General features: G+C 63.8%; 51 protein-coding genes, 1 tRNA gene and 1 pseudogene (1 of these 53 running past the window's edge). 23 read left to right on the top strand and 30 right to left on the bottom strand.

Annotated elements, in window-relative coordinates:
* Window positions 1–154 precede the first annotated feature (154 nt).
* Complete coding sequence (locus X566_RS16680; RefSeq protein WP_034469496.1) at window positions 155–409, top strand: helix-turn-helix domain-containing protein; 255 nt, start codon at window positions 155–157, stop codon at window positions 407–409.
* A gap of 24 nt (window positions 410–433) precedes the next feature.
* On the opposite strand, the gene X566_RS16675 is transcribed toward X566_RS16680, so the two are convergent.
* The 5 genes from X566_RS16675 to X566_RS16655 all read right to left on the bottom strand — a co-directional run bounded on the left by X566_RS16675 (window position 434) and on the right by X566_RS16655 (window position 2,363).
* On the bottom strand, window positions 434–625 hold the full coding sequence (locus X566_RS16675) for a hypothetical protein (protein WP_034469494.1): 192 nt from the start codon (window positions 623–625) through the stop codon (window positions 434–436).
* A 5-nt stretch (window positions 626–630) separates the two neighbouring features.
* On the bottom strand, window positions 631–804 hold the full coding sequence (locus X566_RS24390; RefSeq protein ID WP_034469493.1) for a DUF1328 domain-containing protein: 174 nt from the start codon (window positions 802–804) through the stop codon (window positions 631–633).
* 164 nt (window positions 805–968) lie between these two features.
* A complete protein-coding gene (locus tag X566_RS16665; protein ID WP_034469492.1) occupies window positions 969–1,196 on the bottom strand; it encodes a DUF6894 family protein in 228 nt (75 codons plus the stop codon).
* Window positions 1,197–1,218: 22 nt separating this feature from the next.
* On the bottom strand, window positions 1,219–1,947 hold the full coding sequence (locus X566_RS16660) for a Crp/Fnr family transcriptional regulator (RefSeq protein ID WP_034469490.1): 729 nt from the start codon (window positions 1,945–1,947) through the stop codon (window positions 1,219–1,221).
* A gap of 230 nt (window positions 1,948–2,177) precedes the next feature.
* Complete coding sequence (locus X566_RS16655) at window positions 2,178–2,363, bottom strand: hypothetical protein (RefSeq protein ID WP_034469850.1); 186 nt, start codon at window positions 2,361–2,363, stop codon at window positions 2,178–2,180.
* A 294-nt stretch (window positions 2,364–2,657) separates the two neighbouring features.
* On the opposite strand from X566_RS16655, the gene X566_RS16650 reads away from it, so the two are divergent.
* Complete coding sequence (locus X566_RS16650; RefSeq protein WP_034469487.1) at window positions 2,658–3,443, top strand: MOSC domain-containing protein; 786 nt, start codon at window positions 2,658–2,660, stop codon at window positions 3,441–3,443.
* A 290-nt stretch (window positions 3,444–3,733) separates the two neighbouring features.
* Here the strand turns inward: X566_RS16650 and X566_RS16645 are convergent, their stop codons facing one another.
* Window positions 3,734–4,348, bottom strand: coding sequence for a bifunctional 2-polyprenyl-6-hydroxyphenol methylase/3-demethylubiquinol 3-O-methyltransferase UbiG (locus X566_RS16645; protein WP_034469485.1), 615 nt, complete (start codon window positions 4,346–4,348; stop codon window positions 3,734–3,736).
* A gap of 177 nt (window positions 4,349–4,525) precedes the next feature.
* Between X566_RS16645 and X566_RS16640 the strand changes: the two genes are divergently transcribed.
* The 4 genes from X566_RS16640 (at window position 4,526) to X566_RS25045 (ending at window position 9,082) form a co-directional block, all read left to right on the top strand.
* Window positions 4,526–5,887 carry a hypothetical protein gene (locus X566_RS16640; RefSeq protein ID WP_034469848.1) on the top strand — a complete coding sequence of 454 codons (1,362 nt, stop codon included), beginning with the start codon at window positions 4,526–4,528 and terminating at the stop codon, window positions 5,885–5,887.
* Between the two features lie 51 nt (window positions 5,888–5,938).
* Window positions 5,939–7,135 carry a methionine adenosyltransferase gene (gene metK, locus X566_RS16635; RefSeq protein ID WP_034469482.1) on the top strand — a complete coding sequence of 399 codons (1,197 nt, stop codon included), beginning with the start codon at window positions 5,939–5,941 and terminating at the stop codon, window positions 7,133–7,135.
* A 220-nt stretch (window positions 7,136–7,355) separates the two neighbouring features.
* Entirely contained in the window at window positions 7,356–8,765 is a 1,410-nt protein-coding gene (gene ahcY, locus X566_RS16630) for an adenosylhomocysteinase (RefSeq protein ID WP_034469479.1), read from the top strand.
* Between the two features lie 170 nt (window positions 8,766–8,935).
* Window positions 8,936–9,082, top strand: coding sequence for a hypothetical protein (locus X566_RS25045; RefSeq protein WP_160170489.1), 147 nt, complete (start codon window positions 8,936–8,938; stop codon window positions 9,080–9,082).
* Window positions 9,083–11,770: 2,688 nt separating this feature from the next.
* Here X566_RS25045 and X566_RS16625 read toward each other — a convergent pair.
* Window positions 11,771–12,523 (bottom strand): SDR family NAD(P)-dependent oxidoreductase, encoded by a 753-nt coding sequence (locus X566_RS16625; RefSeq protein ID WP_034469475.1) that lies wholly within the window; start codon window positions 12,521–12,523, stop codon window positions 11,771–11,773.
* Window positions 12,524–12,544: 21 nt separating this feature from the next.
* Window positions 12,545–13,186, bottom strand: coding sequence for a pyridoxamine 5'-phosphate oxidase (gene pdxH, locus X566_RS16620; protein ID WP_034469473.1), 642 nt, complete (start codon window positions 13,184–13,186; stop codon window positions 12,545–12,547).
* A 153-nt stretch (window positions 13,187–13,339) separates the two neighbouring features.
* Between pdxH and X566_RS16615 the strand changes: the two genes are divergently transcribed.
* The 3 genes from X566_RS16615 to X566_RS16605 all read left to right on the top strand — a co-directional run bounded on the left by X566_RS16615 (window position 13,340) and on the right by X566_RS16605 (window position 15,634).
* Window positions 13,340–13,711, top strand: a complete 372-nt coding sequence (locus X566_RS16615; protein ID WP_244434812.1) for an RT0821/Lpp0805 family surface protein — start codon at window positions 13,340–13,342, stop codon at window positions 13,709–13,711.
* A gap of 225 nt (window positions 13,712–13,936) precedes the next feature.
* On the top strand, window positions 13,937–14,920 hold the full coding sequence (locus X566_RS16610) for a DnaJ C-terminal domain-containing protein (protein WP_034469469.1): 984 nt from the start codon (window positions 13,937–13,939) through the stop codon (window positions 14,918–14,920).
* 69 nt (window positions 14,921–14,989) lie between these two features.
* Window positions 14,990–15,634 carry a DUF2971 domain-containing protein gene (locus tag X566_RS16605; protein ID WP_034469468.1) on the top strand — a complete coding sequence of 215 codons (645 nt, stop codon included), beginning with the start codon at window positions 14,990–14,992 and terminating at the stop codon, window positions 15,632–15,634.
* A gap of 8 nt (window positions 15,635–15,642) precedes the next feature.
* On the opposite strand, the gene X566_RS16600 is transcribed toward X566_RS16605, so the two are convergent.
* On the bottom strand, window positions 15,643–16,611 hold the full coding sequence (locus X566_RS16600; RefSeq protein ID WP_034469465.1) for a tripartite tricarboxylate transporter substrate binding protein: 969 nt from the start codon (window positions 16,609–16,611) through the stop codon (window positions 15,643–15,645).
* A 136-nt stretch (window positions 16,612–16,747) separates the two neighbouring features.
* Window positions 16,748–17,467, bottom strand: a complete 720-nt coding sequence (locus X566_RS16595) for a cation transporter (RefSeq protein ID WP_034469463.1) — start codon at window positions 17,465–17,467, stop codon at window positions 16,748–16,750.
* Window positions 17,468–17,651: 184 nt separating this feature from the next.
* Between X566_RS16595 and X566_RS16590 the strand changes: the two are divergent.
* Window positions 17,652–18,634 (top strand): annotated as a pseudogene (locus X566_RS16590) (Bug family tripartite tricarboxylate transporter substrate binding protein).
* Window positions 18,635–18,700: 66 nt separating this feature from the next.
* Here X566_RS16590 and X566_RS16585 read toward each other — a convergent pair.
* A complete protein-coding gene (locus tag X566_RS16585; protein WP_034469462.1) occupies window positions 18,701–19,477 on the bottom strand; it encodes an anti-sigma factor in 777 nt (258 codons plus the stop codon).
* A 54-nt stretch (window positions 19,478–19,531) separates the two neighbouring features.
* A complete protein-coding gene (locus tag X566_RS16580; protein WP_034469460.1) occupies window positions 19,532–20,020 on the bottom strand; it encodes a sigma-70 family RNA polymerase sigma factor in 489 nt (162 codons plus the stop codon).
* Window positions 20,021–20,222: 202 nt separating this feature from the next.
* On the opposite strand from X566_RS16580, the gene fabI reads away from it, so the two are divergent.
* The 4 genes from fabI to X566_RS16560 all read left to right on the top strand — a co-directional run bounded on the left by fabI (window position 20,223) and on the right by X566_RS16560 (window position 24,307).
* Complete coding sequence (gene fabI / locus X566_RS16575; protein ID WP_034469458.1) at window positions 20,223–21,047, top strand: enoyl-ACP reductase FabI; 825 nt, start codon at window positions 20,223–20,225, stop codon at window positions 21,045–21,047.
* A 23-nt stretch (window positions 21,048–21,070) separates the two neighbouring features.
* On the top strand, window positions 21,071–21,670 hold the full coding sequence (locus X566_RS16570) for a histidine phosphatase family protein (protein WP_034469455.1): 600 nt from the start codon (window positions 21,071–21,073) through the stop codon (window positions 21,668–21,670).
* A 121-nt stretch (window positions 21,671–21,791) separates the two neighbouring features.
* The gene (aroC, locus tag X566_RS16565; protein WP_034469454.1) at window positions 21,792–22,877 is read left to right on the top strand and encodes a chorismate synthase; all 1,086 of its coding nucleotides are present in this window, start codon (window positions 21,792–21,794) and stop codon (window positions 22,875–22,877) included.
* A gap of 110 nt (window positions 22,878–22,987) precedes the next feature.
* Window positions 22,988–24,307 (top strand): tetratricopeptide repeat protein, encoded by a 1,320-nt coding sequence (locus tag X566_RS16560; protein ID WP_034469453.1) that lies wholly within the window; start codon window positions 22,988–22,990, stop codon window positions 24,305–24,307.
* An 81-nt stretch (window positions 24,308–24,388) separates the two neighbouring features.
* Here X566_RS16560 and X566_RS16555 read toward each other — a convergent pair whose 3' ends face one another.
* Window positions 24,389–26,080 (bottom strand): methyl-accepting chemotaxis protein, encoded by a 1,692-nt coding sequence (locus X566_RS16555; protein WP_034469452.1) that lies wholly within the window; start codon window positions 26,078–26,080, stop codon window positions 24,389–24,391.
* Between the two features lie 299 nt (window positions 26,081–26,379).
* On the opposite strand from X566_RS16555, the gene X566_RS16550 reads away from it, so the two are divergent.
* Window positions 26,380–27,219 carry a DUF1194 domain-containing protein gene (locus X566_RS16550; protein ID WP_034469450.1) on the top strand — a complete coding sequence of 280 codons (840 nt, stop codon included), beginning with the start codon at window positions 26,380–26,382 and terminating at the stop codon, window positions 27,217–27,219.
* 27 nt (window positions 27,220–27,246) lie between these two features.
* On the opposite strand, the gene X566_RS16545 is transcribed toward X566_RS16550, so the two are convergent.
* From X566_RS16545 to X566_RS16515, 7 genes are all read right to left on the bottom strand, one after another.
* Window positions 27,247–28,485: a class I SAM-dependent RNA methyltransferase gene (locus X566_RS16545; RefSeq protein WP_034469449.1), complete on the bottom strand. Its 1,239-nt coding sequence runs from the start codon at window positions 28,483–28,485 to the stop codon at window positions 27,247–27,249.
* The gene (locus tag X566_RS16540; RefSeq protein ID WP_034469448.1) at window positions 28,478–29,209 is read right to left on the bottom strand and encodes a TlyA family RNA methyltransferase; all 732 of its coding nucleotides are present in this window, start codon (window positions 29,207–29,209) and stop codon (window positions 28,478–28,480) included. Before X566_RS16540 ends, X566_RS16545 begins: the two co-directional genes overlap by 8 nt.
* Before the next feature lie 20 nt (window positions 29,210–29,229).
* Window positions 29,230–31,146 (bottom strand): 1-deoxy-D-xylulose-5-phosphate synthase, encoded by a 1,917-nt coding sequence (dxs, locus tag X566_RS16535; protein WP_034469446.1) that lies wholly within the window; start codon window positions 31,144–31,146, stop codon window positions 29,230–29,232.
* A gap of 320 nt (window positions 31,147–31,466) precedes the next feature.
* Window positions 31,467–31,718, bottom strand: coding sequence for an exodeoxyribonuclease VII small subunit (locus X566_RS16530; protein WP_034469846.1), 252 nt, complete (start codon window positions 31,716–31,718; stop codon window positions 31,467–31,469).
* Window positions 31,719–31,848: 130 nt separating this feature from the next.
* Complete coding sequence (locus X566_RS16525; RefSeq protein WP_034469444.1) at window positions 31,849–32,778, bottom strand: histone deacetylase family protein; 930 nt, start codon at window positions 32,776–32,778, stop codon at window positions 31,849–31,851.
* Between the two features lie 76 nt (window positions 32,779–32,854).
* Window positions 32,855–34,540: a bifunctional UDP-sugar hydrolase/5'-nucleotidase gene (locus tag X566_RS16520; protein WP_034469442.1), complete on the bottom strand. Its 1,686-nt coding sequence runs from the start codon at window positions 34,538–34,540 to the stop codon at window positions 32,855–32,857.
* Window positions 34,541–34,543: 3 nt separating this feature from the next.
* Window positions 34,544–35,305, bottom strand: coding sequence for a crotonase/enoyl-CoA hydratase family protein (locus X566_RS16515; RefSeq protein WP_034469438.1), 762 nt, complete (start codon window positions 35,303–35,305; stop codon window positions 34,544–34,546).
* Between the two features lie 179 nt (window positions 35,306–35,484).
* On the opposite strand from X566_RS16515, the gene X566_RS16510 reads away from it, so the two are divergent.
* Window positions 35,485–36,426 carry a ring-cleaving dioxygenase gene (locus X566_RS16510; protein ID WP_034469435.1) on the top strand — a complete coding sequence of 314 codons (942 nt, stop codon included), beginning with the start codon at window positions 35,485–35,487 and terminating at the stop codon, window positions 36,424–36,426.
* Window positions 36,427–36,438: 12 nt separating this feature from the next.
* Here the strand turns inward: X566_RS16510 and X566_RS16505 are convergent, their stop codons facing one another.
* Complete coding sequence (locus tag X566_RS16505; protein ID WP_034469434.1) at window positions 36,439–38,232, bottom strand: acyl-CoA dehydrogenase; 1,794 nt, start codon at window positions 38,230–38,232, stop codon at window positions 36,439–36,441.
* 221 nt (window positions 38,233–38,453) lie between these two features.
* Between X566_RS16505 and X566_RS16500 the strand changes: the two genes are divergently transcribed.
* Window positions 38,454–39,731: a Zn-dependent hydrolase gene (locus X566_RS16500; protein ID WP_034469432.1), complete on the top strand. Its 1,278-nt coding sequence runs from the start codon at window positions 38,454–38,456 to the stop codon at window positions 39,729–39,731.
* Window positions 39,732–39,867: 136 nt separating this feature from the next.
* Here the strand turns inward: X566_RS16500 and X566_RS16495 are convergent.
* Window positions 39,868–39,942, bottom strand: a tRNA-Gln gene (locus X566_RS16495).
* Between the two features lie 386 nt (window positions 39,943–40,328).
* Between X566_RS16495 and X566_RS16490 the strand changes: the two genes are divergently transcribed.
* The 3 genes from X566_RS16490 (at window position 40,329) to X566_RS16480 (ending at window position 44,629) form a co-directional block, all read left to right on the top strand.
* Window positions 40,329–41,531 carry a multidrug effflux MFS transporter gene (locus X566_RS16490; protein WP_034469430.1) on the top strand — a complete coding sequence of 401 codons (1,203 nt, stop codon included), beginning with the start codon at window positions 40,329–40,331 and terminating at the stop codon, window positions 41,529–41,531.
* A 255-nt stretch (window positions 41,532–41,786) separates the two neighbouring features.
* Entirely contained in the window at window positions 41,787–43,622 is a 1,836-nt protein-coding gene (ilvD, locus tag X566_RS16485) for a dihydroxy-acid dehydratase (RefSeq protein ID WP_034469427.1), read from the top strand.
* Window positions 43,623–43,840: 218 nt separating this feature from the next.
* Window positions 43,841–44,629, top strand: coding sequence for an SDR family NAD(P)-dependent oxidoreductase (locus tag X566_RS16480; protein WP_160170488.1), 789 nt, complete (start codon window positions 43,841–43,843; stop codon window positions 44,627–44,629).
* A gap of 11 nt (window positions 44,630–44,640) precedes the next feature.
* On the opposite strand, the gene X566_RS16475 is transcribed toward X566_RS16480, so the two are convergent.
* From X566_RS16475 to X566_RS25530, 7 genes are all read right to left on the bottom strand, one after another.
* A complete protein-coding gene (locus X566_RS16475; RefSeq protein ID WP_034469842.1) occupies window positions 44,641–45,057 on the bottom strand; it encodes a DoxX family protein in 417 nt (138 codons plus the stop codon).
* 113 nt (window positions 45,058–45,170) lie between these two features.
* Window positions 45,171–47,507 carry a Tex family protein gene (locus X566_RS16470; RefSeq protein ID WP_034469424.1) on the bottom strand — a complete coding sequence of 779 codons (2,337 nt, stop codon included), beginning with the start codon at window positions 47,505–47,507 and terminating at the stop codon, window positions 45,171–45,173.
* Between the two features lie 214 nt (window positions 47,508–47,721).
* The gene (locus tag X566_RS16465; RefSeq protein ID WP_034469421.1) at window positions 47,722–48,294 is read right to left on the bottom strand and encodes a hypothetical protein; all 573 of its coding nucleotides are present in this window, start codon (window positions 48,292–48,294) and stop codon (window positions 47,722–47,724) included.
* A 99-nt stretch (window positions 48,295–48,393) separates the two neighbouring features.
* Window positions 48,394–49,632, bottom strand: coding sequence for a CynX/NimT family MFS transporter (locus X566_RS16460; RefSeq protein ID WP_034469419.1), 1,239 nt, complete (start codon window positions 49,630–49,632; stop codon window positions 48,394–48,396).
* On the bottom strand, window positions 49,629–49,835 hold the full coding sequence (locus tag X566_RS16455) for a hypothetical protein (protein WP_034469416.1): 207 nt from the start codon (window positions 49,833–49,835) through the stop codon (window positions 49,629–49,631). The genes X566_RS16460 and X566_RS16455 overlap by 4 nt, the downstream gene beginning before the upstream one ends.
* Entirely contained in the window at window positions 49,828–50,400 is a 573-nt protein-coding gene (locus X566_RS16450; RefSeq protein WP_051444271.1) for an isochorismatase family protein, read from the bottom strand. The genes X566_RS16455 and X566_RS16450 overlap by 8 nt, the downstream gene beginning before the upstream one ends.
* The gene (locus X566_RS25530; protein WP_343213100.1) at window positions 50,393–51,613 is read right to left on the bottom strand and encodes a GNAT family N-acetyltransferase; all 1,221 of its coding nucleotides are present in this window, start codon (window positions 51,611–51,613) and stop codon (window positions 50,393–50,395) included. The genes X566_RS16450 and X566_RS25530 overlap by 8 nt, the downstream gene beginning before the upstream one ends.
* Window positions 51,614–51,684: 71 nt before the next feature.
* On the opposite strand from X566_RS25530, the gene X566_RS16440 reads away from it, so the two are divergent.
* Both X566_RS16440 and X566_RS16435 read left to right on the top strand, forming a co-directional pair.
* The gene (locus tag X566_RS16440) at window positions 51,685–52,758 is read left to right on the top strand and encodes a LysR family transcriptional regulator (RefSeq protein ID WP_034469414.1); all 1,074 of its coding nucleotides are present in this window, start codon (window positions 51,685–51,687) and stop codon (window positions 52,756–52,758) included.
* A gap of 15 nt (window positions 52,759–52,773) precedes the next feature.
* Window positions 52,774–53,208 carry a helix-turn-helix domain-containing protein gene (locus X566_RS16435; RefSeq protein WP_034469412.1) on the top strand — a complete coding sequence of 145 codons (435 nt, stop codon included), beginning with the start codon at window positions 52,774–52,776 and terminating at the stop codon, window positions 53,206–53,208.
* Between the two features lie 4 nt (window positions 53,209–53,212).
* Here the strand turns inward: X566_RS16435 and X566_RS16430 are convergent, their stop codons facing one another.
* Window positions 53,213–55,246 carry a TonB-dependent receptor gene (locus X566_RS16430; protein WP_244434811.1) on the bottom strand — a complete coding sequence of 678 codons (2,034 nt, stop codon included), beginning with the start codon at window positions 55,244–55,246 and terminating at the stop codon, window positions 53,213–53,215.
* Window positions 55,247–55,627: 381 nt separating this feature from the next.
* Here X566_RS16430 and zigA point away from each other — a divergent pair, with 381 nt between their 5' ends.
* Window positions 55,628–56,571 carry the 5' portion of a zinc metallochaperone GTPase ZigA gene (zigA, locus tag X566_RS16425; protein WP_034469410.1) on the top strand. It continues 265 nt past the right edge of the window, so the window shows 944 of its 1,209 coding nt (coding positions 1–944); its start codon is at window positions 55,628–55,630; the stop codon falls past the right edge of the window.

Genomic DNA, 56,571 nt, shown 5'->3' with positions numbered 1-56,571 from the left:
CGACACGTCCCACCAGGGAACCGGTGAGTTCCATGCGGGAACCATAAACGCGTTAAGACCCCGTTAACCAAACCACCCCAGGCTACCTTTGGGGTTTGGGGAGTGCTTCAATTGGTTCCCGCTTGCATCACTGGCGGGGCATTTGGAGGTGTAGATGACGCAATCATCTCTCCCAGTGTCGATGTCGCCCGCAACGGACGACGCCATCATTGCACCGCGCCGGGTGGTGCCGCTGCTGGTCGGTTCGACGATGAACGATGTCGAGCGTGAGCTGATCGTTCAGACGCTTGCGCATTGCGGGGGCAATCGCACGCACGCCGCGCGGGTGCTCGGCGTATCGGTGCGCACCCTGCGCAACAAGATCAGGCAATATGCGGCCGAGGGCATGGATGTCCCGGAGCCGAGCTGAACACGCGTTTCGCCGCAGCCGCGGTCAGTCCGGCAGTTCGTTCGGCGGCTCGCGCGGCGGCGCTTCCTGCGGCTGGTCCGGCTGGCTCGGGCTGTCCGGCGGCGGCTTGATCTCCGGCGCCGGATCGTCCGGCGGGATGCCGGGCGGCGGTTGCACCGGCGGCACCGGCTTCGGCGGCGGAATCTCCTGCGGCACCTGTGCGTCGACGATCGCCATGGCCGCTATGCGCGGAAGACCGTGAGCGCGAGCAGCAGCAGCACCACGAAGATGACGAGGAAGATGTAGAACAGGATCTTGGCGATATCCGCGCTGGCCGCCGAGATGCCGGTGAAGCCGAACAGCGCGGCCACCAGCGAGATGATCAGGAAGATAAAGGCCCACTTGAGTAGCGACATGGTTGGCTCCGTCTGTCGCGTTGAAATCGCCTCGTGCCGTCATTGTTCCTCATTCCGCGGCGTTCCAGGCGCATTTTCCTGGGCGGCGGGAGGCGGGATGCAAAAAAGTGGAGCTGCAAGCGGGGGCCGCGATTGAGGCTGCGATGAGACTGCAAGTATGGGTCTCAGGCCCGATCCACGTCCACCCTCAGCGAGATCTTGAACGCCGGACGGCTGTCCTCCCGCACGTTGATCTCCACCGCGCGGTTGCCCTTGCGGAAGTTCTCCTCCGCGATCGCCGCGGCAGCCTTCACCGCCTGCAGTTCCGCGGCCTCGGCGTTCGCGAGCTCGACCCCTTCGTCATCGCGCAGGACAGAGGCACCCTCGCGGAGGTCGAAGAAGAATCGGGCCATGGCCGCCTCGCTGTGTTAAGTCCTACGATGTGCTCTGATGTAGATAAGCGTCGTCGAAGTCGGCTAGTTCCTTCAGTTTTTCCTTGTTGAGAATTTTTACCGTCTGCCGCTGGATCAGCAGCAACCCGTCCTGGCGCAGCTGCTTGGCGGTCCGGTTGACGTGAACCGCCGTCAGTCCCAGCGCGTCGGCCAGTTCGTCCTGGGTCATCGGCAGGCGGAAGGAGTCGCCCTTGGTGCGGCCGACGATTTCCAGCCGGCGCTGCAGTTCGAGGATCAGATGGGCCATGCGGCTGGGCGCCTGCCGCTGGCCGACATTGACGATCCACTGCCGGAACATGGCGGCGTCGATCAGCGTGTCGCGCCAGAACACTTCGGCGATGTTCGGCCGCTTGCGGACCAGTTCGCGCAGGGCCAGATGCGGGATGAAGCCGACGGTGCACGCGGTCAGCGCGATCAGGTCGTGATCCATTTCCTGCAGGTAGAGGCTTTGCAGGTCCGGGATGTCGCCGGGAATGTGGATCGACAGGATCTGCCGGCCGCCGTCCTTCGTCGTCTTCGCGCGAACGGCGAAGCCCTCGATCAGCAGACAGCATTGGGTCGGCTGCTCGCCATCGCTGACGACATGCTGATTATCGGCAAAGTCCTTCACCGCGATCGGCAGCGTTTCGATCGCGAGCACGTCGTCATCGTCCAACTCCTCGCTGAAGCGCATGCGCTTCACGAGAGAAGCCGTAATCGTCTTGCGATCCATGATGTGATCCGTTGCAATAACTTATCGTATGCGGACGCGGTGCACGTCGCAGTGATACCCAGGCTGTCGTGGATGGCCGTGGTGGATGGATGGGCTCCGAGACGCGAAACTGAAAAGGGCCGAGATGCGCGTCATCCGGTCGGCCTGCTGCCAGCTGCTTAACATGGATAACGCACCCGTGGAACCTTAATTCCTTCGGGGTGGCAGCATTGCGCCTGCGCTGCTGCGGACTATTGCTCGTTCGATGCTTGCCGTGCCTTGAGGACGGCTTCGACCTCGGCAGCCATCTGCCGGAGCTGGCGCGCCAGTTTGTTGAACGTCTCGCGCTTGACGTTGTCGGTGGCGAGTTTAGCGATCAGGTCGCAATCCTCGGCATCGGTCAGCAGCTTCTCGAGTTTGGCCTTCAAGTCTTGCATCTTTGCTTGGTGTAGGCGGACGGTTTTGGTGTGACCGTTTTCGGTGACAGAGTCCGGTTGGTTCATCACGATAGCCTCCGATGACGGAATGGCTCGAACGGGACATGGGTAGCCCGACCCTGACCGGCGTTCCTTAACAAAGGTTAGCGTCGGCCTCCGCAGGTTTTATTCAACGTTCGGAGGCCATGATACCGCAGGCGCCGGGCCGCGCGCGGGGGGTGCGTCGTTGCGTTACGAAGCAGGATCGGAAACACTGCGCGCGTTGAGTCTGATGCAGCTTTGCGGGCAGAGAGCATGACCATTGTCGGCCGCGTCGAGAGCCTGTGGCGTTATCCGGTGAAGAGCATGGCGGGTGAGCAACTCGCGGAGGCTTTCGTCGGTTATGCCGGCGTGTTCGGCGATCGCCACTGCGCCTTCATCAATGCGGCGGCGCCCGCGGGCTTTCCGTTCTTCACCGGCCGGGCCAAGGCGCAGATGCTGTTGTACAAGCCGCGCTTCCGCGATGCCGCGCGCGCGGCGCGGCCGCTCAACCAGGCCGCGGCCGAGGCGCTCGGTCCCGGCATCACGCCGCTTTACCCGGAAGCGCTTGCGGTCGATGTGACCACGCCGTCCGGCGAGGTGCTGGCGGTGGATGATCCGGCGCTGCGGACGATGCTGGCGACGCCTGCGGTCGATGCCGGCAAGCTGTCGCTGATCCGCTCAGACCGTGCGTTGACCGATTGCCGTCCGGTCTCGCTGATCTCGCTGAAGACGGTCTCGCAGCTCAGCGACGAGCTCGACCGCACGCTCGATCCGCGCCGCTTCCGCGCCAACATCTATGCCGATCTCGGGCCTGCCGGTGGTTTCGCCGAGGACCGCTTCGTCGGCAGGCAGTTGCGGATCGGCGAGCGCGTGGTGATCGCCGTGCTGGATCGCGATCCGCGCTGCAAGATGATCTCGATCGACCCCGACACCGCCGAGGAGAGCGCGGACGTGCTGCGCACCGTCGCCAAGCAGTACGACAACAAGGTGGGGGTCTATTGCGCGGTGCTATCCGAAGGCAGCGTGCGGCAAGGCGATGTCATCACCCTCATGGAGTGAGCGGGGCACTGCCTCCGATCGGGTAAGCTGCCGCTGCGGCGCGCCGGCGGCGTCCGGCTGACAACACGAGGCCGTCTGACAATACAAGCCACCTGGCGACGCAAAGCTATGGTCCGGCGCATGTTCGCGGCCGGCCGTGTGATACGCCGTGCGGTTCAGTGAATCCGAACGGCCCATTCGCTAACGAGGAAACCATGGGCCGCACAGGTCCGGTGTCGTCGCGTGCCATCAGCGCTGGTCCTCTCACCCATTCGCTGGCGGCTGAGATGAGCAGCGCGCGCAAGAACCGCTCAGGCCGGTTTGACGAAGGCGAGCCGCGTCCAGGTGACGTCGGTGCGGTTGAACTGGCTCGGCTGGTTGTCGAGCCGCAGCACAAGCTGCAGACCGGCCTCCGCGGCGAGCGCGATCGTCTCGGTCGCTGAGACATCGAACATGCGCCGGCCCGCCGGCACCGGCCCGTGGCGGAGGGTGATGGAGAGCCGTCCGCCTGTTGCGGTCAACCGCGCGAGGTTCGGCATCGCCGCCTGCCGCTCAGCGGCGTCGAGATGCATCCAGACCGCCGTCAGCATCACCAGGTCGAACTGCCGGCCGCGTGACAGCAGCGTCGCCAGATGCGGCAGGCTGTCGTCGAGCCATGCGATGGCGGGCGAAGGATGCCGCGTCATGGCGTAGCGTCGCAGCGCCGCCGTCGGCTCCACCGCCACGACGGTATGGCCCATGGCCGCAAAGGCGGCCGCGTCGCGTCCGGTGCCTGCGCCGATATCGAGCACCGGGCAGGGCGCCGCCGGAATCAGCGGGAGGATCGGCCGATGCAGATCAGCAAAGCGCACAGCGTCCATCGGGCCCACCAGCGCGTCGGCCTGTTCGGCATAGCCCTCGGTTCCGCCGACGGTGGCTGAAGTCATTGATCGCTTTCGTTGAATCGCAGAACCGGCGACTCGCGTGCCGGTGGGCAAAGTGTAACAAAGCCGTTGGGCAGGACGACAGGTCCTGGTTGATTTATCACCGCCTGCTCTTCCGCGAATGGGACGGTCATGGTAGTGGCTTGGGCAGAATTCATCTTTCCCAACGCCGAAAGCCCCGTGAAGAACGACGCGCTCATCGCCGAGATTTCGGAATTCTGCCGCCGCGAAGGCATGGCGGAATCCACCTTCGGCCGTCGCGCGGTCAATGACGGCAAGCTCGTGCAGCGGCTCCGCGACGAGAAGCGGATCACCATCGACACGCTGGAGCGCATCCGCGGCTATATGGGGCAGACCTCTGCGGGCATTCCCGGCGTGCCGATCGTCCGCCCACCGGAGCCGCCCCTGGAAAAGCGTGACCCGCGCACCAACTTCCGCTTCTTCGAGAACCGGCAGAAGTATCTGCTGTTCGTCCACACCTGCAGCGAGAAGCGGGTGATCGCCGAGCGCGTCGGGCTCGAGCTCGGCAACATCCATCCGCGGCCGCCGGCGGTGCGGGTGTTCGACGCCGGCGTCGGCGACGGCACCGTGCTCGCGCGGGTGATGCGGACGATGCACAGCCGCTTCCCGCACATGCCGTTCTATATCGCTGGCAAGGAGATCAGCCTGGAGGACATCAAGCTGGTCCTGCAGAAGCTGCCGGACCGGCTCTACGAGCACCCCGCCACCGTGTTCGTGCTGACCAACATGGCCTATGCCGAGGCGCCGTGGCTGTCGCCGAAGTCGCCGTCGGCCGCGTCCAGCCTGATCTGGCGCGAGGTGCCGCTGAGCGGCGCGTCATCGGCGGACTTCGAGGCGCAGATCAACGAGCTGCAGCCGTTCCTCGACGAGAACTGGCGCGCCAATGTGTCGGAGCGCTCCGGCATGCCGGTGTACGAGCGGCCGATCTGCCTCGTGTTCTATCGCGACGACCATCGCTTCATGCTCGACCCGGTGATCCCGCGCCCCGGCCGCGCCGAGGCGAACTTCGACCTGATCATCGCCTCGCAGCCCTATCGCGCGAAGTCGTCGGAGACGTTCCGCGCCAAGCGCATCATCGCGCCGCTCGCGCGTGCGCTGCGCGCCGGCGGCCGCCTGATCGGCATTCACTCCCATGGCCACGATCCGGGCATGGAAATCATCGAAGCGATCTGGCCTGGAGAAAATCCTTTCTCGGTCAGCCGCCATGACCTGTTGCGCGCGGTGAAATACGAACTCGGTTCGGCCGGCCGCGATCTTAATTTCAACGCATACGCAGACCATCGCTCGATCTTCCGGTACGATATGGAAGCGCTGCCCAACGAAGTGACGGGGCCGATCGGCACCTCGACGGCGTTTGCAGCCTGGAACGCAGCGGTGTATGTCGCCCAGATCGAGGATGATCGCTTGACCGAAGTCACCGAGAGCGGCCGTTATCTTGATGCCACCAAAGAAGTCCTGCGCCGGCACAACGGACTTTGGTTCTACGACGAGTCCTACGTCATCTCGCGCCGGCGAGACTGACAGCCACATCCACACTTGCCGGAAAGTTCACCTCGAGAAGGATTTAAGTTGATGCGCGGGTCTTATCTGTTCACCAGTGAGTCGGTATCTGAAGGCCACCCGGACAAGGTGTGCGATCGCATTTCCGACGAGATCGTCGATCTGTTTTTCCGCGAGGGCCCGAAGGCCGGGATTGATCCGTGGGCGATCCGCGCCGCGTGCGAGACGCTCGCCACCACCAACAAGGTGGTGATCGCCGGCGAGACGCGCGGTCCTTCGACGGTGACCAAGGAGCATGTCGAGGCGGTTGCGCGCGCGGCGATCAAGGACATCGGTTACGAGCAGGACGGCTTCCACTGGAAGAACGCCGACGTCGAGATCCTGCTGCATCCGCAGTCGGCCGACATCGCCCAGGGCGTCGATGCGCTGCAGCCGGGCACCAACCAGGAAGAGGGCGCGGGCGACCAGGGCATCATGTTCGGCTATGCCTGCAACGAGACGCCCGACCTGATGCCGGCGCCGATCTTCTACGCGCACAAGATCCTGCGTCTGATCTCGGAAGCGCGCCACTCCGGCAAGGAGAAGGTGCTCGGTCCGGACTCCAAGAGCCAGGTCACCGTGCAGTACGAGAACGGCAAGCCGGTCGGCGTGACGCAGATCGTCGTCTCGCACCAGCATCTGGTCGAGGACATGACCTCGCGGCAGGTGCGTGAGGTGGTCGAGCCGTATGTGCGCGCGGCGCTGCCCGAGGGCTGGATCAACGGCAAGACCGTCTGGCACGTCAATCCGACCGGCAAGTTCTTCATCGGCGGTCCCGATGGTGACGCGGGCCTCACCGGCCGCAAGATCATCGTCGATACCTATGGCGGTGCGGCCCCGCATGGCGGCGGCGCGTTCTCCGGCAAGGACCCGACCAAGGTCGATCGCTCGGCGGCATATGCGGCGCGCTATCTCGCCAAGAACATCGTCGCGGCCGGTCTCGCCGACCGCTGCACGATCCAGCTCTCTTACGCCATCGGCGTCGCCAAGCCGCTGTCGATCTATGTCGACACCCACGGCACCGGCAAGGTCGAGGAGTCCCGGCTCGAGAAGGCGGCCGCGGAAGCGTTCGACTTGACGCCGCGCGGCATTCGCAAGCACCTCGATCTCAACAAGCCGATCTACGCGCGCACCTCCGCCTACGGTCACTTCGGCCGTGCGCCGGACGCCGACGGCGGGTTCTCGTGGGAGAAGACCGATCTCACCGACGCGATCAAGCGCGCGGTGTAAGGCCAATCAACGCTGTCCTTCACCTCTCCCCGCGAGCGGGGAGAGGTCGGATCGTGAAGCGATCCGGGTGAGGGGCGTTTTTATTGCGCGGGTTGCAGGTGCGCCGGGCGAGCATTCGCAGGCACCCCTCACCCAACCCTTTCGCCGCAGGCGGGAGAGGGAGTTAGGCATCGGCTCAAATGAGCCCCGCTTGAATGAGCCAGACCATGAAGGAATACACATGACCGCTGCCACCAAGGACTACATCGTCAAGGATATTTCGCTCGCAGCCTTCGGCCGCAAGGAGATCGAACTGGCCGAGACCGAGATGCCTGGCCTGATGGCGATCCGCGCCGAATATGGCCCGAAGCAGCCGTTGAAGGGCGCGCGCATCGCCGGCTCGCTGCATATGACCATCCAGACCGCGGTGCTGATCGAGACGCTGAAGGCGCTCGGTGCCGACGTGCGCTGGGTCTCGTGCAACATCTTCTCGACCCAGGATCACGCCGCTGCGGCGATCGCTGCTGCCGGAACGCCGGTGTTCGCGTTCAAGGGCGAGACGCTGACCGAGTATTGGGACTTCACCGCCAAGCTGTTCGACTGGCATGGCGGCGGCGTGCCGAACATGATCCTCGACGACGGCGGCGATGCCACCATGCTGGTGCATCACGGCTTGCGCGCGGAGAATGGCGACACCGCGTTCCTCGACAGGCCGGAGTCGGAAGAAGAAGAAGTGTTCTTCGCGCTGATCAAGCGCCTGCTGAAGGAAAAGCCGAAGGGCTGGTTCGCCGAAGTAGCGAAGTCGATCAAGGGCGTCTCGGAAGAGACCACCACGGGCGTTCACCGTCTCTACAAGCTGGCCGAGCAGGGCAAGCTGCTGTTCCCGGCGATCAACGTCAACGACTCGGTGACGAAGTCGAAGTTCGACAACCTCTATGGCTGCCGTGAATCGCTGGTGGATGCGATCCGCCGCGGCACCGACGTCATGCTGGCCGGCAAGGTGGCGTTCGTCGCCGGCTTCGGCGATGTCGGCAAGGGCTCGGCCGCTTCGCTGCGTCAGGCCGGCGCACGCGTCATCGTCTCCGAAGTCGATCCGATCTGCGCGCTGCAGGCGTCGATGGAAGGCTACGAGGTGGCGACGATCGAGGATGCGTTCAGCCGCGCTGACATCTATGTCACCGCCACCGGCAACCGCGACATCATCACCGTCGATCACATGCGGCAGATGAAGGACCGGGCGATCGTCTGCAACATCGGCCACTTCGACAACGAAATTCAGGTCGCCGGCCTGAAGAACTTCAAGTGGACCAACATCAAGCCGCAGGTCGATGAAATCGAGTTCCCGAAGGGCAACCGGATCATTCTGCTGTCGGAGGGGCGGCTGGTGAACCTCGGCAATGCCATGGGGCACCCGAGCTTCGTGATGTCGTCGTCGTTCTCGAACCAGACGCTGGCGCAGATCGATCTGTGGACCAATCCCGGCAAGTACGAGAAGAAGGTCTACACGCTGCCGAAGGTGCTGGACGAGAAGGTGGCGGCGCTGCATCTGGAGAAGCTTGGCGTCAAGCTGACCAAGCTGCGTCCGGAGCAGGCGGAGTATATTGGCGTTCCACAGGAAGGCCCGTTCAAGCCGGATCACTACCGCTACTGAGCGCTGGTCTCTTGCAGAGTTTGCGTCATGGCCGGGCTTGTCCCGGCCATTTCCTTGTGCGGACGCGGAAGCGCGATCTGCTTTGTCGATGTGCGGGCTTGCCAGCACGATGCGGAACAGGGCTGTAAGCGCGTGGATCGTTCCCGGCTACGAGAAAAAAGTAGCCGGCGATGGTTCAGGAACTGCCTTCGCGGTGTGACGTTTTCCCCCTGCAACATATGGAGGGAGCTGACATGACCTTTGGTAAAGGTGCGCTGCTTTGGCTGATCGGAATTCCGCTGCCGATCATCATCCTGATTGCGCTGTTGTGGCATTAAGAGCGGAACGAGAAGAGCGGAACGAGCCGGCGGGGTGCTCTGACGATAACGGAGCCAGTGCGCGTGGACCAACACCGGCGCTGTCATTCCGGGGCGCGAGCACAGCTCGCGAGCCTGGAATCCATAGCCCCTGTGCTGATGAGTTTGCCGTTACGCCCATGATCTTGGATCACATCAAACAGCGCGTGCGATGGGCGAGCTCGACGACTGGCAACCGGGTATGAAAGCCTTCTCCTCATGGTGAGGGGCGCGGGAGCGGCATCTCGAACCATGAGGCCAGAGCGGGTGCATCAACTCCGCCGTCATTCCGGCGCGAGCGAAACCCGCAAGTTCAAAAACAACAGCAGAAAGCTAGGTGGCGCATCGACACATTTGGCGTCATTCCGGGGCGATGCGCAGCATCGAGCCCGGAATCCATAGACCCTGTGCTGATGAGTTTGCCGTTACGGCCGTGATCTTGGATCACATCAAACGGCGCGTGCGATGGGCGCTGCTTGCAAGGGCACCGGCACTGCGCGCCATCACGCACACCGGGGGTATGGGGCCCGGGCCCGCGCCAAGAGGCGCGTCCCGGAACGACGGCAGAGAGTGGAGCGGCGCTGTTCTTTGACCTCTCACCGTTTGCGGGAAGAGAAGCGCAGGCATCAACTCCGCCGTCATTCCGGGGCGCGGCTCGCGAGCCCGGAATCCATACGCCCTGCGCCAGTGATGGTCTGCGGCGTCTGTCGTCCTGTCCGCAAAAAGCAGGAATGTCGTGCGCTGCTGCCTTGCTTGGACCCACAAGCTGAGATGCACTGAAGCGATGCGTGAAGGCCATGGGCGTCCGTGGTCTCGTGAAGACTGGGGTTATAGATTCCGGGCTCGCGAGCGTTGCTCGCGCCCCGGAATGACGGCGGAGATTGGAGAAGCCTTGCACCTGAAGTATTGTACGTGAAGCCTTGCACCTGAAGGCGAGAAGCACTGCGCCTCATGGTGGAGACCATGGTGAGGAGCGCGGCGCGCATCATCCCCGAAAAGTGGGAACCGGTTTTCGGATGGGATGATGCGCAAATCGTCGCCTCGAACCATGAGGCCACAGATGGCACGATGGGCTCTACGGGCTCTTCACGGCTTCTTTTTCACGCGTTGCATTTCCAATGCGAGCGACACCCGCAAGTTCGAAACAACGGCAGAAAGTTGGGTGGGCGCATCGACCCATTTGGCGTCATTCCGGGGCGATGCGCAGCATCGAGCCCGGAATCCATAACCCCTGTGCTCATGAGTTTGCCGTTACGTCCATGATCTTGGATCACATCAAACGAGCGCGTGCGATGGGGGCTGCTTGCAAGGGCACCGGCACTGCGCGCCATCACGCACACCGGGCGTATGGGTTCCGGGCCCGCGCCAAGAGGCGCGTCCCGGAACGACGGCAGAGAGTGGAGCGGCGCTGTTCTTTGACCTCTCACCGTTTGCGGGAAGAGAAGCGCAGGCAGGCATCAACTCCGCCGTCATTCCGGGGCGCGAGCACAGCTCGCGAGCCCGGAATCCATAGACCCTGTGCTGATGAGTTTGCCGTTACGGCCGTGATCTTGGATCACATCAAACGGCGCGTGCGATGGGGGCTGCTTGCAAGGGCACCGGCACTGCGCGCCATCACGCACACCGGGCGTATGGGTTCCGGGCTCATCGCTTCGCGATGCCCCGGACCGACGCCGCAAGTTTACGCGCGCTCCTTGAGCGATGGCGGCGCCGCCGCTTGACAATATTCCTATCATGCTTATAGTCCTAACTGTCCTGCCCCGATGCGAGGGGCGTTCGCGATCGTCACGACCGCGGGGCGGGATGCGGTGGCCGCAGGGCGCCGCTCGATCCGGATCGGGCGTTCTGCTTTCGGCGGAGCGGTCGGCCGGTGACGGCGGCGGCGTCTTGCGGACGGCCCAAGTCGCGTGATCCCGGCGCATCGCCTTGCGCCATGGTGCGGCGCGTAAGCGCTCGCTCTCTCCCCTCGCAAGACAGGAGAGGCAGCCTGCGCCAAAACTGGAGTGGTGGTGAACCAGGATCGGTCACCGGGGGTCAACGCGGAGCGAGCCGTTCCAACCATCGCGTGCGGAACGCCGGCTGCTGTCCGGCGTGACCGTGGTGGCTAACTCGTGTGCTTGTTTTCATTTGCACGCGAGGCTGCGGACGCGCTGAAGCGTCCGGCGTTCCGCGCGCCCTCGTCATCGGGGGCGGAGCGTTGCCATGCCGGGAGCCGGGTAAACCGGAGCTCGGCGCCGCAACCCTCGGGCATTCCGTGCCGCGAGAATGCGAACGTGTGTTTGCAATGAAGCTGTATCGGCCATCCTGAAAGCGCGTTGGCTGATCCTGGAAGCGTGCTGGGCTGTTTGAGATGTTGGCGAAAGAAGAGAAACGAGGAGAGCGCGAGGTGGGCAAGGGAACGAGCTGCGAAATGCAGGGTGCGCAGGCGTGTCAATGTATTCTGCCGTCATCCGCGGCCTGGACCTGTGTGGATCTCCATTCTGCGTCGCCCCCGCGCAGGCAGAGGCCCAGTACGCCGAGACGTTTGCGATTGAACGGAGACCTCACACGAACGGGATGCCCGCTTTCGCGGGCAGGGCGTTGCGCTCGCTCAAGGCGAGACCTGATGGCGGCCATGACGTTGAAGTGGCAGAGGCCGAAACCGCGATGAGCGGGCATGACACTCAGCGGTCAGACGTGCTGGCCGCCGTTGATATGGATTTCTGCGCCATTCACGTAGGACGATGTTTCCGCCGTCAGCGCGTAGATCACGCGCGCGACCTCGTCCGGAGTGCCGAGCCGGCCGAGTGGAATCTGCGGAATGATCTTCTCGGTGCCGGGCGACAGGATCGCGGTGTCGATCTCGCCAGGAGCGATGGCGTTGACGCGTACGCCGTGGCGGCCGAAATCGGAAGCCATCTCGCGCGTCAACGCGGCGAGCGCCGCCTTCGACGTCGCGTAAGCTGCACCCGCGAACGGATGCACGCGGGAGCCGGCGATCGACGTCACATTCACCACCGACCCCTTTGCGGCCTTCAGCTCCTCGATCAGGCCGCGCGCGAGCGTGATCGGCGCGAAGAAGTTGACGTTGAACACATGCTGCCACGTATCGACGTCGGTCTCGATCGTGCCCATGCGTGCGCCGCCGGCCGCCTTCGGCGAGATCGCCGCGTTGTTGACGAGGGCGTGCAGCATGCCGCCTTCGAGCCGCGAGCGAATTTCCTTCACCGCGCGTTCGGTGTCGTCGTGGTCGGCGAGGTCGACCTGGATGTGATCTTCCGGACCAGCATCCCAGGGGCACTCCTCGGGAAACGGATGACGCGAGCAGGTGATCACCCGCCAGCCCGCCGACGAAAAGCGGATCACGGTGGCGTGGCCGATGCCGCGGCTCGCGCCGGTCAGCAGCAGGGTCCGGCGCGGAATGTTGGAATGGGGTTGCGGCATGGGGTTAACGGTCGGCTCCGGTCATGGATAGAGGCGCGTCTTGGTCCACGCGTCGTTTGCGGTCGCGCGGGTGAAGACGATGCGGTCGTGCAGGCGATAGGGGCGGTCGTGCCAGAACTCGATCTGCACCGGTACGATCCGCCAGCCGCTCCAGCCCGGCGGGCGCGGGACCTCGCCGATGACATACTTGGCGGCATATTTGGCGATCTGCTGCTCGAAGGCGAAGCGGCTTTCCAGCGGCTGCGACTGTTTGCTCGCCCAGGCGCCGAGCTGGGCCTGTTTCGGGCGGGTGGCGAAATAGGCGTCGGCCTCCTCGGGCGTCACGGTCTCGACCGGTCCGCGGATGCGGACCTGCCGACGCAGCGACTTCCAGTGAAACACCAGCGCCGCCTTCGGATGGGCGGTCAGCTCGCGCCCCTTGGCGCTGTCGATGTGGGAGTAGAACACGAATCCGTCGGCATCGAAGCCTTTCAGCAGCACCATGCGCGCGTCCGGCATGCCGTCCTTGTCGACGGTGGCGAGTGTCATCGCGTTGCCGTCGGCGGGTTCGGACTTGAACGCTTCGTTCAGCCATTCGGAAAACAGCGCGAATGGCTCCTCGGCGGCTGTAAAATCACCGGACGTTAACGAAGTTGAGGTCTTGTTGGTCGTCGTGTCTGTCATGCGTTTGGAGTACCCGAGTTGCGTTCGCAGGGTTTTCAGCCGATGCCTCACCCTCCTTATATGGGAAGGGAGAGCGGCCGCCTATCGGCGTTTGTACGGCCGGTTTGCGCTGCCGCCATGCTGATGGCGGCGCCCCTGGTCGGCGGGTGTTCCATGCCGCTCGGCTCCGGCTTCGGCGGGGCGAGCGATCTGGACATCACCGGCTCGATCGCGTCTTCGGTGTCGCGGGTCAGCACCAGTTCCGGCATGCCCTCCGAGGCCGATCTCGCTTATGCGCGGGCGGCAGCAACGGAGGTGCTCGCCAAGGGCGGCAAGGATGCGAGCCATCCCTGGGAGAACCCGAACACCGGCGCGCGTGGCTCCGTGACGCCGCTGACCAACGCCTATTCGGCCAACGGCACCACCTGCCGCGACTTCCTGGCGAGCTATGTGAAGGACAAGGCGGAGACCTGGATGCAGGGCGAGGCCTGCAAGTTCAACAGCCGTTGGGAAGTGCGCAGCCTGAAACCCTGGCGGAAGGCCTGACCGCCTTTTGGGGTGGCGAGCCGTGCGGCGACGACGCAAGCCCTCCAAGGTCGATTTCCGGTCGGCCCTCGCTGAACCAGCTTCGAGACGGAGCGGAGGCTCCCCGATTTGCTGCCTCCGTAGGGTCATTTACCCGTTGCAAAAATGCCACGCACTTCCCACATGACCACAAAGCCGTTCTGATGGAGCGGCTGTTGGGGAATTTTCCGCAAGGAGAGACGAGCAATGCGCAACCCCTATGATGTGTTGGGGGTCAAGAAGGGCGCGAGCGCTGCCGAGATCAAGAGCGCGTTCCGCAAGCTTGCCAAGAAGCACCATCCGGACGCCAACAAGGACGATCCGAAGGCGGCTGCGCGCTTTGCCGAGGTCAATGCCGCCAACGAAATCCTCGGCGACGAGGAGAAGCGCAAACAGTTCGATCGCGGCGAGATCGATGCCGAGGGCAAGCCGCGCTTCCAAGGCTTCCCCGGTGGTGGCCAGGGCTTTCCGGGTGGCGGTGCGGGCGGATTCTCCCGCTCCTCGCGCGACGGCTTCGAGAGCTTCACCTTCCGCTCCGGCGGCGGTGCCGGCGGCGCGGGAGGCTTCGGGGGCGGCGCCTTCGATGACATCCTGTCGAGCATGTTCGGTGGCGCGGCGCGCGGCGCGCGCGGCGGTGCCGATACGTTCGAGTACGAAGCCGGGCCGTCGGCGATGCCCGACCTCGACCTCAATGCCTCGTTGGGCGTGACGCTCGAGGAGGCCGTGCACGGCGCGGAGAAGCGTGTGCGGCTGCCGACCGGCAAGGAGCTCAACGTCAAGATTCCGGCCGGCATCACCAGCGGCCAGACCATCCGTCTGAAAGGCCAGGGGCAGGAGGTGCCCGGCCGCCGCGCCGGCGATGCGCTGATCACAATCGTCATCGCCCAGCACCCGTTGTTCAAAGTGGACGGCAACGATCTGCGCTGCGATCTGTCGATCACGCTCTATGAGGCCGTGCTCGGCGGGAAAGTGCGGGTGCCGACGCTGGATGGCGCGGTGGAATTGTCGATCCCGAAGAACACGTCGAGCGGACGAACATTCCGACTGCGTGGCAAGGGCATGCCGGTCAAGGGCAAGGAGCCGGGCGATCTGTTCGTCACCGCACGGATCGTGCTGCCGGACGGCAATGACGCCGACCTCGAAGCGCTGATGCAGCGCTGGCGCGAGACCAAGCCGTACAATCCGCGTTAGGGCATGATGAGATCAGGCCCGATGCCAATGTGACGGCCGGTCGCATTCGATCGAAGGCGGAGACAGGGTTTGCGGAAGGCCATCCTGCATCGTTACACCAACCTCGCGAGCGCGATCTTCGTGTTGAAGCGTCGCGCCGTGACGCTGCTCAGTCCCGCATTGTGGGATGATCGCAACGACGCCTACTTCATGGCCCAGTACAAGGCCCGCAAATCGCTCAAGAGCGTGCTGGCGCTGTGCTTCTCCGAGGTGCCCGAGACCTATCACCATTGGCGGGTGTTCTCGCACGGCAGCGATGGCGTGCGCATCGAGTTCGACAAGGTCAAGCTGCTCGCCGTGTTCAAGGGCGACACGCGGTTTATGGCGCGGCCGGTGAGATATCGTGAGATTGGCCAGCTGCAGGCAGACACGGCGCCGCGCGCCGAGGAGCTTCCGTTTCTGAAGCGCTACCCCTATCGCGACGAGAAGGAATTCCGCATCGTCTATCGCTGCGACGACGAAGCGGTGGAGACGAAGTCGTTTCCGATTCCGCTGACCGCCATCGCCCGCATCACGCTGAGTCCGTGGATGCCGTTGCCGCTCGCCGACGATGTGCGCCAATTGCTGCGGACGATCGACGGCTGCGCCGGACTCAGCGTGGTGCGTTCGACGCTGCTGGAGAATGAGCGCTGGAAAAAGCTCGCGGCACCAGGTAAGGCGCGCGAGCCGTCCTGATCGCGGCGCTATTCCTTCTCGATCTTGGCGATCTTCACATACTCGGCCCAGCGCTTGCGCTCGGTCTCGACGAACGCATCGACGGCGGCGAGGTCCATTGGCTTCGAGATCAGGCCGAGCTGTTCGAGCCGCGGCTGGATCGCCGGAGCTTGAATGGTTTCGACCACGAGCTTGTTGAGCTTCTCCTGGATGTCGCGCGGCGTTTTGGCGGGCGCGCTGACGCTCAAGAACGCGAACACCTCCAGGCCCGGGAAGGTTTCGGCCAGCGCCGGTACGTCGGGATAGAGCTTGTTGCGCTCGCCGGTGGTGATGCCGAGTGCGCGTAGTCCGCCGCCCTGAATATGCTGCGCGGCGGCAACCGTGTCGAGGAAGACGACGGTGAGGCGGCCGCCGATCAGGTCGGTGACGGCCTGGCCGACGTCCTTGTAGGGGATTTCGTTGAACGTCAGCCCGGCCCGCGCGGCGAAGATCGCAGCGCCGATCCGCGAAGACGTATTGAAGTGCGCCGACAGCACGTCCTTCGGGTTCGCCTTCGCGTAGGCGATGAACTCGGCGACCGTCTTGTAGGGCGTCGCCGGGTTGACCAGCATGAACATTCCGGTCGAGCCAACGATGCCGACCGTTGCGAAGTCGCGCGGATCGTAGGGCAGCGTCTTGTAGAACAGCTCGTTGGCGATCAGGATCGAGCTGGTGGACAGCATCAGCGTGTAGCCATCCGGATCGGAGCTTTTCACGGCAGCAGCGCCGATGCCGCCGGAGGCGCCGGTGCGGTTTTCGACCACCAGCGTCTGGCCGGTCGCGGTCTTGAAGTGGTCGGCGAACAGCCGCGCCGAGATGTCGCCGGAGCCACCGGGAGCGAACGGGCAGATGATCTTCACGGCCCTGGTTGGGTACTCGGCAGCCGATGCCAGACGGGATGCGCCCGCCACGAGTGCGGAAGCGGCGGCGAGCGACAGCGTGAATTCGCGGCGGTTCATCTCAGACAATCCTCCCGGGTCGACGCGGTGCGTCGTAGCCAGCCGTTGGGCGGCGGGCCAGTTTATCGTCGCCGGCTTGTTTATGGGGTTCGTACGGCGAGTCAATGCGACCGATCGGAAGTCGGAACAACCATTTCTAATGTGCGTGATGGTGGGCGTGCGTATGGGCATGCGCATCATGATTGGTATGGGCATGCCCAGCATGGTCACAGCAGGCTGTCGCTGATGCGAGGCCGGTCTCCTGCGCCAGAGGACGCATTTCGCGCAGGGCCTGGCGGATGATCTGCACAGAGGACGACAGGAACAGCGAAGCCATCAGCGTAGCCACGATCAGGTCCGGCCATTTGGTTGCCGTACTCCAGACGCCGAGTGCGGCCAGCATCACCGCGACGTTGCCGATGGCGTCGTTGCGTGAGCAGAGCCACACCGAGCGCACGTTGGCGTCGCCGTCCTTGTAGCGCATCAGGATCACGACGCTGGCAAGGTTGGCAAGCAGCGCGAGGAAGCCGATGCTGCCCATGATCTCCGCGCGCGGGACGCCGGCGACGAACACCTGCCACAGGGTCGAGCCCAGCACCCACGCGCCCATCACGGTCAGGCTCAAGCCTTTCACCAGAGCCGCCCGCGCGCGCACGATGAGCGGCATGCCGATGACTGCAAGCGAGATGCCGTAAGTCGCGGCGTCAGCGAGGAAGTCGAGCGCGTCGGCCCACATCGCCTGCGAGCCGGCGAGCGCGCCCGCAAACATCTCCAGCGCGAACATGCCGCCATTGATGGCGATGACCAGCCACAGCCGACGCTTGTAGTCGTCCGAGACGCCGTCGAAGGCGACGTGGTGTCCGCAGCTGGCGCTCATGGAGGCTCCTTTCGGGTTGCCGCCTTATCGCGCGCCGCTGCTGCGTTACACAATCACGGATACTGTAACGGATCATGGAACGGGGCGCGGAGCCTGGCGATGTCGCAGGGTTGTGGTCGCCTGGAGCACCCACGATACTTAGGCACCGCACGAAGAGGCGGGCAATGATTGCTGGGAGGAACGCATGTCGAAGGCTCGTATGAGCCGCCGCTCGGCCTTGATGCTGTTCGGTGGTTCGCTGATGGCGCCACGCGCGGCCGTCGCACAACAGACCTGGCCCACGCGCACGGTCCGCTACATGAACGGCTTTCCTCCGGGCGGTGCGACCGACACGCTTTCGCGCATCTTCTGCCAGAAGATGAGCGAGGTGAGCGGGCAGCAGTTCATCGTCGAGAACAAGGCGGGAGCGGGTGGGACGATCGCCGTCGATGCAATCGCCAAGGCCCCGCCGGACGATACACGGTCGGCATGGGCAATATCGCCGCCAACGTGATCGCGATCGGCAGTTACGCGAAGCTGCCCTACAAGGCGGCTGACGATTTCACCTTCATCACCGGCATCTGGCAACTGCCGAACATTCTGGTTGCGCGGAAGGACATTCCGACTGCGGAGCTGAAGGAACTGCTGGCGCTGTTCAACAAGGAGCCCGGCAAATACACCTACGCCTCCGCCGGCATTGGCACGACGTTGCATCTGTCCGGTGAGATGATGAACGCGATGGGCGGCCTCGACGTACGGCATGTGCCGTACAAGGGAGGAAGTCCGGCGATGGTCGATCTGCTCGGCGGTCGCGTCGATACGCTGTTCGACAACATTCCGGGTTCGCTGCCGAATGTCCGCGCCGGATTGATCAAGGCGGTTGCGGTGACGTCAAAGGCCCGTTCGCCGGCGCTGCCGGATGTCTCGGCGATGGCCGAGGTGCTGCCCGGTTACGAACTGACGTCATGGACTGCGCTGTGCGGTCCGGCGAACATGGCGCCCGAGCTCGTTGCGCGGATCAACAACCTCGCGACCAAGGCGTTGATCGATCCGGACCTCAAGGCAAAATTCGCCGAGCTCGGCGCAACCGCATGGCCGACATCGGCCGCCGAGATCACGGCGTTTCGCGACAAGGAGGAGCAGCGTCTGCTGCCGATCCTGAAGGCGGCAGGGATCAAACCGGAATGAGCGAGCGGGCAAGGCCGGCCCGAGAGGCTGGCCTTGTCGTCTCCTCACGAAGTTCTCTAAGAACCGCTAACGTCTGTCCGCCATCTGCTCATAGGCGGCCATTGCGATCCGCTTCAGGCGTGGCTTGTCGGCCGGTCCGCTGATCACCCATCCATAGTTGTCGGAGGTCCACTGGATCGTGGCGAACTTGTCGGCATCGCGATAGCGAAACGACATCGTCGCCGCCTTGAGCGGCGTGGAATAAAGCGTGACGCGCTCGCCCGCGCCGTTTTCATACATCAGCAGCGCCGCAGGTCCGGACGGGCCAGGCAGCAGACGGCCGCCAAGCAGCTTCAGGTCGAAGCCGGACAGATCCGGGGCGCGCAAGGTGGTGCCGATCCGCCGCGACAGCCATGGCAGCAGATGGTTTTCTTCGGCCCGCACCTCGATCGGATGCCGCACTTCGCCAATGTAGAGCCGGTGTGCGGTGATCGCATCGGCGCGCACCGTATCCACCGCATCGACCGAGGGGGCGACCGCAGCGGAGGCTGCGCGGGCGAACCAGCCGATACCGCCGCCCGCAGCAAACGCGAGCAGGATGGCGGCGGCCACACCGATCATCCAGCGGCGCGGTTTGGCGGCGAGGTGGTCCAGGTCCAGCCGCCGTGGAATCGCTTCGTCGGCCACGGTGTCGTAACGCGCATGCAGCGCTTCGCCCATCGATTGCCACGCGGCGACGCGGGCCGCGTCCTCAGGATGGGCGGCGAGCCAGTCATCGACCGCGGCGCGGCGATCCGCCGGCAGCTCGTTGTCGAGGTAGGCATGCAGTTCGTCTTCGGTAACCGGCATGGTCGGTTCGTTCATCGTCGTCGTCCAGTTCGTACTCTCGAGGTCACCGGTTTCCGTTGGCCCTCGCGCTCATTTGATCCGTCGCAACGCCACCCGCTCGCCATCGAGCGTCGCCTTGATGTGGGCGCGGGCGCGGGCCAGCCGCGACATCACCGTGCCGATCGGCACCCCCTGAATCTCCGCCACCTCGCGGTAGGAGAGTCCTTCCAGGATCACCAGCAGCAGCGCCGAGCGCTGCTCCTCGACCAGGTTTGCCAGCGCGCGTTCGATATCGCGGCCTTCGGCCTCGGTACCGTTGGCGCCCGCTTCCTCATCGCTCAGCGCGGTATGCAGCGGCCGCCGTGCCAGCGAACGGCGGCGATTGCGGTTGAGATTGGTGAGGATGGTGTACAGCCAGCTGCGGACGTCTCCGCCGTGGAACAACCGTTCGGCGCGCAGCGCCCGGACTAACGTGTCCTGGACCAGATCGTCGGCAATGTCGGCATCCCGGGTCAGTGCCCGGGCATAGCGGCGCAGCGCGGGAATCATGGCTTCGACGCTGGAGCGGAAGGCAATCATGACAGTCCAAAAATTGAACGGGGATAAACGGTTCCAATAGGACTAACACTTTGAGCCTACTACTATTCCTTCGGTTTAGGGGATAATTTGACGCTCCTGCGCGCGGCTTGAAGCCCAAGGGGGGGTATGCCATTACACCTGCTGCATATCGACGCCGGATCGGGAAGGCTGAGCCCGAATCCGGGTTCGAAAGAGGATGTAAATGTCTGACACTGTGGGGCTGATGAAGGGAAAACGCGGCATCATTCTGGGTGTTGCGAACAACCGGTCGATTGCCTGGGGTATCGCCAAGGCGTTGCAGGCGCATGGCGCCACCATCGGGCTCAGCTACCAGGGTGAAGCGCTGAAGAAGCGCGTCGAACCGCTGGCCAAGGAACTCGGCGGTATCGTCCTCGGTCATTGTGATGTGACCGAGCCGGCGACGCTCGATGCGGTGTTCGAGGAGGCGCGCAAGGCTTGGGGCACCATCGACTTCGTGGTGCATGCGATTGCGTTCTCCGACAAGGACCAGCTCGACGGCCGTTATCTGGAGACCACGCAGGAGAACTTCTCCAAGACGATGCTGATCTCCTGCTACTCGCTGACCGCGGTGACGCAGCGGGCCGAGAAGCTGATGCCGAATGGCGGCTCGATCCTGACGCTGACCTATTACGGCGCCGAGAAGTGGATGCCGCATTACAACGTTATGGGCGTAGCGAAGGCGGCGCTCGAGGCGAGCGTGCGTTATCTCGCGGCCGACCTCGGCGAGAAGAACATCCGCGTCAACGCGATCTCGGCCGGACCGATCAAGACGCTGGCTGCGTCCGGCATCGGCGACTTCCGCTATATCCTGAAGTGGAACGAATACAACGCGCCGCTGAAGCGCAACGTGACGATCGAGGAGGTCGGCGATAGCGGGGTCTACTTCCTCTCCGATATGTCGCGCGGCGTCACCGGCGAAATCCACCACGTCGATTCCGGCTATCACGTCGTCGGCATGAAACGCCCGGACGCGCCGGATATCACGCTGGCGAATGCGAAGGATTGATTGCGCCGGGCACGCCTGAGGCCATGACCAAGCCTATTCTCTATTACATCCGTCATGGCGAGACGGCTTGGAATGCCGAGGGCCGCTTCCAGGGCAGCAAGGACATTCCCCTGAACGAGAAGGGGCGTGCGCAAGCCTCGGCCGCCGGTGACATCCTGCGTGAACTGCTCGCGCGTGACGAGCGGCTCGCGCATCACTTCGGTTACGTATCCAGCCCGCTCAGCCGTGCACGAACGACGATGGACCTGCTACGCCGCGCGCTCGGCCTGCCGGCGACAGGATATGCGGTCGAGCATCGGTTACGCGAAATCGGCTGGGGCGACTGGGAAGGACTGACGCTGCCGGAGATGAAGGTACATGATCCGGACGCCTTCGAGGCCCGGCGCAAGGATCGCTGGGGCGTGGCCGCGCCGCGCGGCGAAACCTATGCCGCGGTCACTGAACGGCTTCGGACCTGGCTGGCTGAACTGACGGCGGATACGGTCGCGGTGGCGCATGGCGGGACGATGCGGGCGCTGATGGTGGCGACCGGCGTCGCCCGACCGGAGGAGGTCTCCGAATTGCGGGTCGAGCAGGGCGTCGTCTACGTTTTCGCAAACGGAGCGATGAGCAAATACGGTTGAGCGCCGCGTATGCCGGGTAGTCCGGACCGTACACGCGAGTTGACCAGCCATTTGACCAGCCTATGGCCACGCGTTACCACATTCGCCGGTTTGACTGACTCTCACAGGCCCAACACTCCATATGTCGTTCAACAGCTTCGGCCATATGTTTCGCGTCACCACCTTCGGCGAGAGCCATGGTGCTGCGATCGGCTGCGTGGTCGATGGCTGCCCGCCGCAGATCCCGCTGACGGTAGAGGACATCCAGCACGATCTCGACCGCCGGAGGCCTGGCCAGTCGCGCTTCACGACCCAGCGGCAGGAGCCCGATCAGGTCAAGATTCTGTCCGGGGTGATGGACCATCCGGTGAGCGGCCAGCAGGTCACGACCGGCACGCCGATCGGCCTGCTGATCGAGAACACGGATCAGCGTTCGAAAGACTATTCCGACATCAAGGACAAGTTCCGCCCCGGTCACGCCGACTTCACCTACGACGCCAAGTATGGCCTGCGCGACTATCGCGGCGGGGGCCGATCCTCGGCGCGCGAGACGGCGATGCGGGTCGCCGCGGGCGCCATCGCCCGCAAGATCGTGCCGGGCATGGTCGTGCGCGGGGCGCTGGTGCAGATGGGGCCGCACAAGATCGACCGCGAGCGCTGGGACTGGGAGGAGGTCGGCAAGAATCCGTTCTTCTGTCCCGACAAGACCACGGCGGAGTTCTACGAAGGCTATCTCGACGGCGTCCGCAAGAGCGGCTCTTCGATCGGGGCGGTGATCGAGATCGTCGCCGAGGGGATTCCGGCCGGGCTCGGTGCGCCGATCTACGGCAAGCTCGATGGCGATCTCGCCGCGGCGCTGATGAGCATCAATGCGGTGAAGGGCGTCGAGATCGGCGCGGGCTTTGCCTCTGCGGAGAAAACCGGCGAAGAAAACGCCGATGAAATGCGCATGGGCAATGACGGGCCGGTGTTCACGTCGAACAATGCCGGCGGCATCCTCGGCGGCATCTCCACCGGGCAGCCGGTGGTGGCGCGCTTCGCGGTGAAGCCGACGTCGTCGATCCTCACCCCGCGCAAGACCATCGATCGCAGCGGCGCCGACACCGAGATCCTGACCAAGGGCCGCCATGACCCGTGCGTCGGCATCCGCGCCGTGCCGGTTGGCGAGGCCATGGTCGCCTGCGTGCTGGCCGATCACTTCCTGCGCCACCGCGGCCAGGTCGGCTGAAGCCTCGCCATGCGTTGACCGGCGCCGCAGGCATCGCGCCGCGGTGCTTGACGCGAAATCTCCTGCCATGGTCCCATGACTGCGAACACGCAGCCTGACGGGAGGTGCCGATGGCGTTCGAGGATCGATATGGTCTGCCGATATCCACATCGAGCCCGGCTGCCGCAGAGGCCTATCGGGAAGGTGTCGACCTGATGCTCTCGGCATGGCCCGGTGCCGAGCGGGCCTTCGATCGGGCGATCGCGGCGGATGATGATTTCGCGCTTGCCCATGCTGCCCGGGCTCGCATGCATCTGGTCTATGCGGACATGGCGCCGGCGCAGCAGAAGGCGGCGAAAGCGCGTGTATGCGTCGCGCGTCATGGCACCGAGCGCGAGAGGAGCCATGTCGAGATTCTTGCGTTGACGACCGAAGGCCAGCCGGTCAAAGCGCTCGACCTGGCGCTCGCGCATATCGAACGTTGGCCGCGCGATGCGACGATCATGGCGCTGCCGCTCGGCGCGTTCGGCCTGTTCGCGTTTTCCGGGATGGCCGATCACGATCAGGCCCGCGTCGATCTCTGCGAACGCTACAAGACGCATTATGGCAATGATGATTGGTGGTTCCTGACCAGCCTTGGCTGGGCCCATACAGAGAACAACAATGTCAGCATCGGACGTGAACTGACCCAGCGCGGGTTCGACCGTCGCCGCGAAAATGCCAATGCCGTGCATTCGCTGCTGCATGCGATGTTCGAGGATGGCTCGGTGGCGGATGCGGAAGTTCTGGTGGCGGACTGGCTGCCGGGCTACGACCGCGCCGGCCTGCTATACGGCCACGTTTCTTGGCACCACGCGCTGCTGGCACTGGAGCAGGGCGACACTGCGACAGCAGCTGCGATCTATGCCGAACGGCTGCAACCTAAGCTGACGCTGGCGGCGCCGCTCAACGCCATGACTGATGGGGTGTCGTTGCTCTGGCGGATGCAGTCCGCCGGACACGCCCTGAGCAAAGATTTGCCCGAGGACCTCGCAGCGTATGCGGAGCGCTGGTTTCCACGCAGCGCTAACGCCTTTGCCGAGGTCCATCTGGCGATGCTGGCGGCACTGACCGGCAATCGCGCCGGCCTCGACAAGCGTATCGCCGCTCTCGATGCCCGGCATGCCCAAGGCAAGCTGCCTGCGGGTGCGGTGGTCGCCGACATATGCCGTGCCGTTCGGGCCTTTGCAGAGGAGGACTACCGGAGCTGCGCGGCGATCCTCGAGCCGGTCGCAGGCGACGTGGTGCGGATCGGCGGCAGTCATGCCCAGCGCGAGCTGGTCGAGGATACACTGCTGATCGCGCTGATGAAGAGCGGCGCGGCGGCCAAGGCGCATGCGCTGCTGGACCGCCGTCTGCATCGTCGTCCGTCGGTGCGTGACACACGATGGCTCGCGGCGGTGGCATCCTGACCGGTCGCCAAATGGAAAGCTGAAAACAAAATCCCCGGGCGTTGGCCCGGGGATTTCCGTCTCTGAGCGTGCGCATTGCGATCAAGCCGCCCGCATCGCCTCCAAGAACTTGTCGACCTCCATGCGGAGCTGATTGCTCTCGCGTGACAGCGACTGCGCGGAGGAGAGCACTTGTGCGGAGGCGGACCCGGTTTCGCCAGCGCCCTTGCTGACGTCGGTGACATTGGTGGCGACCTGCGTCGACAGTTGCGACGCCTGCTGCATGTTGCGGGCGATCTCCTTGGTGGCCGCGCCCTGTTCTTCGACGGCGGCGGCGATGGTGGATGAGATTTCCGAGATCGTGGCGATGGTCTTGCCGATCTCGCGGATCGCCGTGACCGACGTTTCGGTGGCGTTCTGCATGCCGGCGATCTGCGTGCCGATCTCCTCGGTCGCCTTCGCCGTCTGCGCCGCCAGTGCCTTCACCTCCGAGGCAACCACAGCGAAGCCGCGGCCGGCTTCACCGGCGCGGGCCGCTTCGATCGTCGCATTGAGGGCGAGCAGGTTGGTCTGTTCGGCGACGGCCGTGATCAGCTTGACGACGTTGCCGATGCGGGCTGCCGCCTGCGACAGCTCGGTAATGCTGTCATCGGTCTTCTGCGCCTGCTGCACGGCCTCCTGCGCGACGCGGCTGGACTCCTGCACCTGGCGGCTGATCTCGTTGACCGAGGAGGTAATTTCCTCCGAGGCGGCGGCGACCGACTGCACGTTGTCGGAGACGTCACGCGAGGCTTCTGCGGCCGAGCCTGAGAGGTGCTGGGTGGTTTCGGCTGTGCTAGTCAGCGTGTTGGCAGCCGCTTCGAGTTCGGTGGAGGCCGACGAGAGCGAGCCGACCATGGTGCCGATCATCGCCTCGAATTCACGGGTGATCCCATCGACGCGATGGGCACGCTGGATCTTCGCTTCGGCTTCCACGGCAGCGGCCTCGTCGGCGGCCTTCTTGGCGATCAGCGCGGTCTTGAACACCTGCAGCGCGTCCGCCATCTGGCCGATTTCGGTCTTCTCGCCCTGATGCGGCACCTCGGCCGACAGATCACCTTGGCCGAGCGCCCGCATCGGCGAAATGATCGACGAAATACCGCGGTTCACGTCGCGGACAATGTAGAGCGCCGCGCAGAGGCCACCAGCCATGGCGAGCGTCAGCAGGGCGAGCGTGAGCTTGAAGCCGAAGGCGAAGCCCGCTGCGGCTTCCTGACCGGCGGTGTCGGCGCCGGCGTTGTTCAGATCGATGAGCTTGCGCAGCACCTCATCCGCCTTCAATCCCATGGGATTGACGGTCTGTGTGTTCAGAGCATGCGCTTCGGTCGGGATCTTACCGGCTCCCTTGCGCGAGAGCGCCATCACCTCTTCGACGCCGGCGCGGTATTGGATCAGCAGCTTTGACCACTCGTCATACAGCGCGCGCTCCTGCGGCGAGGCGATCAGCTTCTCATATTGCTGGCGAAGCTTGTCGTTGCTTTCGGTTACGGTCGCGAGGGTCTTTTCCTGCGCAGCCTTGGTCTCCAACGTCTCGGACAGCATGTGTTCGCGCACGACGTTGCGATAGGTGATGAGGCCGGCCCGCAGTTCACCGATCACCCGCACGCTGGGCAGCCAATTGATCCGCACGTCCTCGAGGTTGTTGTTGATCTCGTTCATCTGCCGGAGGCCCAGCAAACCGACGGCGAGAATGGCAAGCAGCAGAAACGAAACAACCGCAACGAGCTTGCTGCGGATGGAAAGTCGGGAAAGCATTGTCAAATCCTGTGACAGGGTGGCGATGGGCCGGGAAGGGTGCGGGAGTTGGCTGCGGGGGCAGGCCGTCGCGCGGGGATTTCCAGTCGGATCGGGGCGATCTGCGCCGATCCGCCGCACGACTTTGGTCAAAATCGTTAAAATGTCTGTAAACGAACGATTGATTTGCGGTCGCCAAATACCGCCAAAATTGAAATTAATATGGGTATCCAGGATTACTGTCCGCCGGAATTGAGGCTGGAGTGCTTTCCCGGCCCCCTGACCCGTGGCAGCATTGCCGAAGCGACGGGAGGACCACGATGCGCTGGTGTGTCTCGATCGGGGCCGCGATTCTCGCGGGGGCTTGGCTTGGTGGCGACGTCGCGGGACTTGCGGCGCCGGGAGCGATGCCGCAACTGGCGCAGAAGGCCGGCGAGGCTCAGGTGGACGTCGAACTCGTATTGGCGGTGGACGTATCCTACTCCATGGACCTGGAGGAGCTTGCGATCCAGCGGGAAGGCTACGCTCAGGCGATCACCTCACCCGACTTCCTGCAGGCGCTGAAGAGCGGGCCGCACGGCAAGGTGGCGGTCACCTATTTCGAGTGGGCGGCGGCGAACGATCAGAAAGTGATCATTCCGTGGCGGGTGGTGGACGGGCCGGAGACGGCGGATGCGGTCGCCGCCGAGATCATGAAGGCGCCGCTCAGGCGCGCATCGCGAACCTCGATCTCGGGTGCGATCAACTATGGCATGCAGCTTCTTGGCGACAACAGCTACAAGGGCTTGCGGCGCGTGATCGACATTTCCGGCGATGGCCCCAACAACAACGGCGAGCCGGTCCTGATCGCCCGCGACGCGGCGTTGGAGAAGGGGATCACCATCAATGGCCTACCGGTGATGGTGAAGCAGGCGTCCTACGCCACGATGGATATCGAGCAGCTCGACATCTACTACGAGGATTGCGTGATCGGCGGTGCCGGCTCGTTCGTCGTGCCGATCAAGGAGCGCGCCAAGTTCAAGGAAGCGATCCGCACCAAGCTCGTGCTCGAAGTCGCGGGCCGGCAGCCCGAGGGCCGGCCGATGCCGGCGCAGGCAAAGCAGCCGCGGATTCCCTGCACCATCGGCGAGCAGCTCTGGCGCGACCGCTGGGGCCGATAGGCATAGCGTGTGCCCAACGCCGCGGTCTCAGCGCGTGAAGCTCGCGACCAGTTCGACGTGCGGCGTATGGCGAAACTGGTCAACCGGCCTGACGCGGCCGATGCGGTAGCCGCCCTCGATCAGAATCTTCGCATCGCGCGCAAAGGTCGCGACATTGCAGGAGATCGCCACGACCAGCGGTACGCGGCTCTTCGCAAGCTGCTGGGATTGCGCCTGCGCGCCCTGGCGTGGCGGATCGAACACGACGGCGTCGATGTCTTCAAACTCGTGCGGCAGCAAGGGACGGCGGAACAGGTCGCGCGCCTCCGCCTTGACGGGCTTTAGCCCCTTCGTGAGTTGCGCCGCCTTGGCCAGTGCTGTGATCGCGGCGGCTTCGGAGTCGTAGGCGGCCACGCGCGCTGTTTGCGCGAGGCGCAAGGCGAACGGGCCGATCCCGCAGAACAGGTCGGCAATGCGTTTCGACTTGCCGCAGAGTGCAATCACATGCCTCGCGAGGGTGTCTTCGCCGGTGCTGGTCGCCTGCAGGAAGCTGCCGGGCGGCAATGTCACCTGCGCGCTGCCGATGGCGATCACCGGCGGAAGCCGTTGCGCGACGATCTCGCCGTGGCGGGTGATGCGCGCGAGCTTGTGTTTCGCGGCAATGCCGGCGAGGGCGGCGTTCGCCTTGGCATCGAGCGGGCCCGAGCCGCGGACATCGACATCGAGGCCGTTGTCGGTCGCCGTCAGCTGGATATCGAGCGGCTTGTTGATGCTCGCCAGCGTCTCGGCGATGGCGGCCGCGGCCGGCAGGGCGCCCGTCAGGCCGGGCGCAAGGATAGGGCAGTAGTCGATCGGCACGATGTCATGCGAGCCGGCGGCCGCGAAGCCGACCTTCAGAATGCCGCGCTGGCTCTTGCGTGCATGAACGACGACGCGGCGGCGACCGGCGCCATGGGCATCTTCGATCTCCCCGATATCGCAGACGATGCCCGCCTGCGCCAGGGTCTCGACCACGATCGCGCGCTTCCAGGCGCGATAGCCATCCTCGCGCCAGTGCTGGATCGCACAACCGCCGCAGATCCCGAAATGCGGACAGAACGGGGTGATGCGTTCCGGGCTCGCCTCGACGATGCGCAAGAGTTTGCGGCGGTCGCCGTGGCCGGCGTCGGCTTCGACCTCGACCAGTTCACGGGCGAGCGTGCGAGGCACGAACGTCGCGCCATGCGCGGCCTCAACGAGGCCGTCGCCGCGATGGCCGACACGGTCGATGCGAAGCTGTTCAACCACGTCGGGCGCCGAGGAAGAATTCGCGGTTGCCGTCGCCGCCGGTAATCGATGACGGGAACACCTCGATCTGCGTGCAGCCGAGCGAGGCGGCGAAGGCCGCGATGTCATCACAGACCGCGCGATGCGCGGCCTCGTCACGGACGATGCCCTTCTTGTTGGCACGACGCGGCGCCTCGAATTGCGGTTTGATCAGCGCCAGCAGTTCGGTCGGCGTCGCCGCGAGTTCCAGCGCGACGGGCAGGACGTGCTTGAGCGAGATGAAGCTAACGTCGATGACGACGACGGTCGGGCGCATATCGAGCCGCTTGCCGGCGAGGCTCCGAATGTCAGTCTCCTCGCGCGAGATCAGTCTCGGATGCCCCTGCAGGCTCGGGTGCAGTTGGCCGCGGCCGACATCGATCGCATGAACCAGGCTCGCGCCGTTGGCCAGCAGCACCTCGGTAAAGCCACCGGTGGAGGCGCCGATGTCCAGGCAGACGTGATCCTCGATGTCGAGGGGATAATGTTCCAGCGCCGCCGCCAGCTTGACGCCGCCGCGGGAGACCCATGGGTGCACGCTGGTGGCTTCGATGACAGCGTCGGTCGGGATCTCGTCGGAGGCTTTGCGAACGAGCTTGCCGCCGGCTGTCACCAGCCCGGCGGCAATCGCAGCTTGAGCACGGGCGCGGCTCTCGAACAGGCCTCGCTCGACCAGCAAGCGGTCGGCGCGCTGCCGATCAGCCATGGCGCCCGGTCTTTCTTGCGTTAGGCGAGCTTGATCACTTCCGCCTTGGCGTCCTTGCCGAGTGCTTCGAACACCTTCTTGACGATGCCCTTGGCGTCGAGGCCGGCAAGCGCATACATCGCGTTCGGCGTGTCGTGATCGATGAAGATGTCGGGCAGTACCATCGCGCGCACCCGCAGGCCACGGTCGAGCGCGCCGTGCTCCGACAGCGTCTGCAGCACATGCGAACCAAAGCCGCCGACCGAGCCTTCCTCGATGGTGATCAGAACCTCATGCTCGTTGGCGAGCTTCAGAACCAGATCGACATCGAGCGGCTTCATGAAGCGCGCATCGGCGATGGTGGTGGACAGGCCGAGCGCCGCGAGCTCGTCGGCGGCCTTCTCGCACTCGGCGAGGCGGGTGCCGAAGGAGAGCAGGGCGACCTTGCTGCCTTCGCGGATGATGCGGCCCTTGCCGATCTCGAGCGGCACGCCGACTTCCGGCAGTTCCACGCCACGGCCTTCGCCGCGCGGGTAGCGGAGCGCGCTCGGGCGATCGTTGATCGCGACCTGGGTCGCGACCATGTGCACGAGTTCGGCTTCGTCACTCGCGGCCATGATCACGAAGTTCGGCAGGCAGCCGAGATAGGCGTTGTCGAACGAGCCCGCATGGGTTGCGCCGTCGGCGCCGACCAGCCCGGCGCGGTCGATCGCGAACCGCACCGGCAGGTTCTGGATCGCCACGTCGTGGACGACCTGATCGTAACCGCGCTGCAGGAAGGTCGAGTAGATCGCGCAGAACGGCTTGTAGCCTTCGGTGGCAAGACCGGCCGCGAACGTTACGGCGTGCTGCTCGGCGATGCCGACGTCGAAGGTGCGGGTCGGGAAAGCCTTCTGGAAGATGTCGATGCCGGTGCCGGACGGCATCGCCGCGGTGATGCCGACGATCTTGTCGTCCTTCTCAGCCTCTTTCACGAGGCTCTGGCCGAACACGTTCTGGTAGGCCGGCGCGTTCGGCTTGGCTTTCGCCTGGGTGCCGGTGGCGACGTCGAACTTGACGACGGCGTGGTACTTGTCCGCCGAAGCTTCGGCCGGGGCGTAGCCCTTGCCCTTCTGCGTGACGACGTGAACCAGGATCGGCCCCTTGGTGGAGTCGCGGACGTTGGTCAGCACCGGCAGCAGATGGTCCATGTTGTGGCCGTCGATTGGACCGACATAGAAGAAGCCGAGCTCCTCGAACAGCGTGCCGCCGCCGACCATGAAGCCGCGCGAATACTCCTCGGCACGCAGCGCGCGCTCCTCGAAGAACTTCGGCATCTTATGGGCGAGCTTGGCCAGTGCGTCGCGAGCGGACTGATAGGTGCGGCCCGAATACAGGCGCGAGAGATAAGCCGACATGGCGCCGACCGGGGGGGCGATCGACATGTCGTTGTCGTTGAGGATGACGATCAGACGCGACTTCAGTGCGCCGGCGTTGTTCATCGCCTCATAGGCCATGCCGGCCGACATCGAGCCGTCGCCGATCACGGCGATGACATTGTTGTTGCCGCCGGAAAGATCGCGGGCCACGGCCATGCCGAGACCTGCGGAAATCGAGGTGGAGGAGTGAGCCGCGCCGAACGGATCGTAATCGCTCTCGGTCCGCTTGGTGAAGCCGGACAGACCACCGGCGGTGCGAAGCGTGCGGATGCGGTCGCGGCGACCGGTCAGGATCTTGTGGGGGTAGGCCTGGTGGCCGACGTCCCAGATCAACCGGTCGTGGGGCGTGTTGAACACATAATGGATCGCCGTGGTCAGCTCGATCACGCCGAGGCCGGCGCCGAAATGGCCGCCCGTGACGGAAACCGCGCTGATGGTCTCCAGACGCAACTCGTCGGCGACCTGACGCATCTGATCCGGGCGGAGCTTGCGCAGATCTTCCGGAGTCTTGATGGTGTCGAGAAGCGGGGTGTCACTCATGTTGGTCACACGCTTTCAAGGTTTGTCCGGCCGGAAGTGACGCTTCCGACTGAAGAATTAACGTTCAGGCATACACCACATGCATGGCAGAAGCCAAGCGAATGCCCGGTTTGTCTGGGTCGAGACAGCTGCGTTCCTGGTTCAAAAGGTTAACGGCACAACCGAAAAACCCGCTGGTTTTCACGGTTTAGGCTCACTTTCGGGCCAAGACACGACTCTGCGACCGGTACAAACGTAATCCGGCTCTGCAGTGCGCGAATGTGAGTTACATCACTTCGCGGGCGTCAGTCCACCCCTGTTCCCGGGGTGGTGATCCATTGTTATTGCACGTCCAGCGGTTCGGTTCCCACGGGCTGGCCGGCCTGATCGGTCGTGATCTTGTCGACGCGGGCTTCGGCAAGCCGCAGCAGTTCCTCGCAGCGCCGCTTCAGGGCTTCCCCGCGCTCATAGATGGTCACCGACTCTTCGAGCGGAACCTTGCCGCCTTCGAGGCGCGTCACGATCGTCTCAAGTTCTTCGATCGCCCGCTCGAAGCTCAGCCGTTTTACGTCCGCATGGGCATTGTCGGCCATCATGTCGTCCCCGCAATGATGATTTGGTTGATTGCCGAACGCGGCCGGCAATGGTCCGTTCCACCGCGCTGTTGAATCTGAGTTGACTGGAAGTTTACGGAAGCATTGTGGCGATATGGAACCCGCGAGACTAGCCCTGCATGAGCGTCGTCACATGGGCGTCCACAGACTCAGTCAAACCTTGCAGATCATAACCGCCTTCGAGCACGGAGACGACCCGTCCCTGCGCGTTGGCGTCGGCGATGTCCATCAAGTGTTGTGTCACCCAGCGGTAATCGGCGCCTTCGAGCGCGAGATTGGCGAGCGGATCCCGGTAGTGCGCATCGAAGCCGGCGGAGATCACCACGAACTCGGGCGCGAACGCACGCAACCGCGGCAGGATCAGTTGTTCGAAGGCGTCGCGGAACCGGACGCCACCATCGCCTGCATGCAGGGGCGCGTTGACGATGGTGTCGTGCTCGCCGCGTTCGCCGGCCGCACCGGTACCGGGAAATAGCGGCATCTGGTGAGTTGAGCAGTACATCACGCTCTTGTCGGCCCAGAAGATGTCCTGGGTGCCATTGCCGTGATGCACGTCGAAATCGACGATCGCTGCACGGCCGATCCCATATTTGCGCTGCGCATGACGGGTGGCGATCGCCGCGTTGTTGAAGAAGCAGAATCCCATCGGCTTGCCGAATTCGGCATGGTGGCCGGGTGGCCGTGTTGCGACAAAAGCGTTCTGTACGGCGCCGCTCATCACTGCGTCGGCGGCTGCGACCGCGCCGCCGGCCGAGCGCAGGATCGCCTCCATGCTGCCGGGCGACATCGACGTGTCGGCATCGATGTAGGCATAGCCCTCCTTCGGCGCGCGATGGCGGATCTCGCCGATCTCATGTTCCGAATGACAAAGCGCGACCATGTCGAACGTCGCCTCTGGCGCAAGCACGCGTTGCAACGGCGCGAACCGTTCGGTTCCGAGCACCTTGTCGATGGCGCGCAGACGGTCGGCACGCTCCGGATGGCCCGGAGGCGTCTCGTGATCGAGGCAGGACGGATGGGTGACGAGAAGCGTTGTCATGCGAAGAACCTGTTTGCACCCAACCTATATGGTTGAGGGAGCTTCTGAAAGACAGGCCTGGCGTGCATGGCGATTACTACGGGTTCAGCCGCTGGATTCGCTCCGGTTGATGCGGCGAGAGCGGGCTGTTGGCTTTGAAATAGGCGTCCAGCGCATCCACGTCGTAGATCCCGGTGCGCCGCTCGGTGCCCTCCTTGAAGGTGCTGAAACCGTCGCCGCCGGACGCCAGGAAGTCGTTGACGGTGACGCGGTAGCGCGCTTGCGGATCGATCGGCGTGCCGTTCAGCGTGATCGCTTGAATGCGCTCGCCAATCGGCCGGCTGGCGTCGTAGCTGACGCTGAGGCCGTGCGAGATCTGCAGAATGCGCACGAAGGACGGGGCCGTCCACTGCTGCTCCAGCGCTTGCTTGAGCTGCGCGCCGGTCAACGTCATGGTGACGAGCTGATTGCGAAACGGTTGGCTCGCGAACACGTCCGCGTATGTCACCGTGCCGTCGCCGTTTTTGATGACGCTGTTGCGGATGCCGCCCGGATTGGTGATCGCGATCACTGCGCCGCCCTTGTCGGCGGCCTTGGTGGCGGCGAGTTGCGCGTCAGCCACGATGTCGCCGAGCACGCTTTCACCGGCGCGGTTCGGATCGCGCAGCAGCGAATCCGTGATCCGGCCGGCGGGCCTGCTCGCGATCGGCGTCGCACGTTCCTCATACGCCGCGATCAAGGCGCTTTGCGCGGCGTCTTTTGCGTAAGTATCGGTGCGGACGATGGTGTTGCCGGCCTGAGCGCTGATGACATCGCGGGTTCTGGGATCGAGTTTGACATCGATCTCGGTGAGGATGGTGCCGTATTTGTCAGCGCTGGTGACGAGACGACCATCGATGTTGCAGACATAGGCCTGATGGGTGTGGCCCGAGACCACGATGTCGACGGCCTTGTCGAACTTGCTGACGATGTTGACGATCGGGCCGGAAATGCCGGGGCACTCGTTGTAGTCGCCGGTCGGAAAGCCGCCTTCATGGATGAGGACCACGATGGCTTCGATGCCGCGAGCCTTCAGCGTCGGGACCAGCGCGTTGACCGTTTCCGCTTCGTCGCGGAATTCGAGCGTCGCGACGCCGGAGGGATTCACCACCAGCGGCGTCGCCTTCAGCGTCAGGCCGATGAAGGCCACGGGAATGCCGTCGAACTCGCGCACCGCATAGGCCGGCAAGAGCGGCTCGCCGGTGGCCTTTTCGATCGTGCTGGCGGCGAGATAGCGAAACTTCGCGCCGAGGAACGGATGCGGCCCGCGGCAGCCGTCGGTCGGATGGCAGCCGCCGTTCTGCATGCGCAGAAGTTCGTCGCGGCCTTCGTCGAACTCGTGGTTGCCGACGGAGGCGACGTCGAGCCCCATCAATGACAGCGATTCGATAGTGGGCTCGTCGTGGAAGAGGGCGGACAGCAACGGGCTTGCACCGATGAGATCGCCGGCAGCGACGAAGACGCTGTTCTTGTGAGCCTGCCGCCGCTCCTTCACGAGCGTCGCAAGGTGTTCCGCGCCGCCGGCGGCGATCGCGATCTTCTTGGTCTTGTCGGCGGGGTCGGCAACCCGGATGCCGCCCGCCGGCGGCTGCAGGTTGCCATGGAAATCGTTCAGCGCCAGGATCGTCAGCTCGACCGGTGTGCCGCGGAAAACAAGATTCGACAGTCCGGATCTGGCCACCAGCCAGACCGCAGCAAGCAAGGCGACCGCTGCGATCGGCGCAATCCAATAGCGCAAACGCATCGCTTAGGCCCGCTTCCGCTCCAGGAAGCCCTTGAATGCGGCTAGGGCTTCGGGAGAGCGCATCTGTTCGCCGAAGTGTTTGCCTTCGAGCGCAAACCGCTCGGCCACCTGTTCGGGCGGCAGACGCATCAGCCGTTTGGAAATGGCTACGGCTTCCGGCGGCAGTTTAGCGATCTCGGCGGCGACCTTCAGCGCTTCGGCCTCGGCCTGTCCGGGCGCCGCGACCTGATTGACGAAGCCGGCCTGGTGTGCGGCTTCGCCATCGATCCTGCGGCCCATCACCAGCAGTTCGAACGCGCGCTGGTGTCCCATCGCCCGCGGCATCAGCAGGCTCGAGGCTCCCTCGGGCACGAGACCGAGGCCGACAAACGGTGTCGCGAACGTGGAGGCTTTGGTGGCGACCACGTAGTCGCAGTGAAACATCATCGTCGTGCCGATGCCAATGGCCACGCCGTCGACGGCTGCAACCAGCGGCTTCGGGTTGCGCAACAGCGCATGCAGCAACGTCGAGCCGCCGGAAGTGCCGAACGCGCGCTTTTCGTTCGAGGAGCCTGCCGCCATGAAGTCGGCGAGATCGTTGCCCGCCGTGAATGCGCCAGGCACGCCGGCGATGACGATGCAGCGGATCGCCTTGTCGTCGGCGGTCGCATCGAGTGTCTTGGCGACGGTGTGATACATCTCCTGCGTCAGCGCATTCTTCTTATCCGGACGATTCATGGTGATGACGCGGATCGCGGCGTCGTCGCGGACGAGGATGTCGGACATGTTTCCGGCCCTTTCTCAAGCATTGTTGGGTCGTGGCGGCGGCATCTGGACTTGGGCCGCCACAGGCCCCACATCATTGGCACAAAGCGAGGGCGGGCGGCTAGTCGTTGCCGGCATGACGCCGACAGTGAAATGTCGCAGGCGGGCGCGGGCAGCGGGCGTGTTTACGGGAGACGATCATGCAGTTGACAGGAATTCACCATCTGACCGCCGTGACAGCCGACGCGCACCGCAACCATGACTTCTACACGCGAACCCTCGGCTTGCGACTGGTGAAGAAAACCGTCAACCAGGATGACGTCAGCGCCTACCATCTGTTCTATGCCGACGCCAAGGCCAGTCCGGGCAGCGACATCACCTTCTTCGATTGGCCGGTGGAGCGGGAGGTGCGCGGCTCGCGGACAGTCACGCGCACGGCGTTCCGCGTGAACGGTGAGAAGACGCTGGGCTTCTGGCGTGATCATCTGCGGCAGCGGGGCGTCAGGGCAGGCGACGTTACGCAGATCGATGGCCGTCTGACGCTCGTGTTCGACGATTTCGAGGGGCAGCGGCTGGCGCTGGTGGACGATGGCGGGGCAGGCGATGCGCATCCGTGGGAGCGAAGCCCGATAGCGGCCGAGCATCAGATCCGCGGACTCGGGCCGATCACGTTGACGGTACCGGACCTGGCGCGCACGGCCACGGTGCTGACCGATGTCATGAACATGCGCCGCGTGCGCGACTACGCTGTGGACCGAAACCATCAGGCGCATGTGTTTGCGATGGGCGACGGAGGCCCGGCGGCTGAGCTGCACGTGATCGAGCGGCGCGATCTCGCATCGGCCCGGCAGGGCGCCGGCGGGGTCCATCACGTCGCGTTCCGCACGCCCGACGAGACGCAGTATCACGCCTGGACCGATCGTCTGCGCGACTTCGGCGTGCCGAACAGCGGCGAGGTCGACCGCTACTATTTCCGCAGTCTGTATTTCCGCGAGCCAAACGGCATCCTGTTCGAGATCGCCACCGATGGCCCGGGCTTCGCAACGGACGAGCCCGCCGACAAGCTCGGCGAGCATTTGGCGCTGCCGCCATTCCTCGAACCCAAGCGCAAGGCAATCGAGGCTGGGCTCAAGCCGCTGTAATGACTGCTACGCTCAGGCCAGCAGCACGGCGTCGGCGCCGTTCACCGCCTCGGCGCTGTCGGTGACCGTGCGTTCGAGCGCGCCGGCCTGCACGGTGACGTTTTCGGCGAAGAAGCGGGCCAGCGTGGTGTAGCGCTTCTGGCTGTCGCCGTGATCCAGCCCGCGCGCGGCGAGCGCTTCGTCCGCCAGCATGCAGCCGCCAAGCGTGGAGCCGAACAGCCGCAGATAAGGGGTCGCGCCCGCAAGCGCCTCGTTCGGTGCTGCAGTGACGCGGTCGAGCAGCCAGCGGCTGGTGCGTTCCAGCGCGCCGAGGGCGTCGCGCAGCCGTGCCCCTGTGGTGCCAAAGGCCGGATCGTTGGAGGCCTCGACCTTGGCGACGATCTCCTTCAGCTCGTCGATCAGCGCCCAGACCGATGCACCGCCGTTGGTGGCAAGCTTGCGCGTGACGAGATCGATCGACTGGATGCCATTGGTGCCTTCGTAGATCGCGGCGATGCGCGCGTCGCGGAAATGCTGTGCGGCGCCGGTCTCCTCGATGAAGCCCATGCCGCCATGCACTTGCACGCCAAGCGAGGCAACCTCGTTGCCGACGTCGGTCGAAAACGCCTTGGCGATCGGCGTGAGCAGGGCAGCGCGGGCGTTCGCGGCATCGCGGGCTGTGGCATCCGTCGCGTGTTCGGCGATATCGATGGCGACCGCAGTGGCATAACAGATGGTGCGCGCGGCGGCAGTCATCGCGCGCATCTGCAACAGCATCCGCTTGACGTCCGGATGCACGATGATCGGATCGGAGGTGTCGGTCTTGCTGTTGGTCTTGGCGCCCACCCCGCGGCCCTGCTTGCGCTCCTGGGCATAGGCGAGCGCCTGCTGGTAGGCGCGTTCGGCGATGCCGACGCCTTCCAGGCCGACGCCGAGCCGAGCCTGGTTCATCATCGTGAACATGCAGGCCATGCCGCGGTTCTCTTCGCCGATCAAGTAACCGGTCGCGCCGCCTTTATCGCCCATCACCATCACGCAGGTCGGTGAGGCATGGATGCCGAGCTTGTGCTCGATGCCGCTGGCGCGAATATCGTTACGGGCGCCGAGCGAACCGTCGGCATTGACCAGGAACTTCGGCACGAGGAACAGCGAGATACCGCGGGTGCCGACGGGAGCATCGGGCAGGCGGGCGAGGACGAAGTGGATGATGTTCTCCGTCATGTCATGCTCGCCATAGGTGATGAAGATCTTCGAGCCAAACAGCTTGTAGGTGCCGTCGGCTTGGCGCTCCGCGCGGCTGCGCAGGGCGCCGACATCGGAGCCGGCCTGCGGCTCGGTGAGCTGCATGGTGCCGGTCCATTCACCGGAGATCAGCTTGGCGAGATAGGTCTGCTTCAGGGCGTCGCTGCCGTGCGCATCCAGCGCCTCGATCGCGCTGGCGGTGAGCAGAGGGCAGAGGCCGAAGGCCATGTTCGCCGCGGCCCAGATTTCGGTGCAGGCGGCGTTGATCGCAACCGGCAAGCCTTGACCGCCCCAGGCCTCCGGCGCGGACACCGCGTTCCAGCCGGCGGCGGTCCAGCGCGCATAGGCGTCAGTCCAGCCGGGCGCGGTCGTGACCTTGCCGTCGTCATACTTGGCGCCCACCTTGTCGCCGTCCCGGTTGAGCGGCGCCAGCACGTCTTCGGCGAACTTGCCTGCTTCGCCCAGCACGGTCGCGGTCATCTCCGCATCGTATGCGCCCAGCAACCCCTTGCTCGCGGCGCGCGCCAGACCGGCTCCATGGTTCAGCGACAGCAGAATGTCATTGAGGGGCGCGCGATAGGTCATGACGTTTACTCCCGGCCTTCGGATGTCGTGCGACTGACTATAGAATGGAAGGCTGCTGCTCATACAGCCATCCAGCCGCCGGTTTGTCACGGTTCCCGCGGCATCACAAGACGATCTAGAGGTGATATGCCGCGCGATGGGGCCAGGGCATTTGCAGGTATCGCAACGGGATGCGAATGTCAGGGCCAGCCGGGACCCTTGCAAGTTATGGAAAGCGTCGCATGACCAATCGCTTGCCCAATCTCCAGATCAACGCGGAACGGTTGTGGTCCGACATTCATGAGACCGCGCAATTCGGCGGCACGCCGAAAGGCGGGGTTCGGCGGCTGACGTTGAGCGAGGAAGACAGACTGGTGCGCAACTGGTTTCGCAACGCCTGCGAGGCCGCCGGCTGCGAGGTTCACGTCGATGCGCTGGGATCGATGTTCGCGATCCGGCCGGGCCGCGACAACGGCAAGCCGCCGATCGGCATCGGCTCGCATCTCGACACGCAACCGACCGGCGGCAAGTTCGACGGCGTTCTCGGTACGCTGGCCGGACTCGAGGTGATCCGGACGCTGAACGATGCCGGCATCGAGACCGATGCGCCGATCTGCCTTGTCAACTGGACCAACGAGGAGGGCTCGCGCTTTGCCCCGGCGATGATGGCCTCGGGCGCCTATGCTGGCGATTTTACCGTGGACGACATTCTGTCGCGCGAGGACAGCGATGGTGTGACCGTGGGCGAAGCGCTGGACGCGATCGGCTACCGCGGCAGCGAGCCGGTTGGCCAACGACAACTCGGAGCGTTCGTCGAACTGCACATCGAGCAGGGCCCGATCCTCGAGCGCGAGAACAAGACGATCGGCGTGGTCGAGCGCGGGCAGGGCATTCTCTGGTATGACGGTCGTATCACCGGCTTCGAGCGTCACGCGTCGACGCCGATGGAGTATCGCCAGGACGCGCTGGTCGCGTTGTCGGAGATCGTCCTGGCGGTCGAGCGAATCGCCTCCGCGCACGCGCCGCAGGCGGTCGCCACTGTCGGCGAGGTGGTGATTGCGAACCCGTCACGCAATGTCGTGCCGGGTGAGATCGCGTTCACGATGGACGTGCGCAGTCCCGATGAAGCGATCATGACCGCGCTCGATAGCGACATCCGCAGCGCGATCGCGGACATCGCCATGCTGCGCAAGGTGGCCATCGCGTTCGAGTCGGTCTGGTGCAAGCCGCCGACGATTTTCAATCCTGCGGTGGTGACGGCTGTCGAGCAGGCAAGCGCTGCGCTCGGTTATTCGCACCGGCGCATCATCTCGGGCGCAGGCCACGATGCGTGCAACCTCAACGCGGTGGTGCCGACGGCGATGATCTTCGTGCCGTGCAAGGACGGCATCAGTCACAACGAACTCGAGGATGCGACGCAGGCCGACTGCGCCGCTGGCGCGAACGTGCTGCTGCATGCGGCGCTGGCGCTCGCCGGCGTGAGCGCAAGTGGCGACGTTCCCACCGTGCGGCCCAGCTAGGAGGGCGCGCTCCTAGCAGCAGAAGCGGTGCCTCGTTCGCAGCAAGGGCCGATGCTGGCGGCTGGCTAGAGCCGTTTCCGGCTAAACCGATCTGGCCCATGATTGAGATTGATCGTTTGATACGCTGGCGGATACCTGGCTGGGGCGGGAGGATTCGAACCTCCGCATGGCGGAATCAAAATCCGCTGCCTTACCACTTGGCGACGCCCCATCGTCCGGTTGCGGAAGAACGCCCGGAGCCTAACCAAGCCGATTTCGTCAGGCAACGCCGCATTAGCCGCAAACGGCGGCCGTTTCAACAGCATAACGCGTTGATCGCACTGAAAAACTCAATCAGATCGCCGAGACTGCCGGCCGCATCGTCGGGTATGGGGGAGACGGCGCCGGCTGATCGAAGCTTTGCAGCGGCTGCATCAGCAAGCATTGGCGCCGCGGAACACAGAAGCGTTGAACAGCGGCATTGAAGAATCGCCCAGTGCGCGGCAATGCGGGTGCGTCCTGTGAAGATTGTGCGACACGCGGTGGATCACCGCTGGCGTCATGCAAACGCCCGATTTGGTCTCCACGCCCTCCCGCCCATTAGTTAGAACAATAACCATGACTTCATCTTACGTGCGCAATGCGATTGTCCTTGGCCTGCTGTCGGCGGTCGGTCCATTCGCCATCGATATGTATCTGCCCGCACTGCCGACGATCGCGACGGACCTGCACACATCGACTGCTGCCACGCAGATGACGCTGGTGTCGTTCTTCGTCGCCTTCGGCGTCTGTCAGATCGTATATGGTCCGCTTTCGGACATGGTCGGCCGCAAGCCGCCGCTCTATGTGGGCCTCGCGTTGTTCATCCTCGGGTCCATCGGCTGTGCGCTCGCGCCGACCGTGGCGTGGCTGGTTGCGTTCCGGTTCGTGCAAGGCGTCGGCGCGTCGTCAGTGATGGTGATCCCGCGCGCGATCATCCGCGACCTGCATACCGGCACCGAAGCGACCCGGCTAATGGCATTGGTGATGCTGGTCCTCAGTGTCTCTCCGATTCTCGCTCCGTTGCTTGGCAGCGCGCTGATCATTCCTTTTGGCTGGCGTGCGGTCTTCGTCGCGGTGACGCTGGTCGCCTTGATCGGCGTCGCACTGCTGTTCGCCTTCCAACCGGAAACGCACCCGCGCCAGAACCGGGTCGCGGTGAGTGCCGGTCATGTCTTCAAAAGCTTCGGCTATCTGCTGACTCATGTCCGCTTCCTCGGCCTGACCTTCATCGGCGGATTGGGCATGGCGAGCTTCTTTTCGTTCCTGGCGGGTTCCTCGTTCGTCTACATCGAGCACTTCGGTCTGACGCCAGCGCAGTTCAGCCTGGCATTCTCGTTGAATGCGGTCGGATTCATCGGCGCATCGCAGTTCGCGGCGGGATTGGGCGAACGTTTCGGCATGGCGCGGATGGTGCTGGTCGCGGTCACCATCTACGCGCTGCTGACCGGGTTGCTATTTGTCCTAACGCTCGCCGGCTTCGACAGTCTGCCGCTGATGATGACGCTGCTGTTCTTCGGCTTCGCCAGCATGGGCGTTGTCATCCCCTCGACCATGGTGCTTGCGCTCGACGAGCACGGTCCGATCGCCGGTATGGCGTCCGCGCTCGGCGGCACCCTGCAAATGATCACGGGCGGCATCATGATCGTGATCGTCAGCCTGGTGTTCGACGGCACCCCGCGGCCAATGCTGGGTGCTATCGCCTTCTGCGCGCTGGGGGCGTTTCTGGTCAGTATCGCGACGCTTGGCCGGCGCCCGACCTTGGAGAATAAGGCGGTCTAAGCTGGTAGATCGTGGTAGCGATCTTATAAGTTCCTGTTTTTATTATATTTTAACGGCATTTCAGCCTGCCGTGGCCTTTACAGGCTGCGGCACCCGCTGCTTGCCGTTCAAACTGATGGCCTTCGGGGGCCTGCAAGCCTGCTCAAGACGCAGAGCGGGCATGGCGCGAACCGCGCCCTGCTTGCTATGCCGCCGCCGAAAGTTAGTTTAGAAGCCGATCAAAGTCCCCGTCATAACCAATAACCTGGACTGACAATGCCCGCTTATCGTTCCCGCACCACGACTCACGGACGCAACATGGCCGGCGCGCGCGGCCTCTGGCGCGCCACCGGCATGAAGGACAGCGACTTCGGCAAGCCGATCATTGCCGTCGTCAACTCCTTCACCCAGTTCGTGCCCGGCCATGTGCATCTGAAGGATCTCGGTCAGCTGGTCGCGCGCGAGATCGAGGCTGCAGGCGGCGTGGCGAAGGAGTTCAACACGATCGCCGTCGATGACGGCATCGCCATGGGCCACGACGGCATGCTGTACTCGCTGCCATCGCGCGAGCTGATCGCCGACAGCGTCGAGTATATGGTCAATGCCCATTGTGCGGATGCCATGGTGTGCATCTCCAACTGCGACAAGATCACGCCCGGCATGCTGATGGCGGCGCTGCGGCTGAACATCCCGGCGGTGTTCGTCTCCGGCGGGCCGATGGAAGCCGGCAAGGTCGTTCTGGCGGGCAAGACCCATTCGATGGATCTCGTCGATGCGATGGTGGCAGCGGCCGACGAGCGAGTGAGCGACGAGGACGTCAAGGCCATCGAGCGCTCGGCGTGTCCGACCTGCGGCTCGTGCTCCGGGATGTTCACGGCGAACTCGATGAACTGCCTGACCGAGGCGCTTGGTCTGTCCCTGCCGGGCAACGGCTCGACGCTCGCGACCCATGCCGACCGCAAGCGATTGTTCGTCGAGGCCGGTCATCTGGTGGTCGATCTGGCTCGCCGCTACTACGAGCAGAACGACGAGCGGGTGCTGCCGCGGGCGATCGCCTCGAAGGGCGCGTTCGAAAATGCCATGGCGCTGGATATCGCGATGGGCGGTTCCACCAACACGGTGCTGCACATCCTTGCCGCCGCCCACGAGGCGGAGATGGATTTCACCATGGCCGACATCGACCGGCTCTCACGCAAGGTACCGGTGCTGTGCAAAGTCGCACCGGCAGTGGCGGATGTGCATATGGAAGATGTGCATCGCGCCGGCGGCATCATGGCGATCCTTGGCGAGCTCGATCGCGCAGGCCTGCTCAACCGCGATCTGCCGACGGTGCATGCGACGACCATCGGCGAGGCGATCGATCACTGGGACATCGCCAAATCGAACAGCCAGAAGGTGCGCGATTTTTTCATGGCGGCGCCGGGCGGCGTGCCGACTCAGGAGGCGTTCAGCCAGGATCGTCGCTGGGACGACCTCGATCTGGACCGTGAGAAGGGCGTGATCCGCAGCGCGGAGCATGCCTACTCGAAGGATGGCGGGCTTGCCGTGCTGAAGGGCAACCTCGCGATCGACGGGTGCATCGTCAAGACGGCGGGCGTCGATGAGAGCATTCTGAAGTTCTCAGGCCCAGCGCGGGTGTTCGAGAGCCAGGATGCGACGGTGCATGCCATTCTGTCGAACAAGATCAACCCGGGCGACGTGGTGGTGATCCGCTATGAGGGGCCGCGCGGCGGTCCCGGCATGCAGGAGATGCTGTATCCCACCAGCTACCTGAAGTCGAAAGGCCTCGGCAAAGCCTGCGCGTTGATCACGGACGGACGCTTCTCGGGCGGCACGTCGGGGCTTTCGATCGGTCACGTCTCGCCGGAGGCGGCAGACGGCGGTCTGATCGGTCTGGTACGCGAAGGCGACACCATCGAGATCGATATTCCGAACCGCAAGGTGCATCTGGCCGTCGATGAGGCCGAGCTCGCCAAGCGCCGCGCGGCGCAGGACAAGGCTGGCTGGAAACCCACTGAAGTCCGCAAGCGGCGCGTCACCAGCGCGCTGAAGGCTTATGCGGCATTCGCCACCAGCGCAGCCGAGGGCGCGGTTCGCAGGGTGCCCGAGTAAGGCGCTCCGCAACGTCAGGACGTCCATGACTTAGAACCAAGAGCGGCATCGATGGTGCCGCTCTTTTGCTATCCATCGCTGCGACGGAGTGGCTCAGCTAGGCGAGGCGCGAAATTGGCGGGTGGCCTATGCTCCATGTCGGCTTGCTGCCGGGCAGGAAACATCCGAACACAGAGCCAAACCGGAAATCGGTGGTGCGGCAGATGGGGGAGATGACGATGGCGGGACGGCTTCAGGGCAAGGTCGCGGTGGTGACGGGGGCTGCGCCGCGGGGTGAGGGCGTGGGCAATGGTATGGCCACCGCCATCCTGTTTGCGCGCGAAGGCGCGAAGGTGGTGCTGGTAAATCGCAGTGCTGAGCGGGCCGAAAAACTCGCCAAGCAGATCAAGGACGAGGGCGGCGAGGCTTCGGTGTTCGCAGGCGACGTCGCCAAGGCCGATGTGGCCGAAGCCATGGCGGACTTCGCGGTGAAGACCTACGGCCGGCTGGATATCCTCCACAACAATGTTGGCATCGGCGGGCCCGGTACGCCCGAGACCGTGTCGCTCGAGACCTGGCACGGTGTGCTCGAGGCCAATCTGACGACGACGATGCTCTGCACTAAGTTCTGCCTGCCGCGGATGAAGGAAGGCGGTGGCGGTTCGGTCATCATGGTGTCGTCGATCGCCGGAGCGCTTGGCTTGATGGGCAGCGCAGGCGCGGTGGCTTATTCCACAGCGAAGGCGGGTTTGCACGGCTTTACCATGTCGGTTGCTGCCGACTACGCGACGCAGAATATCCGCGCCAACTGCATCATCGTCGGTTCGGTCAACACGCCGATGGTCGGCCATCTCGGCCCTGAGGCGCGCGAGCGGCGCAAGAATATGGTGCCGATGAAGACCGAAGGCACGGCCTGGGACATTGCCCATGGCGCGGTCTATCTGGCTTCGGACGAGTCGCGCTGGGTGACCGGCATCCTGCTGCCGATCGATGGCGGCCTGGTCGCCTTGAGAACGTGGCCGCGCTGAGGCGGCCGCAGTCAGCCCGATTGTTTGGCGCGCTGACGCCAGCACAGGATGCTGACGACCATCAGACCGCCAATCATGGAGATGTGCTCGGTCGCGGTGTGAAAGGCGACCGTCGCACGCGGCTCCGGCAACGACCAGAAGTGATGCACCAGCGGAATGGTCAGCGCGGTGAAGACCGCCAGCGCGCCTGCTCCGAGCCAGGCCCAGCGGTTGAAAATGATCAGAAGCGAACCGCCGATCTGGGTGACGATGGTCAGAACATTCATCGCCACCGGGTAGGGCAGGTCGAACATCGCCATTTCCGCCACACCGCCGCGGAAGTCGATCAGCTTGGCGAGGCCGCTGCCCCAGAACATGAAGGTCAGAACGACACGGGCAAGAACGGCGAACCAGCTCTTATCGAGCAGCGCGGCAATGATCGATGGCATGAGGTCTCCAAAGAACGGCGAGCTGGCCTCGCTCGGATCGGGTGTGTTCAGAAGCCAGCCATACGCCGAGCGTTGGATCACGCCCAGCGATTCTCGTCCATGGACCGTTTGTCTCACCGTTTCGATTTGCTGTCGTTTCGCTCGGCTGCCCGCCGCAATGCATCGGCCAGCGCACCGCCACCGGAAGACGACGGCTGCTGAGCCTTGCGTGGTGATGATGCCGGACCGTTGGCGCGGGCGTTGCCGCGAGCCGCACCGGCGGGGCGATTGGCCGTCAACTCATCGTCGAGCCGGAGGGTGAGGGAAATCCGCTTCCGCGGCACGTCCACGTCGAGCACCTTGACCCGGACGATGTCGCCGGACTTCACCACCTCGCGCGGGTCCTTGATGAAGGTGCGGGACATCGCCGAGACATGCACCAGCCCATCCTGGTGCACGCCGATATCGACGAAGGCGCCGAACGCGGCGACGTTGGTGACCGTGCCCTCCAGCACCATGCCGGGCTTGAGGTGGTTCAAAGTCTCCACGCCTTCCTTGAAGACCGCCGTCTTGAAGGCAGGGCGCGGGTCGCGGCCCGGCTTTTCCAGTTCGCGCAGAATATCGGTGACGGTCGGCAAGCCGAACGTATCGTCGACGAAGGTTTGTGGCTTCAATTGCTGCAGCGCCTGCGTGTTGCCGATGATCGCCTTGATGTCGCTCTTGGTCGCGGCCAGAATGCGCCGCACCACGGGATAAGCCTCCGGGTGGACGCCCGACGCATCCAGCGGATCATCGCCGTTGGCGATGCGCAAGAAGCCCGCGCATTGTTCGAACGCCTTCGGGCCCAGCCGCGGCACGTCCTTCAGCGCCTTGCGCGATTTGAACGGGCCGTTGGCGTTGCGATGTTGGACGATACTCTGCGCGAGGCCGGAGCCGATGCCCGACACCCGCGCCAGCAGCGGAGCAGAGGCCGTATTGGCATCGACGCCGACGGAGTTCACGCAATCCTCGACCACGGCATCGAGCGACCGCGAAAGCTTGGCTTCGCTGAGATCATGCTGGTACTGCCCCACGCCGATCGATTTCGGATCGATCTTGACCAGTTCGGCCAGCGGGTCCTGCAGGCGTCGCGCGATCGAGACCGCGCCACGGAGCGTTACATCCAGTTCCGGCAGCTCCTCCGATGCAAACGCCGAGGCGGAGTACACCGACGCGCCGGCTTCCGAGACGACGATCTTGGAGACCTTGAGGTCAGGCAGCAACTTCAACAGATCGCCTGCGAGCTTGTCGGTTTCGCGCGATGCGGTGCCGTTGCCGATCGCGATCAGCTCGACGCGATGCTCGCGCACGAGCTTGCCGAGCGTTGCGAGCGCATCATCCCAGCGCCGCTGCGGTTCGTGCGGATAGATCGTCGTAGTCGCGACCACCTTGCCGGTGGAATCGACGACGGCGACCTTGACGCCGGACCGGTATCCGGGATCGAGGCCCATGGTGGCGCGCGCGCCGGCCGGAGCGGCCAATAACAGGTCGCGCAGGTTGGATGCGAACACGCGGACGGCCTCTTCCTCCGCCATCGACCACAGCCGCATGCGCAAGTCGATATTCAGATGCACCTGGATCTTGGTCCGCCATGCCCAGCTCACGGTGTCGGCGAGCCAGCGATCGCCAGGGCGGCCATGGTCGGCGATATTGAAGCGGTGGCGGATCTTCAGCTCGTAGGAATTCACCGGGTTCGGAGTGGGGCTCGGCGCTTCGGGCAGAAGCTGCAGGTCGAGCGCCTCTTCCTTCTCGCCGCGGAACATCGCCAGCACACGGTGGGATGGCAGCTTGCTCAGCGGTTCGCTGAAATCGAAATAGTCGCTGAACTTGGCGCCGGTCTCCTTTTTGCCGTCGCGAACCTTCGACGCGAGCAGGCCGTTCGTCCACATCTGCTCGCGCAGCGCGCCGATCAGATCCGCGTCTTCGGCAAAGCGTTCGACGAGAATGGCGCGTGCACCGTCCAGCGCCGCAGCCGTATCGGCCACCTGCTTGTCCGGGTTTACGAAGGCTGTGGCGACGGCTTGCGGATCGTTCTCGGGCTGGGTCAGCAATTGCTCCGCCAGCGGCGCGAGGCCTGCTTCCTTGGCGATTTCAGCCTTGGTGCGTCGTTTCGGCTTGAACGGAAGATAGATATCCTCGAGGCGCCCCTTGCTGTCGGCGTTCATGATGGCGGCCTCGAGTACCGCATCAAGTTTGCCTTGCTCGCGGATTGAATTCAGGATGGTCGTGCGCCGCTCCTCCATCTCGCGGAGATATTTTAAGCGCTCCTCCAGCGTGCGGAGCTGCGCATCGTCAAGCGCGCCGGTGAGTTCCTTACGGTAGCGGGCGATGAACGGCACGGTTGCACCGTCATCAAGCAAGGCCACCGTCGCATCGACCTGCTGTTCGCGGATGCCGAGCTCTTCCGCGATCTTCTGACTGATAGTTCGCACGCGATATATTCTTTCCGATCAGACGCAGCCGGTGAATCGTCACCGGCCGGGAGGGGCTTATGGACCAGCAGCCGCGGTCGCATCAAGCCATTGCGCAGCGGTGAATCAGTGTTGAAAACAGCTTATCGCGCGAGATGCGGCAAGATCGTGCACGCGCCGCGGGCATTTCGGCGCAGCCTCCGATGCTGTGGACAATCGCGCCCGACGCGTCGGTTCACCGTCTGAGGTCGAGTTTGAACTCGGATTGCGTGAGACGGCAGCCCGCTTGCGAGAGACACTGTTGCAGCGGCACCATCTTCGCCTTGTGGAGACCGCGCTCCCGCGCCGCCTCCGACAGGGCCGGGGTGAGTGTCTCCATGGCCGAGCGAAGCGCAAGCTCGACATCCGCTTCGCCTGCGGCGGTCGAATTTCCCGTGAGGACGATGATATCGATCAAATCGTGGCGGCGAGCATCGATGTCGATGAACAGAAGTCCTACCGGCGGCGAGGGGAGCGACACGGCTGGGAACTTGCAGGTGTGCGCGTTCTGGCAGAGCGACAGCAGCCGTCGTCCCTGTGGTTTCCAGAGGCACTGCGGTTTGCTGGAAGCCTGGACGATACAGACCGCCGGGTCCGGAGCGCCGTTGATGTTGGCGCGCGTTCCGCCGAGCCCGGGAATGCCGTCCCAGGGGCTGCCGGTGATCTTGGTTGCGTCGACCTTGAGCGTCAGGTCGTAGGTTCCGCCCTGGGCCAGGCCGTGCCCCAGGGAAAGAACAATGAACGCAGCCGCTATCGCTAGTCTTTGCATTTCGCAATGTCCTCGGGCGGCAACAAGCCGTCTGTCTATCTAGGCGATTCTCGGATGCCTGCTGCAAGCGGTTTGTGATTCGCCGAGGTGCTGCCGGTGTCAGTTGGGCGACTGCGCCTCGAGTGGCGTGAGGATGCCGGCGGCATCGACACCGGTGTCATGCCGCCGCTTCAGACGGACAAAGAGAAGCAGCATGAACGGGATGGCGCTCAAAAGAACCGATGCGAACACGATCGGAGCTTCCGGCCTCTGCCATTGGTCCTGAAGGTAACCGGCGCATGCGGGGCCTGCCACCATCAGCAGATAGAAGACGCTATAGAACAGTCCGAAGCCGGCTGCACGCTGTTCCTGATCGAGAACGAGCGAGGGCAACACGAGGATGCTGCCCGAGAGCGGTCCGATCGCGAGCCCGAACAGAACGCAGGCTGCCGCGGGCCAGATCTCCATCGCGAAGAGGGCGAGAGATAGCGCGGCCATCGTGGCGCAAAATGCGATAGCGACTGTCGTCCTGCGGAGCCACTGAACGAGATAACCGCCGGCAGGGATCGAGATGATCGTCAGCAGCACGATGGCGCCGACCATGGCAGCCGCAGTCGTCGCCGAGAGGCCCTGCGCCTGCAGAACCTGTGGGGCGGAGGTGAAGACGACGATGCAGGCCACATTCATCGCGCCCCAGATGGCGCCGGCAACGATGATCGGCGCACGGCTGGATAAACTCAGGCTTGTCGATGCGGCTTGCCGCACGTCTGATTGGGGGAGCGGTGCGTAGCGCAGAACAAAAGCGGCGAGCACGATGACAGCAACGATGCCGGTCGAGAGCATGGCAGTCATCAATCCGAAGGTCTCTGCCAGAGCAGTTTGAAGCGGGAGGCCGAGCATGGCGCCGATCGGCCAGCTCACCTGCACGACCGACATTGCCAGGACAATCTCGCGACCATTGAACCAGTCGGCAATCATCTTGGTCACGGTGATAATGACCACCGTTGCGCCGATGCCTCCCGTGATGCGGAATGCAAGGCCCATCAGCAGATGGTCCGACAGACCGATGCCGATGCCAGAGCCGATCATGAGCGACAGACCGACGAGACAGAGCTGGTCTTCGCGATAACGCTGCCCCAGTCTGCCGGTCGCATACGCAACGACAACCCCGGGCAGCATATAGACGCCGAGAAGCAGCCCGATGTCGGAAAAGCCGACCTGATAATGCTCTGCCAGCATCTGCGTTGTCGATGCGACCGACTGGAATTGATATCCAGTCGCGCCACGGGCGGCAAATGCCAGGAGCAGAATGGTCCAGCGCCTGTCGGCCATCGTCGTTCCGATGCTGGTGATGCTCATTTTGTTGCGAGCTTGTCGCGAAGGACGGCGCTGATCTCGGCCAGCTCCAGCTCGGAGATGCTGCCGGCCTGAACGCGCAGCTCCATGATCGCAAGATCGATCAGGAAAACCGCAAAATCGTTGTTGCTCGATGCCACGATCGCCCGTTGCCGCTCGAAAACGGAAACGACGTCAAGGAGCGAGGCCCGGATGCCATCATCCATAGTTGCGGCCCTGCATGCCTCGCCCCGACGTCGCTGTTATCCATTGCCTGGTGGTGATCGGTTGAGCGAACAGTGTCAGCATGCCGGTCGTCAGACGATGAGCGGACAGGGGGTCGATACGGTCCTGTCCGCTGCTGACCGAGGCATCGTCGAGAAAGGTCACTGTATGGTGACGATGCGAAGCCTCGATTGCCGTCGCGACGCAGGTCGCCTCCGCCATCAAACCGGCGATGGTGTAGTGGCCGACCTGCGATACGACTTCCTCGAAGTAGGGGCAGGCGTAGCAGGACGGACGCGTGCGATCGAACACCATGTCAGAGCGCTTCGGCTCGAAGCCTTCGATCCAATTGGCAGACGTCTCACAGCTCAACCGCGTGTAGGCGAGGGGTATTCCGACCTTGCGAGCATGGCGGATGGCCGCGCGGCAGTTCTCGAGCGAACGTTCGATGGCGATCCCGTGCTCGCTGCGTAGCCTCTCGCAATAAAAATCTTGCAGGTCGATCACGACGAGCAACTGACTGGCAGCGGCATGCGTGTAGGATTTCAGATCGACGACGTCAGTCATAAAGCGGTCCGCCGGTGGCGAAGCTCCCTCGGCGGGCCGATGTTTCCAGCACGCCGGGCTGGTCCCATAGGCCTTCCGGTCGGATGATCACATAAGGGTCGGCTTCGAGTGTGATGCTTTGCGGATGTTTTGGAGTTTCGAGTTTGACTTCGACATAGTCGAAGTCGGAGAATACGAACTCGCGCGCGCCCGGCATTCTGGTGAAACCGCGCTTCTCCCAGAAATCCATCAGCCGCTTCTGGGCATGGGCGTAGAGCACCCTGTAGCCCTTTAGTCGGCAGAGATCGACTGCAGCGTCGACAATGCGTCCGGCGAGGCCCGCCCGCCGGTGCTTGCCGAGAACAGCCAGCCGCTCCAGCTTCGCGAAATCGGCAAAATAGCGGATGCGGATGCAGCCGACCGGTTCGCCCTGCCAATGGCAGATCAAGTGGGTGGCGGAGAAATCGTTGCCGTCGAACTCCTCCGTGAACGGACAGGATTGCTCGCTCATATAGACGGCGCTGCGAATGGCGATCACGCGCGCGATATCCTCCATTGAGCGGGCGACCCGGATCGAGAGCGGGTCCACGGCGCGACTTGTCGGTCGATCGTTCGATCGATCGAGCATGTGGAAGTTCGTGGCGTGTATTCCGTCGTAGTGAGCGCCGGGGGAGAAGCCGAGCGGCTCCAGAACGCGGAGGCCGCCCTTGGTGATGGGGCGCGAGTAGATGTTGACGCCCTGATACAGCGGACTTGAATACTTCTCGAGCACGAGCGAGATCGCCGCAGCGATCGGTCCCTTGGCGTGGATCGCCCACACATAGATGCCAGCAGGCCGCTCCGATTGGCGCGTGACATAGGTGAGGTCGGGATTGCGCGTATCCAGCCGACCATCGAGGAGGCGTCGCGTGCCTTCATGCGTCAGCGGCAGGACGGCTAGGAATCCATCCCCCTTCGGATCGTCGACATTGAATCGATCGCGTCGGGCGATGGCCCAGAATGTATCCGGATTGTGGGTCGCGACGGCCTGCACGATCTCGTTCTTGGTGAGACCTGGGATATCCTCGCGTGCGGCATCCATCAGTGCGGCGATCCGGGCGCCATTAGGGGTGAAGATCACGGTGCGCCGCGAGAGCTGCGACAGCGTCATCCGGTCCAGCGAGTGCGCGGCGGTTCGTCCTGCTGCGCGATTACTGGCGGTCTTGCGCAATAAGCCGAGATCGTGCGCCGTCATCAGGTCGCCTCTTGGTTGTGAAGGTGGGTTCTTTCTGCCAATAATAAAAACAGGCAGCAGGGACCGTTTGTATGCACTCAATTGAGAGCACGGGTGAGCACAGCGGTGCGCACCCCTCCGGTCGGATGGACGACTGGGATTCAGTGCGGATATTCCTCGAAGTTGCACGGACCGGGAGCTTTCGAGCAGCTGCCGAGCACCTGGGGCTGTCCGCTGGATATTTACGCAAGCGGGTTCAGCACTTAGAGAGCACGTACCGCACGACCCTTCTGACCCGGCATGTGGACGGCGTCAGGCTGACGCTGGAGGGCAAGCAGGTGATCGCGGCGGCGACGCGGATGGAGGAGGCGTCATTCGAGCTTCGCCGTGCCTTCAGCCGGAACACGCCGAACCTGTCGGGAGAGGTCCGCCTCGCCATTACCGAAGGCCTCGGGACATTTTGGGTGGCGCCGCGTCTGATTGAATTCCAGCGGGTTCACCCGGGCCTGCTGGTGGATTTGAAGTGCGAAATGCGCAGCGCCGACGTCCTGCGGCTGGAAGCTGATGTGGCGGTGCAACTCGAGCGGCCGAACGTGTCATCTCTCAAGATCGTCAGGATTGGACGGCTGCACGTGATGCCGTTCGTCTCGCCGGCTTACGTCGAGATCTATGGCATGCCGAAGGGGCCGGACGACATTCGGCAGAACCATCGGATCGTGCTGCAGGACGCCGAGCAGACCCGCGGGCGCGAGCTTTACGACCAGTACGCCAATCGCGAAGAGCTCGGCTTTGTTGCCATGCGAAACAACGTCAGCAGCGCCCATGTCTGGGCGATTGCGAAGGGGGCCGGGATCGGTTGGCTACCGACCTATGTTCCGGTGATCGGCGGACCGATGATTCCGCTGGATATCGGAATTCAGTTCGATATGGATATCTGGCTGACCTATCATCCGGATGCGAAGAAGATCAGGCGGGTCAGCCGTCTCATCGAATGGACGATCGATGCGTTCGACGGCCGTAAATATCCTTGGTTTCGCGACGAATTCGTCCATCCGAACGAATTACTGAAGTCTTATAAGAGTGAAGCGCTGGTCAATATGTTCGCGGGTTTTACGACCCGAACCGACCCGCAGATTGTGCAAAGCCGAATGGCTAAAGCCAAATAGAATTGGGAGCGTTCCGTGGGCGGCAGGCGCTTTGATGAGTTCGACAGGCAAATCGGGCAGTTGGTAAAGGCCCGGCGATTGTCCAAGGGGATATCTCAGGGAGAACTCGGGCAGATTCTCGGCCTGACCGAGCATGAGATTCAAAATTACGAATCCGGCTCTAAAAGTATCAGCGCCAGCCGATTGGCGCAGATTTCCGAGGCGCTCGATGTGCCCGTGACCTTCTTTTACGACGACACGGAAGGGTATTCGGGCCTCGAAGCAGGCCACGTTCCGGCCGATCCCGCGCAAATGCTCAAGACGATCCTCGGGCTCCGCCTGCTGAGAGCCTTCCACAATCTGCAGGATCACTCGATGCGCGAGCATCTCGTCAGGTTGGCAGAGCAAATGTCCGCCAACGCCGTCTCGACGGGAAAGCAAGGCAGGAGCGACCCGAAGACCGCAAGCTGACCGCCTAGTTCAGCTTGGCCGATGCAAACAGGCGGATATTGAGGCCCGGCTGCAGCACTTCGTCCTTCTTGTAAGATTGGTGTAAGCGAATTCGTTCGTTCAACAGATTCTCGCCGCGAATGCCGACCGTGACCTCCGGGACCAGGTTCGCGCCACCACTGAATTTTTGTTTGTAACTCAACTCGGCATTCAGAAGGTTGAAGCCCGATGTCGGCGTCTCGAACGCGCCGAGGTTGGTCTGCGCGAAGGCGTGCAGCAGATTGACGGCCGCGGTCCAGGTGGTGTCGCGATAATAGAGGCCGGCGCCCAACCGATGCGGCGGAATTTTCGGCACGTACGAGCCGTCGGTGAAGGTGGCGTGGACGAAGTCATACTGTCCCGAAACGCCCCAGGTGCCGTTCCATATCTGCGCAATATCGTGCTCCGCCTGGACCTCCGCGCCATAGAAGCGGGCATCGCGTTGCGAATACTTGATCTGGTCGAAAGTGCCGTTGGGATCGCCGCAGGTTGCGAACGTGCCGTCACATTTGGCGCCGGTAAAATTCTTGTAGATGAAATTTTTGAACTGGGTGTAGTAGGCGGAGACTTCGAAACGGAACTCCCCTTCGTTGCGCTTCAAACCGACTTCGATCGTATTGGCTTTCTCCAGCGTCATGGTCGGATCGCCGATCTCGAATGTGCGCGGCGTGTCGTGCGGTCCCTTGTAGAAAAGTTCGATGGCGTCCGGTGCCCGCTCGACGTGCTGCGCTGTGATACGCGCCGTGATCTTGTTCGGCAGAGCGTAGAGCAAGCCGACGCTGGCGCTGGCCGGTTGATAGACGCGCGACACGTTGAAGGTCGTGGGATCGTCCGGCGGTGGCAGCAGCGAGGCCGGGAAGATCGCGCCGGTGCCCTCAACGCTGATGTGATCCAACCGGCCTGAGGCCTGCAGCTTCAGCTTTTCGGTCATCGCGATCTCTTCGAAGACGAACGCGGCGATGCTGCGGACCGACGCCGGGGCGAGCAATTCCTCGATGCCGCCGACGGAGAGCTTGCGGTTGCCCCATTGCGTGCCGAACACACCACGCATCTCGCCGAGAAAAGTGTTCATCGGTAGGTGCGATATCTCCATGCGGGATTCGAACTCGCGATTCTTGAACCGCGAACCGATCTCGTTGACGCCGTCGATGACGTTGACCTCGTTATGCTTGTAATCGGTCGCGCCGAACCAGTATTTGACGGTATCGAAGCCGTACTCCTCGATCCGGAATTCGCCACGGCTTGTCCACTTCGATTGCCAGAGATCGATGTGATTCTTGCTTGCTGCCGAGGCGATGCCGGGAATGTAGTAGGTCATCTGCGTGTGCTGATAGGCGATGCCGACGAAGCCGCGGTCGAAGATGTGCGAAGCGCCGAACGCATATCCGTCGGACCGGTAGCCTGAATTGAGTTGCCTGCCGCCGCCTGGTATCGCGTAATCGCCGGCCCGGCGGGCGAAGCCGTCGACATGGACGGCAAAGCCGTTGCCGCCTGCTTCGAGCAGTGCCGCGCTATCGCGTCCGTTGTTGACGCTGCTGAATCCGCCGCGTGAGGCGAAGCTTATGCCATTGGTCGGAATCTGGTCGGGAATCCGCGAGTTGGTGGCGCTCACCACGCCGCCAATCGCCTGCGAGCCGTAGCGCAATGTGCCGGGGCCGCGAATGACCTCGACCTGTCCCGCGAGCAGGGGATCGATGGTGACCGCATGGTCCTCGCCGAGATTGGCCATGTCCTGCGTGCTGATGCCGTTTTCCTGGGTGCGCACGCGAAAGCCGCCGAGACCGCGAATGACCGGACGGCTGGCCACCGGCGAGAACGAGGTCTGCGAAATGCCTGCCTGGGTGCCGAGAGTATCGCCGAGGGAAGCAGCACCATGGGCCAGGACCTCCGACTGACCCATGGTGCTGACCGACGTGAAATCCGGGTCGCCCGAAATGACTGGCGTTGCGGTTTCGACGACGATCTCAGGAAGAGTGTCTTGAGCGACGGCTGGCGCCGCTGCGCCTACAAGAAGGGCCACTGTGGAAAGTGCAGTGGTTGATCGCCAGCGTCTCATGATGCCCCCAGTTGCAACTCATTCGCATTTATTGCGTATCGCTCTTGCAAATGATTTGCAAGAGCGAGTTGCAGAACGGCAACGGCTGGTGCGCATGTTGGAGTTATCGGCCGAAGGGTCTGGGACGCCGCAGGGGCGGTTTTGCCAACAACCCAGAGGTTTTCTCTGGAGGGCTCTCGAGGACTAAAACCATTAAAAGCCTGGCCCCCCCATGGGAGCGAGAAACGAGGCAGGTTCCAGCCTTGACAGCAGACCTTCTTTTGATTGTTATGTTATAACATAACATCAACAAGAGCTCACCCGTGAATGCACGCCTGCGCGCGCTCAACAGACTGTTCGACAAACATGAGAAAACTACCCGTCACCGTGCTGTCCGGCTTCTTGGGATCTGGGAAGACGACGCTTCTGAATCACGTTCTGAACAACCGGAAAGGCCTGAAGGTCGCGGTTCTCGTCAACGACATGAGCGAGGTGAACATCGACGCCGACCTCGTCCGCGATGGTGGTGCGAACCTTTCCAGGACTGACGAGAAGCTTGTGGAGATGACCAATGGCTGCATCTGCTGTACCTTGCGCGAGGACCTGCTGAAGGAGGTGCGCGCGCTGGCGGAGGATGCGCGCTTCGACTATCTGCTGATCGAATCGACCGGCATCTCTGAGCCGTTGCCCGTCGCGGCGACCTTCGACTTTCGTGACGAAGCCGGACAGAGTCTCGCCGATGTCGCGCGCCTCGATACGATGGTGACAGTGGTCGATGCGGTGAACCTGTTGAAGGATTACGCCTCGACCGATTTCCTCAAGCAGCGCGGCGAAGCGCTGGGCGACGACGACCGGCGTACGCTCGTCGATCTCCTCGTCGAGCAGATCGAATTCGCCGATGTGGTGATCCTCAACAAGGTCGGCGATGCGACCCCTGCACAGCGCGATGCAGCGCGCAAGATCATTCGTGCGCTGAATCCGTCTGCCGACTTGATCGAAACCAGCTATTCGAAGGTGCCGCTCGAACGCGTGCTGGACACGGGTCGTTTCGATTTCGAGAAGGCGCAGGCGAATCCGCTTTGGTACAAGGAGCTCTATGGCTTCGCCGACCATGTTCCGGAGACCGAGGAGTACGGCATCCGGAATTTCGTCTACCGCGCGCAGCGTCCGTTCGAACCGGAGAAGCTGCATCGTTTTTTGCGTGAGAGTTGGGGCGGGGTGATCCGAGCCAAGGGCCATTTCTGGATTGCGACGCGTCCGGACTGGGTGGGCGAACTCAGCCAGGCCGGCGCGATCGTCAAGACTGAAGG

It is taken from the genome of Afipia sp. P52-10, from assembly GCF_000516555.1.
In the GTDB taxonomy this organism is placed as follows: domain Bacteria; phylum Pseudomonadota; class Alphaproteobacteria; order Rhizobiales; family Xanthobacteraceae; genus P52-10.
The sequence above is the reverse complement of the archived record's forward strand: the minus strand, read 5'-3'. Positions and strand labels throughout refer to the sequence as shown.

Bases quoted from the DNA above. Each gene is read 5' to 3' on its own strand.
- X566_RS16460 (WP_034469419.1), bottom strand. From the start codon at position 49,632: ATGAGCATCACCAGCATCGGAACGACGATGGCCGACAGGCGCTGGACC.
- X566_RS16465 (WP_034469421.1), bottom strand. From the start codon at position 48,294: ATGCAAAGACTAGCGATAGCGGCTGCGTTCATTGTTCTTTCCCTGGGG.
- X566_RS16645 (WP_034469485.1), bottom strand. From the start codon at position 4,348: ATGACTTCAGCCACCGTCGGCGGAACCGAGGGCTATGCCGAACAGGCC.
- X566_RS16660 (WP_034469490.1), bottom strand. From the start codon at position 1,947: ATGGATCGCAAGACGATTACGGCTTCTCTCGTGAAGCGCATGCGCTTC.
- dxs (WP_034469446.1), bottom strand. From the start codon at position 31,146: ATGAGTGACACCCCGCTTCTCGACACCATCAAGACTCCGGAAGATCTG.
- X566_RS16510 (WP_034469435.1), top strand. From the start codon at position 35,485: ATGCAGTTGACAGGAATTCACCATCTGACCGCCGTGACAGCCGACGCG.
- X566_RS16490 (WP_034469430.1), top strand. From the start codon at position 40,329: ATGACTTCATCTTACGTGCGCAATGCGATTGTCCTTGGCCTGCTGTCG.
- X566_RS16550 (WP_034469450.1), top strand. From the start codon at position 26,380: ATGCGCTGGTGTGTCTCGATCGGGGCCGCGATTCTCGCGGGGGCTTGG.
- X566_RS16440 (WP_034469414.1), top strand. From the start codon at position 51,685: ATGCACTCAATTGAGAGCACGGGTGAGCACAGCGGTGCGCACCCCTCC.
- X566_RS16480 (WP_160170488.1), top strand. From the start codon at position 43,841: ATGGCGGGACGGCTTCAGGGCAAGGTCGCGGTGGTGACGGGGGCTGCG.
- X566_RS16600 (WP_034469465.1), bottom strand. From the start codon at position 16,611: ATGAACCGCCGCGAATTCACGCTGTCGCTCGCCGCCGCTTCCGCACTC.
- aroC (WP_034469454.1), top strand. From the start codon at position 21,792: ATGTCGTTCAACAGCTTCGGCCATATGTTTCGCGTCACCACCTTCGGC.
- ilvD (WP_034469427.1), top strand. From the start codon at position 41,787: ATGCCCGCTTATCGTTCCCGCACCACGACTCACGGACGCAACATGGCC.
- X566_RS16450 (WP_051444271.1), bottom strand. From the start codon at position 50,400: ATGACTGACGTCGTCGATCTGAAATCCTACACGCATGCCGCTGCCAGT.
- X566_RS25530 (WP_343213100.1), bottom strand. From the start codon at position 51,613: ATGACGGCGCACGATCTCGGCTTATTGCGCAAGACCGCCAGTAATCGC.
- X566_RS16615 (WP_244434812.1), top strand. From the start codon at position 13,340: ATGCCGCTCGGCTCCGGCTTCGGCGGGGCGAGCGATCTGGACATCACC.
- X566_RS16580 (WP_034469460.1), bottom strand. From the start codon at position 20,020: ATGATTGCCTTCCGCTCCAGCGTCGAAGCCATGATTCCCGCGCTGCGC.
- X566_RS16610 (WP_034469469.1), top strand. From the start codon at position 13,937: ATGCGCAACCCCTATGATGTGTTGGGGGTCAAGAAGGGCGCGAGCGCT.
- X566_RS16585 (WP_034469462.1), bottom strand. From the start codon at position 19,477: ATGAACGAACCGACCATGCCGGTTACCGAAGACGAACTGCATGCCTAC.
- X566_RS16530 (WP_034469846.1), bottom strand. From the start codon at position 31,718: ATGGCCGACAATGCCCATGCGGACGTAAAACGGCTGAGCTTCGAGCGG.
- X566_RS16560 (WP_034469453.1), top strand. From the start codon at position 22,988: ATGGCGTTCGAGGATCGATATGGTCTGCCGATATCCACATCGAGCCCG.
- X566_RS16540 (WP_034469448.1), bottom strand. From the start codon at position 29,209: ATGGCTGATCGGCAGCGCGCCGACCGCTTGCTGGTCGAGCGAGGCCTG.
- X566_RS16455 (WP_034469416.1), bottom strand. From the start codon at position 49,835: ATGGATGATGGCATCCGGGCCTCGCTCCTTGACGTCGTTTCCGTTTTC.
- X566_RS16500 (WP_034469432.1), top strand. From the start codon at position 38,454: ATGACCAATCGCTTGCCCAATCTCCAGATCAACGCGGAACGGTTGTGG.
- X566_RS16525 (WP_034469444.1), bottom strand. From the start codon at position 32,778: ATGACAACGCTTCTCGTCACCCATCCGTCCTGCCTCGATCACGAGACG.
- fabI (WP_034469458.1), top strand. From the start codon at position 20,223: ATGTCTGACACTGTGGGGCTGATGAAGGGAAAACGCGGCATCATTCTG.
- X566_RS16625 (WP_034469475.1), bottom strand. From the start codon at position 12,523: ATGCCGCAACCCCATTCCAACATTCCGCGCCGGACCCTGCTGCTGACC.
- X566_RS16675 (WP_034469494.1), bottom strand. From the start codon at position 625: ATGGCGATCGTCGACGCACAGGTGCCGCAGGAGATTCCGCCGCCGAAG.
- X566_RS25045 (WP_160170489.1), top strand. From the start codon at position 8,936: ATGGTTCAGGAACTGCCTTCGCGGTGTGACGTTTTCCCCCTGCAACAT.
- pdxH (WP_034469473.1), bottom strand. From the start codon at position 13,186: ATGACAGACACGACGACCAACAAGACCTCAACTTCGTTAACGTCCGGT.
- X566_RS24390 (WP_034469493.1), bottom strand. From the start codon at position 804: ATGTCGCTACTCAAGTGGGCCTTTATCTTCCTGATCATCTCGCTGGTG.
- X566_RS16570 (WP_034469455.1), top strand. From the start codon at position 21,071: ATGACCAAGCCTATTCTCTATTACATCCGTCATGGCGAGACGGCTTGG.
- X566_RS16515 (WP_034469438.1), bottom strand. From the start codon at position 35,305: ATGTCCGACATCCTCGTCCGCGACGACGCCGCGATCCGCGTCATCACC.
- X566_RS16505 (WP_034469434.1), bottom strand. From the start codon at position 38,232: ATGACCTATCGCGCGCCCCTCAATGACATTCTGCTGTCGCTGAACCAT.
- X566_RS16475 (WP_034469842.1), bottom strand. From the start codon at position 45,057: ATGCCATCGATCATTGCCGCGCTGCTCGATAAGAGCTGGTTCGCCGTT.
- X566_RS16555 (WP_034469452.1), bottom strand. From the start codon at position 26,080: ATGCTTTCCCGACTTTCCATCCGCAGCAAGCTCGTTGCGGTTGTTTCG.
- X566_RS16520 (WP_034469442.1), bottom strand. From the start codon at position 34,540: ATGCGTTTGCGCTATTGGATTGCGCCGATCGCAGCGGTCGCCTTGCTT.
- X566_RS16595 (WP_034469463.1), bottom strand. From the start codon at position 17,467: ATGAGCGCCAGCTGCGGACACCACGTCGCCTTCGACGGCGTCTCGGAC.
- ahcY (WP_034469479.1), top strand. From the start codon at position 7,356: ATGACCGCTGCCACCAAGGACTACATCGTCAAGGATATTTCGCTCGCA.
- X566_RS16680 (WP_034469496.1), top strand. From the start codon at position 155: ATGACGCAATCATCTCTCCCAGTGTCGATGTCGCCCGCAACGGACGAC.
- X566_RS16650 (WP_034469487.1), top strand. From the start codon at position 2,658: ATGACCATTGTCGGCCGCGTCGAGAGCCTGTGGCGTTATCCGGTGAAG.
- metK (WP_034469482.1), top strand. From the start codon at position 5,939: ATGCGCGGGTCTTATCTGTTCACCAGTGAGTCGGTATCTGAAGGCCAC.
- X566_RS16665 (WP_034469492.1), bottom strand. From the start codon at position 1,196: ATGGCCCGATTCTTCTTCGACCTCCGCGAGGGTGCCTCTGTCCTGCGC.
- X566_RS16655 (WP_034469850.1), bottom strand. From the start codon at position 2,363: ATGCAAGACTTGAAGGCCAAACTCGAGAAGCTGCTGACCGATGCCGAG.